At 61.5% G+C, this 57,671-nt stretch carries 31 protein-coding genes and 1 pseudogene (1 of these 32 running past the window's edge); 11 read left to right on the forward strand and 21 right to left on the reverse strand.

The features are described from left to right. Positions 1-225 precede the first annotated feature (225 nt). The 5 genes from JUI81_RS21315 to JUI81_RS21335 form a co-directional block, all read right to left on the reverse strand. Complete coding sequence (locus JUI81_RS21315) at positions 226-2,706, reverse strand: TonB-dependent siderophore receptor (RefSeq protein ID WP_204124988.1); 2,481 nt, start codon at positions 2,704-2,706, stop codon at positions 226-228. Positions 2,707-3,047: 341 nt separating this feature from the next. Then, on the reverse strand, positions 3,048-6,284 hold the full coding sequence (locus tag JUI81_RS21320) for an amino acid adenylation domain-containing protein (RefSeq protein ID WP_204124989.1): 3,237 nt from the start codon (positions 6,282-6,284) through the stop codon (positions 3,048-3,050). After that, positions 6,281-19,801 carry a non-ribosomal peptide synthase/polyketide synthase gene (locus tag JUI81_RS21325; RefSeq protein WP_204124990.1) on the reverse strand — a complete coding sequence of 4,507 codons (13,521 nt, stop codon included), beginning with the start codon at positions 19,799-19,801 and terminating at the stop codon, positions 6,281-6,283. Before JUI81_RS21325 ends, JUI81_RS21320 begins: the two co-directional genes overlap by 4 nt. Then, positions 19,801-32,172 (reverse strand): non-ribosomal peptide synthetase, encoded by a 12,372-nt coding sequence (locus JUI81_RS21330; protein WP_204124991.1) that lies wholly within the window; start codon positions 32,170-32,172, stop codon positions 19,801-19,803. The genes JUI81_RS21325 and JUI81_RS21330 overlap by 1 nt, the downstream gene beginning before the upstream one ends. Before the next feature lie 319 nt (positions 32,173-32,491). Next, the gene (locus JUI81_RS21335; RefSeq protein WP_096479830.1) at positions 32,492-33,229 is read right to left on the reverse strand and encodes a thioesterase II family protein; all 738 of its coding nucleotides are present in this window, start codon (positions 33,227-33,229) and stop codon (positions 32,492-32,494) included. A 158-nt stretch (positions 33,230-33,387) separates the two neighbouring features. Between JUI81_RS21335 and JUI81_RS21340 the strand changes: the two genes are divergently transcribed. Next, positions 33,388-34,521, forward strand: coding sequence for a cupin-like domain-containing protein (locus JUI81_RS21340; RefSeq protein ID WP_096479829.1), 1,134 nt, complete (start codon positions 33,388-33,390; stop codon positions 34,519-34,521). A 20-nt stretch (positions 34,522-34,541) separates the two neighbouring features. On the opposite strand, the gene JUI81_RS21345 is transcribed toward JUI81_RS21340, so the two are convergent. Further along, entirely contained in the window at positions 34,542-35,714 is a 1,173-nt protein-coding gene (locus tag JUI81_RS21345) for an MFS transporter (protein ID WP_096479828.1), read from the reverse strand. A gap of 162 nt (positions 35,715-35,876) precedes the next feature. On the opposite strand from JUI81_RS21345, the gene JUI81_RS21350 reads away from it, so the two are divergent. The 3 genes from JUI81_RS21350 (at position 35,877) to JUI81_RS21360 (ending at position 39,542) form a co-directional block, all read left to right on the forward strand. Beyond that, on the forward strand, positions 35,877-37,700 hold the full coding sequence (locus JUI81_RS21350) for a glycoside hydrolase family 15 protein (RefSeq protein ID WP_204124992.1): 1,824 nt from the start codon (positions 35,877-35,879) through the stop codon (positions 37,698-37,700). 507 nt (positions 37,701-38,207) lie between these two features. After that, positions 38,208-38,594 carry a hypothetical protein gene (locus JUI81_RS21355; protein WP_204124993.1) on the forward strand — a complete coding sequence of 129 codons (387 nt, stop codon included), beginning with the start codon at positions 38,208-38,210 and terminating at the stop codon, positions 38,592-38,594. A 57-nt stretch (positions 38,595-38,651) separates the two neighbouring features. Continuing rightward, positions 38,652-39,542 (forward strand): alpha/beta fold hydrolase, encoded by an 891-nt coding sequence (locus JUI81_RS21360; protein ID WP_204124994.1) that lies wholly within the window; start codon positions 38,652-38,654, stop codon positions 39,540-39,542. Here the strand turns inward: JUI81_RS21360 and JUI81_RS21365 are convergent. Further along, positions 39,511-40,503, reverse strand: a complete 993-nt coding sequence (locus JUI81_RS21365) for a GlxA family transcriptional regulator (RefSeq protein WP_204124995.1) — start codon at positions 40,501-40,503, stop codon at positions 39,511-39,513. The genes JUI81_RS21360 and JUI81_RS21365 overlap by 32 nt on opposite strands. A gap of 90 nt (positions 40,504-40,593) precedes the next feature. On the opposite strand from JUI81_RS21365, the gene inhA reads away from it, so the two are divergent. Further along, the gene (gene inhA / locus JUI81_RS21370) at positions 40,594-41,280 is read left to right on the forward strand and encodes an isonitrile hydratase (RefSeq protein WP_007933144.1); all 687 of its coding nucleotides are present in this window, start codon (positions 40,594-40,596) and stop codon (positions 41,278-41,280) included. 73 nt (positions 41,281-41,353) lie between these two features. Here the strand turns inward: inhA and JUI81_RS21375 are convergent, their stop codons facing one another. Both JUI81_RS21375 and JUI81_RS21380 read right to left on the reverse strand, forming a co-directional pair. After that, positions 41,354-41,692: an antibiotic biosynthesis monooxygenase gene (locus tag JUI81_RS21375; RefSeq protein WP_019579925.1), complete on the reverse strand. Its 339-nt coding sequence runs from the start codon at positions 41,690-41,692 to the stop codon at positions 41,354-41,356. Positions 41,693-41,718: 26 nt separating this feature from the next. Continuing rightward, positions 41,719-42,348, reverse strand: a complete 630-nt coding sequence (locus JUI81_RS21380) for a LysE family translocator (protein ID WP_019579924.1) — start codon at positions 42,346-42,348, stop codon at positions 41,719-41,721. Between the two features lie 89 nt (positions 42,349-42,437). Here JUI81_RS21380 and JUI81_RS21385 point away from each other — a divergent pair, with 89 nt between their 5' ends. Beyond that, complete coding sequence (locus JUI81_RS21385; protein ID WP_204124996.1) at positions 42,438-43,763, forward strand: PLP-dependent aminotransferase family protein; 1,326 nt, start codon at positions 42,438-42,440, stop codon at positions 43,761-43,763. A gap of 667 nt (positions 43,764-44,430) precedes the next feature. Here the strand turns inward: JUI81_RS21385 and JUI81_RS21390 are convergent. Beyond that, the gene (locus tag JUI81_RS21390; RefSeq protein ID WP_019579922.1) at positions 44,431-44,919 is read right to left on the reverse strand and encodes an SRPBCC family protein; all 489 of its coding nucleotides are present in this window, start codon (positions 44,917-44,919) and stop codon (positions 44,431-44,433) included. Between the two features lie 198 nt (positions 44,920-45,117). Between JUI81_RS21390 and JUI81_RS21395 the strand changes: the two genes are divergently transcribed. The 3 genes from JUI81_RS21395 (at position 45,118) to JUI81_RS21405 (ending at position 47,105) form a co-directional block, all read left to right on the forward strand. After that, on the forward strand, positions 45,118-46,038 hold the full coding sequence (locus tag JUI81_RS21395) for an ADP-ribosylglycohydrolase family protein (RefSeq protein ID WP_204124997.1): 921 nt from the start codon (positions 45,118-45,120) through the stop codon (positions 46,036-46,038). 59 nt (positions 46,039-46,097) lie between these two features. After that, positions 46,098-46,499: a lysozyme inhibitor LprI family protein gene (locus JUI81_RS21400; RefSeq protein ID WP_018925326.1), complete on the forward strand. Its 402-nt coding sequence runs from the start codon at positions 46,098-46,100 to the stop codon at positions 46,497-46,499. A gap of 249 nt (positions 46,500-46,748) precedes the next feature. Continuing rightward, positions 46,749-47,105 (forward strand): hypothetical protein, encoded by a 357-nt coding sequence (locus JUI81_RS21405; protein WP_019579919.1) that lies wholly within the window; start codon positions 46,749-46,751, stop codon positions 47,103-47,105. 48 nt (positions 47,106-47,153) lie between these two features. Here the strand turns inward: JUI81_RS21405 and JUI81_RS21410 are convergent, their stop codons facing one another. The 5 genes and pseudogenes from JUI81_RS21410 to JUI81_RS21430 all read right to left on the reverse strand — a co-directional run bounded on the left by JUI81_RS21410 (position 47,154) and on the right by JUI81_RS21430 (position 50,637). Further along, complete coding sequence (locus JUI81_RS21410) at positions 47,154-47,408, reverse strand: DUF1652 domain-containing protein (RefSeq protein WP_028941164.1); 255 nt, start codon at positions 47,406-47,408, stop codon at positions 47,154-47,156. Between the two features lie 369 nt (positions 47,409-47,777). Next, positions 47,778-48,002 (reverse strand): annotated as a pseudogene (locus JUI81_RS21415) (sigma-54-dependent Fis family transcriptional regulator); the annotation flags it as partial. Between the two features lie 11 nt (positions 48,003-48,013). Then, entirely contained in the window at positions 48,014-48,751 is a 738-nt protein-coding gene (locus tag JUI81_RS21420; RefSeq protein ID WP_028941162.1) for an S-methyl-5'-thioinosine phosphorylase, read from the reverse strand. Between the two features lie 12 nt (positions 48,752-48,763). After that, positions 48,764-49,774: a beta-N-acetylhexosaminidase gene (nagZ, locus tag JUI81_RS21425; protein WP_204124998.1), complete on the reverse strand. Its 1,011-nt coding sequence runs from the start codon at positions 49,772-49,774 to the stop codon at positions 48,764-48,766. Positions 49,775-49,929: 155 nt separating this feature from the next. Further along, a complete protein-coding gene (locus JUI81_RS21430; protein WP_019579916.1) occupies positions 49,930-50,637 on the reverse strand; it encodes a TetR/AcrR family transcriptional regulator in 708 nt (235 codons plus the stop codon). Between the two features lie 229 nt (positions 50,638-50,866). Here JUI81_RS21430 and lexA point away from each other — a divergent pair, with 229 nt between their 5' ends. Next, complete coding sequence (gene lexA, locus JUI81_RS21435; protein ID WP_007933171.1) at positions 50,867-51,475, forward strand: transcriptional repressor LexA; 609 nt, start codon at positions 50,867-50,869, stop codon at positions 51,473-51,475. Positions 51,476-51,485: 10 nt separating this feature from the next. Then, entirely contained in the window at positions 51,486-51,959 is a 474-nt protein-coding gene (gene sulA, locus JUI81_RS21440; protein ID WP_018925320.1) for an SOS-induced cell division inhibitor SulA, read from the forward strand. A gap of 93 nt (positions 51,960-52,052) precedes the next feature. Here sulA and JUI81_RS21445 read toward each other — a convergent pair whose 3' ends face one another. The 6 genes from JUI81_RS21445 to fadB form a co-directional block, all read right to left on the reverse strand. Continuing rightward, the gene (locus JUI81_RS21445) at positions 52,053-52,286 is read right to left on the reverse strand and encodes a hypothetical protein (RefSeq protein WP_007933173.1); all 234 of its coding nucleotides are present in this window, start codon (positions 52,284-52,286) and stop codon (positions 52,053-52,055) included. Positions 52,287-52,427: 141 nt separating this feature from the next. Then, entirely contained in the window at positions 52,428-52,952 is a 525-nt protein-coding gene (locus JUI81_RS21450; protein WP_007933174.1) for a DUF6586 family protein, read from the reverse strand. A 142-nt stretch (positions 52,953-53,094) separates the two neighbouring features. Beyond that, positions 53,095-55,722 (reverse strand): type I DNA topoisomerase, encoded by a 2,628-nt coding sequence (gene topA / locus JUI81_RS21455; protein ID WP_204124999.1) that lies wholly within the window; start codon positions 55,720-55,722, stop codon positions 53,095-53,097. A 114-nt stretch (positions 55,723-55,836) separates the two neighbouring features. Beyond that, positions 55,837-56,073 (reverse strand): DUF1653 domain-containing protein, encoded by a 237-nt coding sequence (locus JUI81_RS21460; protein ID WP_007933188.1) that lies wholly within the window; start codon positions 56,071-56,073, stop codon positions 55,837-55,839. A gap of 99 nt (positions 56,074-56,172) precedes the next feature. Beyond that, a complete protein-coding gene (gene fadA, locus JUI81_RS21465; protein ID WP_007933190.1) occupies positions 56,173-57,348 on the reverse strand; it encodes an acetyl-CoA C-acyltransferase FadA in 1,176 nt (391 codons plus the stop codon). A gap of 30 nt (positions 57,349-57,378) precedes the next feature. After that, positions 57,379-57,671, reverse strand: the end of a protein-coding gene (gene fadB / locus JUI81_RS21470; RefSeq protein ID WP_096479824.1) for a fatty acid oxidation complex subunit alpha FadB. It continues 1,855 nt past the right edge of the window; only the last 293 of its 2,148 coding nucleotides appear in the window; the start codon falls outside the window, past its right edge; it ends in the stop codon at positions 57,379-57,381.

Here is a 57,671-nt window from a genome sequence, read left to right on the forward strand (position 1 = left end):
TTTTGTTTGTGCTTCAGGTAATACCGTAGCAGCTGCCGAGCAGCGCGAGGCTGCGTTCGGCTGCGCAGCAGTCGTAAACCCTGAATGCACGGTGTATCTGACAGACTGCAGTGCCTGATTTCACGACTGCTTCGCAGCCTCGCGCTGCTCGGCAGCTGCTACAAGATTAGCCCGCGCCCCTGGTAAAAGGGCGCGGGCCGGGACTTTGACGCTAGTGCAAAGGACTCAGAACTGCGGTGTGTATTTCACGCTGAACATCACGTTGCGTGGATCACCGTAGTTGTTGTTGCCGTTAATCTGGTTGTAGGCCGCTGCGAAGTAGGTCTTGTCAAACAGGTTGTTGGCATTCATCGCCAGCTCGATTTCCGGGGTGAGCTGATAACCGACGCGAGCATTCCACACGGTGTAACCCGGAACGTTGACGGAGTGGTCGAAACCTATCGTGTGGGTTTGTGCGGTAAAGCCCAGGCCGGTACTCACACGGCTCCAGTCGCCGGTCATCTGATAATTGCCCCACACACGCAGCATGTGTTTAGGCGTCCACCAGCTGAAGATTTTGCCTTCGTTGTCAGGGTCGTCGAGGTATTTGGTGGTGTTGTAGGTGTAGCCGGCAAACAGTTGCAGATTGTCGATCACTTCGCCGCTGATTTCGGCATCCAGACCCTGGCTGCGCACTTTGCCCGATGCCGTCGAGCAATACCAACCGTCGCAGGTTTGTGCACCCTGCGTATCGAGAACGGCACGGTTTTCCTGGTCGTAACGGAACAGGGCCACGGAGGTATTGATCCGGCCATCCATCAACTCGCCCTTAAGACCGATCTCGTAGTTAGTACCAACAATCGGTTTAAGTACCGAGCCGGCGGTATCGCGTTCGGTTTGCGGTGTATATACGTCGGTGTAACTGGCGTAGACCGCCCATTCGCGGCTCAGGTCATAGACGATACCGGCATAGGGCGTGACTTCTCCGGTTTCAGTGGCGGTGCTTTTTGGATCTTCTGTAATGCCGCTCGCGGTCTGGGTCGAAGACTTGTAATTGTAGTCGTACCAACTGACCCGCGAGCCGAGCACCAGGGTCAGGTCTTCAACAGGCTTGACCCGCCAGCTGCCGTACAGGCCTTTCTGGCGGATGTCGTATTGGCTGGGAGTCCCACGGCCACCGGGGCTATTGATCAAGCCTTCGTAGCTGATCTCCGGACGGTTGTGATCAATGTCGAAGATGTTGTCGGAGCTGTCATTGAAGGTTCGGGCGTATTTGTCGTCCGAGGTGTATTTGGAATAGTTGCCGCCCACCATGATTTCCTGCGGCATGGACAAGGCTTCGAACTTGCCGGTGAGGTTCATGTCCAGAGCGACTTTGGTGGAGTCCATGTCCGTCACGAAGTCCGCGTATTGCACGCCGCTGCCATCGGGATTGATGCCATCGCCGGTGGATTGCACCCGCTGGTTCTTCGCCTTGTTGGTTTCCGTCATGCGCACGGCGCCGATCTTGAAGGCCCAGTCGTCGTTGAAACGGTGTTCCAGATCGGTGTAGAGCGTGGTGACGTCGATATCCGAATGGTTCCACTTCGCCCCGGTGTACGTGCTGCGCGGCAGGTCGATGGGTTTACTGTCGGAGTAACGCGGGAAGCCGCGGACATTCGAGCGCGATTCACCGTCGGACTGGCTGACCGCCACGCCCACGGTGGTGGCTTCGCTCAGATCGAAGTCCAGCGCACCGTACAGCGAGGTGGTCTTGTACCATTCGGAATCAACGAACGTGTGGGTGTCGTCCTGGTCGGCAAGGAAACGTCCACGGATGGTGCCGTTCTGGTTCAACGGCCCACCGGCGTCCAGTTGCAGACCGTAGTGATCCCAGGAGCCGGCCTTGCCGGTCAGGGTCACGGTCGGTACGGCCTGACCGCGCTTGCGCACCAGGTTGACCGCGCCACCCGGGCTGCCGGTGCCTTGCAGCAAGCCCGACGCACCGCGCAGCACTTCCATGCGGTCGAAGAAAATCAAGTCCTGCGTGGCCCAGTTGCCCAGCGCGTAAGTGTTGCGCGGAATCGGCACACCGTCGTACTGCCAGTCATCGATCTGGAAACCGCGCGAAGAGAGGATCAAACCTCTGCCAACGCCTTGGGCACCGACCAGTCCGGTGGTCTTGTTGGCGGCGTCCTTGAGATCGACGATGTCCTGATCATCCATTTGCTTGCGGGTCATCACCGTGACCGACTGCGGAATTTCCTTGAGGGTGTGGGTGCCCTTGCCGATGGTCACGGCATTCGAGGTGTAGGAATTCGAGCCTTCGGTGGTCGCGCCCACCTGTTGCGCGTTGATGGTGGTGGCGCCCAGTTCCAGCCCCTCGGTCGAACTGCCGCGTACCACCATCAGCGTGTTGCCTTCAAAGCTGTAGTGCACGCCCGTGCCCTTGAGCAATTGGGCAATCGCCGCTTCGCTGCTCAACTTGCCGCTGACGCGTGTGCTGCGCAGGCCGGTCATATCATCGGCGCTGTAGATCACCTGCTGATTGGTCTGCGTGCCAAACGCCTGCAACGCCTGGGGCAAAGGCTGGGCAGGAATGTCGAGGGTGAAGTCTTCGGCGTGGATCTGCGCGCTGAGCGGCAGCAGGCAAGCCATGCCCAGACTGGCCAACGAGCGACGCGAGCGCAGGGTTCGGGCAATGACCAAGGCCTTGAACAGAGGTTTCAACTCATGAATTGCTGACATCGTGCTCTCTATTTTTAATTGAAATGGATAGGATCCATGGGCAACCGAGTGCCCTGCCGCTGCCTGGACCTGTGAACCGCCTGGATCGGCTGCCCTCTCGGGCAACACGTCGCAAGTCGATGACCGGCCCCTCCCCGGGCTCGATCGTTTGTCCGGGCAGCGGTAAAAATGTGTACGGCTGGGAAAACTGAACCCTGTGGCTACCCTGCCCGGCTCGATTTATCTGCTTACGTAAGTAAGACGCAGCACCGTGCAAAAACCGGAATGAGTTTATTTATCATTTACGCAAAAATTCAAAAAAAAGGCCGACGCATTGGGCGTCGGCCTTTTTTTCTGCTACTTCAACCGTTTTGTGCAGCCTTGGCGTTTTGCAGTTGCCGGGCTTTTTCGGTGAGCAACGCTTTTTCTTCGGGGCTCATATTGTCCAGACGCAACCGCGCCTGGGCGATTTTCTCCAACTGACCCGGACTGCTTTCCCGGGAGCGCAACACCGCCGCCAGACCCGCCACGGTCGGATGGTCAAACACCACGCCCGGCTGGATTTCGCACTGCAACAACTTGCGAATGCCGGCCACCAGTTTGATCACCAGCAAGGAATGGCCCCCGGCGGCGAAAAAGTCCCGGTCGATGCCCAGACGCTCAACCCCCAGCAACTGCGCCATGCGTGTCACCAGCAATTGCTCAAGAGCATCGCGGGGCTGCATGCCTTCATCGTCAGCCGAGGTGGACGCGAGTTGTTGCAAGGCCTTGCGGTCAACCTTGCCGTTGGCCAGTCGCGGGAAGCTGTCGATCAACTGCAAGTGCTGCGGCAGCATCACACTGGGCAGACGCCGCGCCAGTTCGTCGCGAACGGCATCGAGTAAAGTCGCCGAAGGCGCCTGATGCGGCACGATGAACGCGAGCATCCCGTCTTGCGCGGACGGCCCCGGCAACACCAGTGCTTGCGCGACCTGCGGCACACGCAGTAACTCGGTTTCGATCTCTGCCAGTTCGATACGGAAACCCCGCACCTTGATTTGCTGATCGCGCCGACCGTGCAACGCAATCGCCAGATCCGGGCGATAGCGGGCCAGGTCGCCGGTGCGGTACAGGCGCTCCTGCGGATTGAACGGGCTCTGGATGAACACTTGCGAATCGGCCTCGACATTCACGTAGCCGCGACACAACTGCGCGCCGCCGAGGTACAACTCGCCCAGCACACCGACCGGCGCCAGTTGCAGGTTATCGTCGAGTACAAACACCTGATTGTTGCCCAACACCCGGGACAGAACGCCGGCGTCAGGCACCTCCGCATCCAGATGCAGCGGATGAACCAGCACGCCGACCGTGGCCTCGGTCGGGCCGTAGTGATTGAACACCCGGCAATCACTGCGCAAACCGGCGATCCGTTGCACCAATCCCTGGGCAATCGGCTCGCCGCCCAGCACCAGCGTGCGCGGCAGTTGCGCGCGTTCGCTGTCGAGCAGCGCGGCCAGGTGCGACGGAACGATCTTCAGGCAATCGATGGCCTGCCGTTGCAGGAAATCGGCAAACAAATTGCCGTCCTGCATTTGCTCATCGCTGGCCACATGCAGCGCGGCGCCGTTGAACAAGGCGCCGAACAGCGCCGTGTTGCCCAGGTCCGCCGCCACCGTGGAGGTGAAGCCGAACTGCTGGCATTGATCCAGCCCCAGGGCCTGGCTGACGTGAGCGGTGTAATTAAGTAATTGCCGATGCTCGATGACCACGCCTTTCGGCATACCGGTGGAGCCGGAGGTGAACAGCACGTACGCCGCCTGATCGCCCTGTGTGTCGAGGGTGATGGCCGACGTGCTCGCCGGGGTCGATTGCAGCACACGATCCACGGTCGCCAGAGGCAACGGATAATCGTGCCATTGCGCGATATGCCCGGCGTCGACCAGCAGCAACGCAGCGCCGGCCTGTTCCAGCATCAAGGCTTGACGGGCTTGCGGCCATTGCGGGTCCAGCGGCAGGTACGCGGCGCCGATGCGCCACGCCGCGAGCATGGCGATCACCAGCTCCGCCGAGCGTGGCAAGGCCAGCGCGACGATAGCCCCCGGCGCCACCCCCTGGGCTTTTAATGCCTGGGCCAACACCTCGACCTTCGCCTGCAACTGCCCGTAACTCAGGCGTTGATCGCCGTCAGTCAAGGCGATGGCTTGCGGCGTGGTCCGGGCCCAGTCGGCAATGCGCTGCGGCAAGAACCGGCTATCGACCCGTGCTCGCGCTGGCGGGTTGATCGACAGCAAGCGCTGTTGTTCGGCGGCTCCCAACACGTTCAGTTGACCGAGTTCGGCGTGAAGATTGGCAACGATGTTTTCGAGCAATACGCGCAACTGCACCAGCAACCCTTCCATCGCCTGGACCGAGTAACGGGACGCGTTGTAATGCAGGTGGAACGCGTGGGCGTTGCCCGCCTCGTCCGTTTCCAGTTCAAGCATTAATTCAAACAGTGCTTCGCGCACTGCCGAACGCGGAGTCCATTGCAGATCAGCGGACGTCGCGGCTTGCATGGCCCGGCACACGGCAAAACCATACGCCGGGCGAGCCGCCGTCGGCGCCAGTTCAGGCGACCAGTACTCCTGCCACGTACGGTGCTCATCCAGACGCGCCGCCAACTCCACCACCCAAGTGCTGAACCCTGCATTCGCCGTCAGTGACAGGTTCAGCGGCAGGGTTTTCTCGAACACGCCCACGGCATCGCTGAAGTATTCGTAATCTGTGCGACTGTCATGCCGCACACCGACCAGCACCTGTTGATGCCCGCTGAGCCGACCCAGCAACAGCCACCAGGCCGCTTGCAGCACCACACTCGGCGATTGCGCCAACGCCCCGGCCACTTGCTGCAAACCGCTGCGCAGTGCCGGATCGAGCGTGAGCGCCAGCGATTCAGTGACCGACGACAATCCAGGATTCCCGTCGCGATAGGCCAGCCACGGAGTACTCAAATCGGGATCGGCGCCCTGCAGGTGTTCCTGCCAGTAAGTACGTGCGCCGGCCGCGTCTTCGTCGAGCACCACTTCACTGCGCCATTCCAGGTACTGGGTGAATTCACCGGTCTCTTCATCATCGTCCGCCGCCGCTGGTTGCCCATAGGCCCGCACCAATTGCTGATACAGCAACCGCACGCCGCTTTGATCGAGGCTGTGCCGGGCCAGGCCCAAGACCAATTTCCATTGATCATCGGCCAGGCGATAGAGCACCGCTTGCGCGCCCTCGGATTCACCGACGACAAAAGCACGTTCCGCCCATTCGCTGAGCTGAGCCTGAATACCGGCCGGGGTATCGACCCTCGCCTGCACGCTCAGCGGGAAGCGCTCCGCCCCCCCGACGAACTGCCGGACACCATGGAAACCCGGCGCCTTGCCCAGCCGCGTAACCAGCATCGGCTGTTGCGCCAGCAAGCGATCCAGTGCGTTTTGCACCCGTTGCGGATCGAGGGCGCCGCTGATCTCGACCTCGAGGAAATGCAGCGCATCACCACAGGCCGGGGCCTTGGGCAACTGCTCCAGCAACCGTTGCTGTTCAGGCGTCAAGGCGTAACCCAGGTCCTGCTGGTCCATCGATACCTCGTTCATGCTCCGGTTTCCTCGGTGTTCATTACGCGTTCAAGGGCGCTGCGGTCGAACATGTCGCCCATGGCCACGACAATCTTGCGCGGGCCTTCGAACGGATCACGGGCGTGGGCCACCAGCATGTTGTCCAGCAGGATGGCGTCGCCTTTTTGCCAGTCGAAACGCACCGCGCATTCTTCGTACAAGTCACCGATGCGTTGCATCACTTCGTCTTCGATCGGCGTGCCGTCGCCGTAGAACACGTGGCGCGGCAAGCGGTCCAGGCCGAACATCGACAACAGGTCTTCCCGCACGTCCGGCTCCAGCCAATAGATGTGATGCAGTTGCACCTGGTTGAAGAACGATTTGGCGCCGGTCACCGGGTGACGAATGATGGCCGGGCCTGGGGTGCGGGTTTGCAATTCGTTGTTGTCGAGCCAGCGCCATTCGATGCCACCGGCCCGGCAACGGGCCTCCACCTCGGCACGGTCTTCAGTCTTGAAGAAATGCTGCCAGGACACGTCGAGGTTGTCGGTGAAGGTGCGCACGTAAAGCAGGCCTTTTTCCTCGAACTTGTCCCGCAGGTCCGCCGGCAGTTTTTCGTACATCAACCGGCAATCCACCACTGGAGTCGCACCGCCAATGGACGCGGCTTGCTCGCAATAGAACATCTGCTTGCGCGGCCAGCGATCCTGATGGGAGCTCTCGTTATGGAACAGGATCATCTTGCGTTCCGGGTACGGCGTGGAGCGGTAGGTGTTCTTGCCGCCCTCTTTCTTCGGCAGATCGCCGTACTGGCCGTAAAGCCCTGGCTGGATCGCTTCGGCAAACGCCTCGAAGCCTTGAATGCCATCCAGTTCGAAACCACGGAACAGAATCCCGGCATGCCTGGCGAGTTTTTCTTCGATCAGCGGCCGGTTGTTGTTGATCCACTCGATCAAGTCCAGGTGCGGCTCGTTCGGTTCCAGCAGCAGCGGGAACGGCTGTGGCGCGGCGATCAGCGATTCGCGGATCGGCGCCGGTCGGGCCTTGGCCGCCGGGGCGGCGCCGCGCTTGAGGAACTTGCCGAGTTTGTCGGCCTTGGGTCCGGGGACGGCAGGCTTGGCGGCCACCGCTAAATTGTCGACTGGCATGCTGATAGCTCCCAATAGAATGTCCTGATCAGCGACGATCTGTTCCAACAGGGCTATCCAGGCCTTCACCAGGTGCTGGATGCGCTCGTGTCCGAACAAGGTTGTGGCGAATTGCCAATTACCCAGCAATTGCCCTGCTTCATCGTCAACGAACAACGCCATGTCGAATTTAGAATGGGTCTCCAGCGCCGGCAGCGATTCCACGCTCAAACCGCCCATGGCCTGGGTGCGTCCCGGCAGGTTGTTCATCACGAACAACACTTGCACCAGCGGGTTCATGCCCTTGTGCCGCGGCACGTCCGAGGCGTCGACGATCATGTCGAACGGCAGGTCCTGATGCTCGAGGGCACTGAGCAGGGATTCCTGGGTCTGGCCCAGGAATCGGGCGAACGGTGTGGCGGCGTCGAACTGCGAACGCAACGGCAAGACGTTGACGAAGAAGCCGATCAACCGTTCAAGCTCCGGCTGTTCACGCCCGGCCACGTCGGCACCGACCAACACATCCGCAACGCCGCTGACCTGGTGCAACAACACCTGGAACGACGCCAGCAGCGTGCTGTACAGCGTGACGCCCGCGTCCATCGACAACTGGCGCAAGGCCGTGCTGAGTGGCGTGGTGAGCTGGAACTGCACCGAGTCACCCGCATAGGACGGTGTCAAGCCACGGGGGTTGTCCGATGGCAACTTCAGTTGCCCGTCATAGCCCGCGAGCCGCGCTTTCCAGTACTCGGCCTGACGCGCCAGCACGCCTTGCTGTTCCAGCTCCTGCTGCCACAGCGCGAAGTCGGAATACTGCACCTCCAGCGCCGGCAACGGGGTCAGGTCACCGGCCTTGGTGCGGTGGTAAATCTGCACCAGTTCGTTGACCAGCAAGCCCATCGACCAACCATCGGAAATGATGTGGTGCATCGCATAAAGCATCACATGCTCGGTCGGCCCCAGGTGCAGGATCCGCCCGCGCAACAGTGGCGCGTGTTCCATATCAATCGGCATGCGCGCGTTTTCCAGTGCCGCTTGTGCCACCCGTTCTTCCTGGGCACTGCGGGACAGACCGGACAAATCGATCACCGGGAAATCCAGTTCAACCTGCTCGGCGATCACGGCAATCGGGTCACCTTCATCGTCCTGGGTATACGCGGTGCGCAGCACTTCATGGCGGCGCACCACCTCGGCGAAACTGCTGATCAGCCGTTCCACCGACAACTCACCGCGCAAACGCAAGGCCATCGGCATGCCATAGGCCGCGGCACCGCCGGACAATTGCTCGGCGATCCACAAGCGACGCTGCACCAGCGACAACGGTGCGCTGTGCCGGGTGCCATGGGCCTTGAGCACCACACCGTGGTGGCCGTTCGGCTCAGGTGTGCCCTGCTGCTGCGCGATCCACGCCGCCAGGTCCTTGAGTCGCGGATGGCTGAACAGGTCGCGCAGGCTCAACGTACAGGCCGTGAGTTTGCGCAGGCGCGAGACTGCTTGCGTCGCGAGCAGGGAGTGCCCGCCCAGTTCGAAAAAGTGATCGTCGCGGCCGACCTGTTGCAGTTCCAGCACGTCCTGCCAGACCGTAGCGATCTGCTGTTCCAATGCACCTTCAGGCGCGACAAAGTCCGACGCCAGCAGACTGGCATCGACGCCCGGCAAGGCCTTGCGATCGATCTTGCCATTCGGGCTCAGGGGCAGGCTTTCGAGGAACAGCACATGGGCCGGAACCATGTAATCCGGCAGGCTGGCCTTCAGGCGTGCCTTGATGTCATTGCGCAACGCCGCCAGCCTGGATGAATCGGCTCTGGCTTGCGCCGGATCGTCGAACACCACGTACGCCACCAATTGCTGACCGATGGCGCCCGGTTGCGCCACCACCAGTGCCTGACGCACCGCAGGAACCCGCAGCAGATGGGTTTCTATCTCTCCGAGCTCGATGCGCAAACCACGAATCTTCACTTGATGATCGACCCGCCCGACGTACTCAATCACGCCGTCGGCGCGATAACGCGCGAGGTCGCCGGTGCGGTACACGCGGCCACCGCCCAGTGGATCGAACGGGTCGGGAATGAAGCGCTCGGCGGTCAATTCCGGGCGCTGGAAGTAGCCCCGTGCGAGCAGCTCACCGCCAATCACCAGTTCACCGACCACACCGACCGGCGCCGGTTGGCCCTGGGTGTCGAGTACATGAATCGCCCGACCGCCCAACGCCCGGCCAATCGGCATGGTCACCGGCAACGGGTTGCGGCCGGACACGTAGTCGCTGCAATCGAGCAGCGTGGCGCTGACCGTGGCTTCGGTCGGGCCGTAGGTGTTCAGCAGGCGCACATGGCCCAGCCCGGCCTGGCCCCAGGCGGCAACACCTTCCGGCGGCATGGCTTCGCCACCGACGATCACCTGGCGCAACGCGCCATAGTCACGATGACCCGCCGCCGCGAGGTCCTTGGCCAACATATTCCAGTAGGCAGTGGTCAGGTCGCTGATGCTGAACTGCTTGTCGAGCAATTCGCGATACCAGGTTTCGCTGTCCCAGATGTCCGGCCCACGCAGCACCACCGAGGCACCGCAAATCAGTGCCGGGTAAAGCTGCTCGACAAAGGCATCGAAGTTGAACGTGGCAAATTGCAGCGAGCGGTCCTGCGGCGTGAGGCCGAGGGCATCCCGGGCAACCTGGGTGTGACGGGTCAGCGCCGATTGAGTGATGCCGACCCCTTTCGCGCGCCCGGTGGAGCCTGAGGTGAACATCACATACGCCAGGTTTTGCGGGCCGCTGCGCTCAGGCAGATTGTCGGTCTGGGTCGGGTAATCCAGTTGATCCAGGCTCAGGACGGTCACACCCGCAGCTTCTGGCAACTTCGGCACGAGGTGGCTTTGGGTCAACAGCACACGCAGACCGCTGTCCTCGATCATCGCGCCCAGTCGCTCGGCCGGGTATTCCGGGTCCAGCGGCACGTAGGCGCCACCGGCCTTGAGCACCGCCAGCAGGCTGATGATCATCTGCGTCGAACGCTCGACCGCAATGCCCACCAGCACTTCGGGGCCGACGCCGTGTTGCAGCAGCACGCGGGCCAATTGGTTGGCCTGGTCATTGAGCTGGGCATAACTCAGGCGTTGCTCGTCGAAAATCAACGCCAGCGCGTGCGGCGTGCGTTCGGCTTGCCGTTCAAACAAACGCTGCACGCACACCTCATCGACCGGCAGCGCCAGCGGCTCGCGCACAGCGGTCGAGACCAGGGCCAGATCGCCCACGGCACTGGCGGCAGGTGCCTCGACCATCTGCAACAGCAGGTGCGCGAGATGCCCGGCCAGTTGTTCAATCGCAGCGTCATCGAACTGCTGACGATCGAAACTCAGTTGAAACGACAACTCGGCGCCGAGGTTCGCCGACAAGGTCAACGGGTAATTGGTTTGCTCGAAGTTACCCACTTCACCGAAGCGCAGATCTTGCGGTGCGCCCTGTTGCAGGGCTTCGGAGATCGGGTAGTTCTCGAACACCAGAATGTTGTCGAACAGGGCTTCGCCGCCCTGCCCGGCCCAACGCTGGATGTCGAACAGCGCGGTGTGTTCTTGCTCACGCAAGGCCAGGTTCTGCGCCTGCACCTGTTGCAGCCACTGCGCCAACGGCTGTTCGGCCCGTGGGCTGGCGACCACCGGCAAAGTGTTGATGAACAGGCCGATCTGCTGTTCGACCCCGGCCAGTTGCGCCGGACGTCCGGACACCGTGGCGCCGAAGCTGACCGTGTCCAGCCCGGTATAGCGTTGCAACAACAGCAGCCAGGCTGCCTGCACCAGGGTGTTGAGGGTGACTTTCTGTTCCCGCGCAAAGCCATTGAGCCCGGCGGTCTGCGCCTGGTCCAGGGTCAGGAAGTGCTCGCCTTGAGCGGTGTTGGCCGCATCGCTGCCGGTCCACACCAGCGCTTTGGCCAACCGGGTCGGCTCATCGAACCCGGCCAACTGGCCCTTCCAGAAACCTTCGGTGACCTGCGCGTCCTGTTGCGTCAGCCATTCGATGTAGTCGCGATAACGCCCCGCCGTGTTCGTCGGCACCTGGCCGCTGTAGCGTTGCAGCACTTCCCCGAGCAGCTGCGAATTGCTCCAGCCGTCCATCAAGATGTGATGGCTGGTGTAGATCAGGTGAAAACGCGCGGTGTCGAGGCGCACCACCGTCAGGTTCAGCAACGGTGCGGCGGCAAGATCAAAACCCTGCTGGCGCTGCGCGGCCGCCAGTTCGCTGAGCGCCAGGGCCACATCGCTGTGGTCGCGCCAGTCATGGAAGGTGAACGGCACGGCCAGTTGCTTGTGAATCACCTGCAACGGACGCTTGAACTCGCCGTCCCAGACAAAACTGCTGCGCAGTACATCGTGCGCATCCATTGCCGCTTGCCAGGCCTCGCGGAAACGCTCGACGTTCAAGCCTTCGACATCCACGCACAGCTGATTGATGTAATCGCCGGCCTGCTGCTCGTAGAGGGTATGGAACAGCATGCCTTGCTGCATCGGTGACAGCGGGTAAATGTCTTCGACCTGGCGTGGCGTCACGGGCAATGAATCAAGCTGGCGTTGCGTCAACCCGGCCAGCGGGAAGTCCGACGGCGTCAGGCCCTGATGCCGAGCCTCACAGCAGTGCTCGATCAACAGCCCCAGTTCCTGCGCATAAGCCTGCGCCAATCGGGCGATGGTCGATTGATCGAACATCTGCCCGCTGAACGTCCAGCCGATACTCAGTTCGCCGCCATACACCCGGCCATTCAGGGTCAGCCAGTTGTCCAGCGGCGCCAGCGGACTTTGCTCCGCGCCCGCCGATTCGCTGGCCGGGGTGAACAGTGCGCCCGCCTCGTCGCCGAACCCGGCATCGAACTGGCCGAGGTAGTTGAAGGTAATGCGCGGCACGGGCAAGGCTTGCAGCGCCTGGCGGGTGCGGTCGTTGCCCAGATAGCGCAGCGCGCCAAAACCCAGGCCTTTATCAGGGATCGCCCGCAGTTGTTCTTTGATCGTCTTGATCGAGTCCTGCGGCGTGCTCGCCGGGGTCAGCCGGACCGGGAACAGACTGGTGAACCAGCCCACGCTGCGGCTCAAATCGAGCTCGTCGAACAGCGCTTCGCGACCATGGCCCTCAAGCTGGATCAGGGTCGAGGCTTCACCCGTCCAGTCCGCAATCACCCGCGCCAGCGCCGTCAGCAACAGGTCATTGACCTGCGTGCGATAGGCCGCCGGTGCCTCCTGCAGCAGCTGGCGGGTTTGCTGTTTGTCCAGTCGGGTGTGCGCATGCAAGGCGTGGCGGTTATGCAACTCGCCCTGGGGTCGATCGCAGGGCAAGTCATTGCGCGCATCCTGCAATTGCTCTTGCCAGAACCTCAGCTGAGCCTGCATCGCCGGGCTGTCAGCATGCTGTTGCAAGCGTCGCGCCCAGGCCTGGGTGGCGCTGGTCTTGGCCGGCAATGTGAGCGTTTGGCCGGCCTGCAACTGCTCATAGGTCTGTTGCAGGTCTTCAAGCAGAATGCGCCAGGACACGCCGTCGACCACCAGGTGATGGATCACCAGCAACAGTCGCTGGCTGCCATCGGCCATGTTCGCCAGCACCGCGCGCAGCAGATTACCGCTCGCCAGTTCGAGGCTACGCTGTGCCTGTTCGCCCAACTGTTCGAGTGCCGCCGCATCGGCAACCTCGGCGGTCCACAGCAGCGGCGACTGTTGCCAGAGCGCCTGTTGCTCGGCCAGGGAGCGATGCTGCGCGGTCCATTTATTACCCTGACGGGTGAAGGCCAGACGCAACGCGTCGTGATGGCTGACCAGTGCCTGCAACGCACGCTCCAGGTGTTCGGCGTGCAGAGGTTTGGCGGACTTGAGCAGCACCGACTGGTTCCAGTGGTGCGGCTCGGCCATCTCGCGTTCAAAGAACAACTGCTGGAATGGCAGCAACGGCGTATCGCCAGTGACCGGGCCCTGGTCGATGCGCAAGCCACTGTCGCCGACCTTCGCCACCGCCGCGAGGCTTTGCACGTTCTGGTGCAGGAACAGGTCTTTGGGGCTGAAATGAATCCCCGCCTGACGCGCCCGGCTGACTACCTGGATCGAGATGATCGAATCGCCGCCCAGCTCGAAGAAGTTGTCGCTGATCCCCACCTGCGGCCGCCCCAGCACGCTTTGCCAGATCTCCACCAATGCTTGTTCGATGGCACTGGTCGGGGCGCTGTAAGCCTTGCTGCTGGCTGTGGTGTCGGCCTTGGGCAACGCTTTGCGTTCCAGTTTGCCGTTGGGGCTGACCGGCATGTTTTCCAGCCACAGCCAACGCTGCGGGACCATGTAGTCCGGCAATGTCTGGCTCAGGTGTTCCTTGAGACTGCGCTGCAAGGCGTTGCGAGTTTCATCGTCGGCGTGCAGCAACGCGTCGCGGGTCGGCACCACATACGCCACCAACAGCGCGCCGTCCTGGGCGATGACCACGGTTTCACGGACTTCGTCGTGTTCGGCCAGGCGCGCTTCGATCTCGCCCAACTCAATGCGCAGGCCACGGATTTTCACTTGATGGTCCATGCGCCCGGCGTATTCGATCACCCCGTCGGCGCGATAACGCGCCAGGTCGCCGGTGCGGTACAGACGCTGGCCGTCACCGAACGGGCTGGTCGCGAAGCGCTCTGCCGTGAGCGATGGGCGACGGTGATAACCCCGGGCCAGGCCTTCGCCGCCCAGGTACAACTCACCAATCACGCCCACCGGCACCGGCGACAACTCGTGATCGAGAATGTAAGTGCCCAGGTTGGCGATCGGCCGGCCGATCGGCACGCTGTCGCGCCCTTCCTCGATGCACGTCCAGTGCGTGACGTCGATGGCCGCTTCCGTCGGGCCGTAGAGGTTGTACAAACCGGCATTCGGCAGCTTGGCAAACACTTGCTGCTGCGCATCCACTTGCAGGGCTTCACCACTGCAGACGATCCGGGTCAGGCTGGCGCACTGGCCCACCGAAGGGTCTTGCAGGAACGCCTGCAACATCGACGGCACGAAGTGCAGCGTGGTGATGCGTTGCGCGGTGATCAGCTCGATCAACTGCGCCGGATCACGATGAATACCCGGCGCGGCCACCACCAGGGTCGAACCGGTCAGCAGCGGCCAGAAGAACTCCCAGACCGACACGTCAAAACTGAACGGCGTTTTTTGCAACACGCTGTCCGTGGCGTCGAGTCGATAGGCCTGTTGCATCCAGCACAGACGATTGACCAGTGCCGAATGACGGTTGCCCGCGCCTTTCGGTTTGCCGGTGGAGCCCGAGGTGTAGATCACATAGGCAAGGTTTTCCCCGTCGAGATCAACGCCAGGGTTGGCATCGCTGCGGCCTTCCAGCCAGTCGCCGTCCTGATCCAGCACCAGGCTGCGAATGCCGGCCGGAATCGGTAATTGCTCAAGCAAATGGCTCTGAGTCAGCAGCAATTGGATGCCGCTGTCTTCAAACATGTAGGCCAGGCGTTCCTGCGGGTATTCCGGGTCCAACGGCAAATAGGCACCGCCGGCCTTGAGAATCGCCAGCAGGCCCACGACCATTTCCACCGACCGCTCGACCGCGATGCCCACCAGTACATCCGGGCCGACGCCCTGCTCGATCAGCACGTGAGCCAGTTGATTGGCGCGGCCATTGAGCTCGGCGTAGCTCAAGCGTTGCTCGGCAAACACCAGCGCACACGCCTGCGGGGTTTTACCGACCTGCTCTTCGATCAGCGCCTGCACGCTGCGATGCAACGGGTAGTCGACGGCGGTGGCGTTCCAGTCGACGACCGTCAGTTGCCGCTCCCGCTCATCGAGCAATGCCAATTGCCCGACCGGGCGGTGGATGTTCTCGACCAGGCCCTGCAACAGATTCAGCCAGTGCCGGCCCATGCGCTCGATGGTCGATGGCTCGAACAAATCAGTGGCGTAGGTCAGCGACGCGTCCAGGCCTTGCGGGTTATCACTGGTGTCCAGGGTCAGGTCGAACTGCGCGGTGCGGTGTTCCCAACTGAGGTTTACCAGCTCGATGCCCGGCAAGGATTCGGCCAGCGTTGAGGCCGCTTCGCTGCGATGGTTGAACATCGCCTGGAACAACGGGCTGTGGCTCAGGTTGCGTTGCGGTTGCAGCGCATCGACCAGTTGCTCGAACGGCAGGTCCTGATGCATCTGCGCCGCCATGGCCGTCTGCTTCACCTGTTGCAGCAATTGAGCGCCCGTCAGCTGGCCGTCAAACTCGGCGCGCAGCACTTGAGTGTTGACGAAGAAGCCGATCAGACGCTCGGTTTCCAGCCTATTACGGTTGGCAATCGGCACGCCGACGCGGATATCGGCCTGGCCGCTGTAGCGATGCAGCAAGGTCTGGAACGAGCCGAGCAACAGCATGAACAGCGTGACGTTTTCGCGCCGGGCCAAGGCCTTCAGGGCATTGCTCAGGGATTCGTCGAGGGTGATCGGCAGACGCGCGCCACGGAAACTTTGCTGCGCCGGGCGCGGATGATCCAATGGCAGCTCCAGCAGCGGCTGTTCGCTGCCCAGTTTTTCGCGCCAGTAGGCCAACTGCCGATCCCGTTCGCCGGCGGCCATCCACTGACGCTGCCACACCGCGTAGTCGGCGTACTGCACCGGCAATGGCGGCAGTTCGGCCGGCCGGCCCTGGCTGATCGCCGCATACAGGGCCATCAAATCGTCGATCATCACCTGCAACGACCAGGCGTCGGAGACGATGTGGTGCAGGGTCAGAATCAGCACGTGATCCTGCTCGCCCACCTGCAGCAGAACGAAGCGCACCAACGAGCCGTCGAGTACATCGAACGGACGTTGCGTCTCCTGTTCAACGAAGGCCTTGATGCTCGCTTCATCGCTGGCAGCCAGACGTTGCTCGACAAAACTGATGCGGCCTTGCGGGCGGATCACCTGCCAGGTGCGGCCATCTTCCTCGACGAATGCCGTGCGCAAACTTTCGTGGCGCTCCACCAATGCCTGGAAGCTGCATTGCAGGGCGTTTTTGTCCAGCGCGCCGCGCATCCGCAGCGCGGTCGGGATGTTGTAGGCGGCGCTGTCGGGGTCCATTTTCCACAGGAACCATTGGCGCTCCTGGGCAAAGGACAGCGCCAGCGGTTGGTCACGGTCGACCCGGGTCATCGGCGGTGACTGTTCGCCCGGTTCGGCGCCCAATGCCTGGACGAAATCCTCCAGGGTGCTGTGCTCGAACAGGCTGCGCAACGGCACCTGGATGTCCAGCACCCGCCGCACCCGGGACACCACTTGGGTCACCAACAGGGAGTGCCCGCCCAGCTCGAAGAAGTTGTCGGTCAGGCCCACGCGGTCCAGCTTCAGTACGTCCTGCCAGATGGCGGCGACTTGCTGTTGCCGCTCGCTCTGTGGGGCGACATAACGCGCCTGTAACTGGCTCGCGTCCACCGCTGGCAACGCCTTGCGATTGAGTTTGCCGTTAGGTGTCAGCGGCAGGTTGGCGAGGAACAGCAGATGCGCCGGGACCATGAATTCCGGCAGGCATTCCTTGAGCCGAGCCTTGAGTTCATCGCGCAGGCGCAGTTGCTCGTCGGCGGCATCGAGGTCCAGTTGCGGCGCGACCACATAGGCCACCAGTTGCTGGCTGCCCAGGGCTTCCTGCGCCAGCACCGCCACTTCGCGGACCGCTGGCTGCTCCAGCAAGCGCGCTTCGATTTCACCCAGTTCGATGCGGAAACCGCGGATCTTCACTTGATGGTCGATACGCCCCATGTATTCGAGCACGCCGTCATGACGATGGCGTGCCAGATCGCCGGTACGGTACAGCCGCGCGCCGTTGCCGAACGGGTCGGGCAGGAAGCGCTCGGCGGTCATTGCCGCTCGGTCGTGATACCCACGGGCCAGGCCGTCGCCGCCGATCAGCAGTTCGCCAATCGAGCCCGCCGGGTTCGGTGCCAGGTCATCACCCAAAATGTACAGCGTGGTGTTGGCAATCGGTTTGCCCAGGTACGGCTGGCGCTGCTCGCGGGTCAGCTGCCAGGCCGCCGACCAGATGGTGGTTTCGGTCGGGCCATAAAGGTTCCAGACCTGCCCCGCCAGGCCGAGCATGCGCTGGGCCAGGTCATCGGCCAGCGCTTCACCGCCGCAGAGGAATTTACAGCCCTGGAGGGTGGGCGCCTGTTCATGGTCGAGCAGCATGCGCCAGGTCGACGGCGTGGCTTGCACCACCGTGACTTGCTGCTGCCGGATCATCTCCAGCAGCGCTTGCGGATCCTGGGCTGTGTGCTTGTCCACCAGCACCACGCGGGCACCGCTGAGCAGCGGGCCGTAGATTTCCAGGCCGAAAATATCGAACGAGAACGTGGTCAGCGACAGCATGCGGTCCCGGGCTTCAATGCCCGGCGCCTTGACCATGCTCACCACGAAGTTCACCAGCGCCTGATGGCGCACCATCACCCCTTTGGGCTTGCCGGTGGAACCGGAGGTGTAAATCGCATACGCCAGGTGTTCACCGCTGAGCGCTACCTGCGGATCGGCTTCGCTGTAACAGCGAGCGTGTTCGCCTTGCGGGTCGAGCAACAGGGTCTGCACGCCGGCCGGAATCGGCAGTTGCCCGGTCAAATGCGCCTGGGTCAGCAGCAGTTGCAAACCGCTGTCCTCGATCATGTGCGCCAGACGGTCTTCAGGGTATTGCGGGTCCAGCGGCACATAGGCACCGCCCGCCTTGAGAATCGCCAACAGCCCGATCAGCATTTCCAGGCTGCGGTCGATGGCGATACCGACCAACTGATCCGGGCCGACGCCCCGTTCGATCAGCCGATGGGCCAACTGGTTGGCCTGGCGATTGAGTTGTGCATAACTCAGGGATTGCCCGTCGAACACCAGCGCCGTGGCCTCTGGCGTGCGCATCGCCTGGGCTTCGATCAATTGATGAATGCAACGGTCGGTCGGGTATTCGGCGGCGCTGCGGTTCCAGTCGACCAGCACCTGCTGCTGTTCGGTTTCGTCGAGCAGCGCCAGTTGGCCCACCCGTTGCTGCGGATCGGCAACCAGGCTGCCGAGCAGGTTTTGCCAATGCCGTGCCAGACGCTCGATGGTCGCGCCGTCAAACAGGTCGGTGGCATAGGTCAGCTGTGCGCCGAGGCCCTCGGGGCCGTCGAAGGTTTCCAGGGTCAGGTCGAATTGCGCGGTGCGCGAGGGCTGATGCAAGTGGCGGATCGTCAGCGCCGACTCGCCCGTGCCCTGGCGGCTTTGGCTGGCGCCGGTGCTCTGATGGTTGTACATGACCTGGAACAGCGGGCTGTAGCTCAGGCTGCGTTCCGGCTGCAAGGCCTCGACCAGTTGTTCGAAAGGCAGGTCCTGATGGGCCTGGGCGGCCATCGCGGTCTGCTTGACCCGGGCCAGCAGCGTGCTGAACGTGGCCTGAGCGTCGAACTCGGTCTTGAGCACCTGGGTGTTGACGAAGAAGCCGATCAGCCGCTCGGTCTCGACCCGGTTGCGGTTAGCGGTGGGCACGCCGACGCGAATCTCGGCCTGGCCACTGTAGCGATGCAACAAGGTCTGGAACGACGCCAGCAACAGCATGAACAGGGTGACGTTTTCGCTTTTGGCCAAGGCCCTCAGGCGCTCGCCCAGTGCTGGCGGCAATGCCAGCTCATGACGGGCGCCACGCAGGCTCTGCACCGCCGGACGCGGGTAATCGGTGGGCAACTCCAGCACCGGATGTTCGCTGCCCAAGTGCGCCTGCCAGTAGTCCAGTTGCCGCTCGCGCTCCCCGGCTTCCATCCAGTGCCGTTGCCAGATGCCATAGTCGGCGTACTGGATCGACAGTGGCGGCAAATCGAGTTCATGGCCCTGGCGGTAGGCGCCGTACAGTTGCAGCAGTTCATCGACCATGACCCGCATCGACGCGCCATCCGAGGCGATGTGGTGCTGGGTCAGGGTCAGCACGTGCTCCTGCGCGCCAAGGCGCAGCAGGCTGACGCGCAACAGCGGCCCGTTGATCAGGTCGAACGGTTGCCCGGTCTGTTCGGCAACGAACGCTTGAATCTGTGCCTCTGGCGACAGGGCATCGGGGCGTTCATCCAGTTCATGCACGGCGACGGTCAGGTTCATGTGCGGATGAATCACCTGCACCGCTTGCTCATCCTGCTGCCGGAACGTGGTGCGCAGGCTTTGATGACGGGCAATCAGCGCATTGAAACCACGTTCGAGCGCCGCGATGTCAAGCTCGCCCTGCAAGTGCATGGCACTGGGGATGTTGTAGGCGGCGCTGTCGGGGTCCATCTGCCAGAGGAACCACTGGCGCTCCTGAGCAAAAGACAGCGGCACCGGATCGAACTGCGACTGGGTTTCGGGAATCGGCAGGTTCGCCGGTGAAACGCCCTCCTCGAGCATCTTCTGCAGATAGACCCTGCGCTTGTCGAGCGGCAAAGTAATGAAGCGCCGGGCGATCTTCAAAGCGACATTGGTATCCATCAAGCTTCCTCCATTTCGTCAAGCAGGGCGTCCAGCTTGCTCAGTTTCAACGTATCGACCTGCTCACCTGCGGTTGCCAGACTGCTGACGAAATCCGTGAGTACGGGGTGTTGAAAAATCAGTTGTGGGGTCAGTTTCAAGCCCAGTTCCAGTTGCAGGCGTGAAACCACATTGACGGCCAGCAACGAGTGGCCGCCCAGTTCGAAAAAGTGATCCAGCAGGCCGACACGTTCGACTTGCAGTACGTGCTGCCAGATCGCCGCAACCTGCCGCTCCCGCTCGCTCTGCGGGGCGACATACCGGCCCTGCAAATGGCTGGTTTCCAGCGTTGGCAACGCCTTGCGGTCGAGCTTGCCGTTGGGCGTCAGCGGCAATTGTTCGAGGAATAGCAGGTGCGCCGGGACCATGAATTCCGGCAAAGACTCCCTGAGCCGTGCCTTGAGTTCATCGCGTAGGGACTGCTGATCATCGAGCTCCAGTGGTGAAGCGACCACGTAGGCCACCAGTTGCTGATTGCCCAAGGCTTCCTGCGCCAACACCGCCACTTCGCGGACCGCTGGCTGCTCCAGCAGGCGCGCTTCGATTTCACCCAGCTCGATGCGGAAGCCGCGAATCTTCACTTGATGATCGATTCGGCCTCGGTACTCGAGCACGCCATCGGCCTGATAGCGGGTCAAATCGCCGGTGCGGTACAGGCGCTCGCCGTTGCTGGCGAACGGATTCGGCACGTACTTCTCGGCGGTCATGCCCGGCCGCCCCAGGTAACCCCGGGTGATGCCGGCACCGGCCAGGTACAGCTCGGCCGATACGCCCTGCGGCACCGGTTGCAGATCGGCATCCAGCAAATAGCTGGTGGTGTGTTTGAGCGGGCGACCAATGTTCGCCGTGCCACCCGCTTCGCGACGGGTCCAGGTGGAATAGGTGGTGTCTTCCGACGGGCCGTAGAGGTCGTAGACATGCTCAACGGTCGGCTGCCTATAAAGCGCGTCGACCAGCGACTGCTTCAGCAGCTCACCGGCCAGATTGATGATGCGCACGCTCGGCGGGATCTGCCCGTCGCGCTGCAACGCATTGATCGCCGAAGGCACGGTGTTGATCAGACGCACTTGATCGCGGGCCGGCAGTTGCGGCAGCTCCAGGGCGTTGCGGGCGATGATCACCGAACCGCCGTTGGCCAGGGTGACAAACAGCTCCCATACCGACAGGTCGAAACACACCGAGGTCGAGGCCAGCACACCCTGAATGTCGTCGCGGCTGTAGACCGATTGCGACCAGTCGATCAACGCCAGCACGTTGCGATGGGCGATAGCCACCCCTTTGGGCTTGCCGGTGGAGCCCGAGGTGTAGATCACGTAGGCCAGGTTATCCGGCATGACGCCGGTCACCGGTGCGCTGCTCGGGTAAGCAGCCAGCCATGGCTCGGCGCTGTCCATCAACAACACTTGTGTCTCGGCAGCGATGCTCAATGTTGCCGCAACAGCCTGCTCGGTCAGCAGCACCAACGCGCGGCTGTCGTCGAGCATGTAGGCCACGCGGTCGGCCGGATAATCCGGGTCCAACGGCACATAGGCGCCGCCGGCCTTGAGCACCGCCAGCAGCGCCACCAACAGACTGTCGGAACGTTGCATCGCCACGCCGACCCGCACTTCCGGGCCCACGCCCAACTCGATCAGCTTGTGGGCGAGTTGGTTGGCGCGGCTGTCGAGTTCGGCGTAAGTCAGTTGCTTGGCCGCGAAGGTCACCGCCAGCGCATCCGGCATGGCCGCGACCTGCCTGGCGATCAGCTCATGGATGCACAGATCATCGGCGAAACCTTCGTCAGCAGGGTTCCAGTCCAGCAACACTTGTTGCTGCTCTGTTTCATCCAGCAGCACCAACTCGCCGAGACAGCGTTCACCGGCGTCGATCATCTGGCTCAACAGGTGCTGCAAATGAGCCGCCAGTCGCGTCACTGTCGCCTGCGCAAAACTGCCGCGCTGATAGCTGAAGTGCAGCGACAGTTGCGCGTCGAGGCTCACCAGCAGGGTCAGCGGATAATTGGTTTGCTCGCGGCTGGCCACCGGACCAAAGCGCAGCCCTTGCGGGGCTCCCTGCTCAAGGGCCTGGGCGATCGGGTAGTTCTCGAACACCAGAATGTTGTCGAACAGCGCTTCACCGCCCTGCCCGGCCCAGCGTTGAATATCGAACAGCGCGGTGTGTTCGAACTCGCGCAAGGCCAGGTTTTGCCCTTGCACCGCTTGCAGCCAGCTCGTGAGCGATTGCTCGGCCCGTGGGCTGGCGATCACCGGCAAGGTGTTGATGAACAGCCCGATCTGCTGCTCGACACCCGGCAAGTCCGCCGGACGACCAGCGACCGTCGCGCCGAAGGCCACAGTGGTTTTGCCGGTGTAGCGTTGCAGCAACAGCAACCAGGCCGCCTGCACCAGCGTATTGACGGTGACTTTCGCGGCCCGGGCGAATTCGCCCAGACGCAGGGTTTGATCGGCCTCCAGCACCTGGAAGTGATCGCCGTAACCTTGGGTTTCGGTAGACGCTTGCGGCACTGCGACGGTCTGGGCCAGGCGCGTCGGCTCTTCCAGCGCCAGCAGCGCCGGGGTCCAGAACGCTTCGCTGGCCGCCGCGTCCTGGCGTTGCAGCCAGGCGATGTAATCGCGGTAACGTCCGCTGTGAGCTCCGTTGAACTGGCCGCTGTAACGCTGCAGCACTTCGCCGAGCAACTGCGAATTGCTCCAGCCGTCCATCAGGATGTGATGGTTGGTGTAGATCAGGTGATGACGGTGGTCGTCGATGCGCGCAATCACCAGCCGCAACAAGGTCGGTGCGCTCAAGTTGAGGGCTTGGCGTTCCGTGTCGGCGAGCGTCTGCAAGGCCTGATCGCGCTGCGGATGGGCGCGTAAATCATGCAGGCTGTAAGGCATCTGCGCGTGTTTGCTGACCACCTGCACCGGGTTTTCCAGTTCGCCCTGCCAGACAAAGCGTGTGCGCAGAATGTCGTGGGACTCCACCGCCGCTTGCCAGGCCTGATGGAAACGCTCGGGGTCGAGCCCTTCCACGTCCAGGCGAATCTGGTTGATGTAATCGCCGGTGGTTTCCTGGTACACGGCATGGAACAACATGCCCTGCTGCATCGGCGACAGCGGATAGAGGTCTTCGATCGATTGCGGTGCCAGCGGCAAGCCGTCCAGTTGGGCCTGGCTCAAGCGCGCCAGCGGGAAGTCCGACGGAGTAACGCCGTGCTGCCCGGCCTGACAGCAATGGGCGATCAGTGCTTGCAGTTCCTGGGCGTAATCGTCGGCCAGCGCCTGAATGGTCGACTCATTGAACCGTTCGCGGCTGAAGGTCCAGCCCAGGTTCAGTTCACCGCCATACACCTGGCCATTGAGGGCCAACTGATTGGCCAATGGCGCCCGGGCGTCCAGTTCATCACCGGCCGCGTCACTGCACGGTACGAACAAGGCGCCGTCGGCTTCGGTGAAGCTGCCGTCGAACTGGCCCAGGTAATTGAAGGTCATGCACGGCACCGGCAATTGGCTGAGGACTTTGCGTGCAGCGTCATCCCCCAGATGGGCCAGCGCACCAAAACCGAGGCCCTTGTTCGGGATCGCGCGCAGCTGTTCCTTGATCTGTTTCAGCGAGCCACCGAGGTCAGCGACCGGCGTCAGTTTGGCCGGGCACAGGCTGGTGAACCAGCCGACGGTGCGGGTCAGGTCAACGCCGTCGAACAACTCTTCACGGCCATGACCTTCGAGCTGGATCAACGCGCTGTCGGTCCCGGTCCAGCACACCATCACGCGGGCCAGAGCGGTCAGCAGCAGGTCGTTGACCTGCGTGCGATACGCCGCCGGGGCGTCTTGCAGCAGTTGCCGGGTCATTTCCTTGTTCAGTCGCGTGCGCACTGTCAGTGCATGCTTGTTCTGCTGCCCGCCCTCGGGATTGTCCACCGGCAACGCCACGTCGGCGCCATGCAACTGCTGTTGCCACCAGGCCAGTTCGCTGCGCAATTCAGCACTGCGGGCGTAGGTTTGCAGGTGCTCGGCCCAGACCTTGGCCGCACTGGTTTTGGCCGGCAATTGCAGGGGCTCGCCGCTCAACAGTTGACGGTAAGCGGTTTGCAGATCGTCAAACAGAATCCGCCACGACACGCCGTCCACCACCAGATGGTGGATCGCCAGCAACAGGCGCTGAGTACCGTCATCGAGGTTCGCCAGCACCGCACGCAGCAGCGGCCCGTGTTGCAGGTTCAAGCTGCGTTGCGCTTCATTGGCCACCGCTTCCAGTGCCGTGGCGTCGGCGACGTCAACCGCCCAGAGCAACGCCTCGGTCTGGCTGCCCAGCGCACGGTACTGTGCCTGCCAGCCGTCCGCCTGTTCGACGAAGCTCAAGCGCAAGCCATCGTGGTGAGTAACCAGTGCGCCCAACGCCTGCTCAAGTAGCGCAGCGTCGAGGGTTTGCGTCGGCTTGAGCATCACCGCCTGATTCCAGTGCTGACGCTCGGGGATGGCCTGCTCGAAGAACGCCTGTTGCACCGGCAACAACGCCAGTTCGCCGGTCACCGGCCCTTGATCGATGACCTGAGCCTGTTCACCCAACCGCGCCACCGTGGCCAGTGCCTGGATGGTCTGGTGCTGGAACAGGTCTTTTGGCGTGAAGCGGATGCCGGCCTGACGGGCGCGGCTGACCACTTGAATCGAGATGATCGAATCGCCACCCAGTTCGAAAAAGTTGTCACTCAAACCGACCTGATCGAGTTTCAGCACGTCTTGCCAGATCGTCGCCAGTTGCTGCTCCAGTGCGCTTTGCGGCGCCACATAGGCTTGCTGCAATTGGCTGATGTCCGGCTTGGGCAGGTTCTTGCGGTCGAGTTTGCCGTTGGGAGTCAGCGGGAGGCGCTCAAGCAGCAGCAAATACGCCGGGACCATGTGCGCCGGCAGCGCGACTTTAAGTTGCTCGCGCAAGCTGTCGGCGAAATCAGCCTGTTCGGCATTGAGCGCATCGGCGACCACATAAGCCACCAGGCGCTTGCCGCTGCCGGCGGTGCCTTCCTGGGCAACCACCACGGCTTCGCGTACCCCATCGAGGGTTTGCAGGCGCGCTTCGATTTCCCCCAGCTCAATGCGGAAACCGCGAATCTTCACCTGATTGTCGATGCGATCCAGGTAATCGAACGTGCCATCGGCACGCTGCCGCACCAGGTCGCCGGTGCGGTACAGCAAGCCACCGACCGCGCTGAACGGATCGGCAACAAACCGCTCAGCCGTCAGGCCCGGACGGTTCAGATAACCCCGGGCCAGGCCGGTGCCGCCCAGGTACAGTTCACCGGCCATGCCTTGGGGCAGCAGGTTCAGGTCGGTGTCCAGCACATAAGCACTGCGGTCACCGATGCGACTGCCGATCGGCGCGTAGGCCGCGCCGCACTGCACGTCGCGCCCGGCCTTCCAGATCAGCGGCGTGACCACGGTTTCGGTCGGGCCGTAGCCGTTGATGATGTAGTCCGGATCGAGCGCGCGCTTGACCCGTTCGAAACTGGCGTTGGGCACGGCATCACCGCCGAAGCAGTAGATCCGCACCTTCGGCGGGTGGCCTTCACGTTCGGCGTGTTCGGCCAGTTGTTGCAGGTAGACCGGCGGGAACGCCACCACCGTCACGCCGTGTTCGCGCATGGCGTTGTAGGTCTGTTCCGGGGTCCACAGGCTGTCGTCGCGAATCAGCAGCGAAGCGCCGTGGGTCAGGCTGGTCAGCCAACGCTCATGGGCGCCGTCGAAAGCGAAGGACATGAAGTGGAATTCGCAGTCGCTGTCACGCATTTCATAGCGTTCGCCGATGGCCTGGCAATGCATCGCCAGCGGGCCATGGGCGACGCTCACGCCTTTGGGGTTACCGGTGGAGCCGGAGGTGTAAATGACGTAAGCGAGGTTCTGCGGATCGAGCGGCACCTTGGGCGCGGTAAGGGATTGGCTGCGCAGATCGAGACGGTCGAGCTCCAGTACCGGGATCGCATCATCCACCGGCAACTGCGCAGAAACCGACGAATCGGTGATCAACAACGCCAGCCCCGAATCCTCGATCAGATAAGCCAGACGCTCGCGCGGGTAACTGGTGTCCAGCGGCACGTAGGCACCGCCGGCCTTGAGCACCGCCAGCAGCGCGACGATCACCCCTTCACTGCGCGGCAAGGCCACGCCGACCCGGCTTTCCGGGCCGACACCCCGCGCGATCAGGGCGTGGGCCAATTGATTAGCGCGTTGGTCGATGTCGCCATAGCTGAACCGCTGGCCGGCGAAGATCACTGCTGTGCGCTCGGGGCGCTGGGCGGCGAGTTCGGCGATGCGCTGGTGCACGGCGACATTCACCGGGTACGGCTGCGGCTGATTATCGGCCTGTTGCTGCGCCCGTTCGGCGGCGCTGGCCAGGGCAATTTCACCAAGATTGCGTTCGGCCGACTCGGCGAACTGCTCCAGCAGTTGCAGCAGGTGCGCACCGATGCGTTCGATCGCCGGCGTTGAGAAATGCGCCCGGTCGAAGCTGTAATGCAGCGCCAGGGTCTGGCCCAATGTCACGGCGACGCTCAACGGATAATGGGTTTGCTCAAGGTTGGCGACGTCGCCGAACACCACGCCTTGCTCCGCGCCCTGTTGCAGCGCCTGGGCAATCGGGTAGTTCTCGAACACCAGAATGTTGTCGAACAGCGCTTCGCCACCCTGCCCGGCCCAGCGTTGAATGTCCGCCAGCGGCGTGTGTTCGAACTCGCGCAGGCTGAGGTTTTGCGCCTGTACCGCTTGCAACCAGTGGCCGACGCTTTGGTCCGGACGCGGCGCGCCGATCACCGGCAAGGTATTGATGAACAAGCCGACCGCTTGCTCGATGCCGGGCAAGTCTGCCGGACGCCCGGCCACCGTGGCGCCGAACGCCACGGTTTGGTGACCGGTGTAGCGTTGCAACAACAGCAGCCACGCGGCTTGCACCAGGGTGTTGAGGGTGACTTTCTGTTGCCGGGCAAAAGTTTCAAGGTGTTGGGTGCGACTGACGTCCAGGGTCTGGAAATGGTCGCCATGCCCGCTCAGGCTTTCGTTGCCGGACAGCACCCGCGCCAGTCGGGTCGGCTCTTGCAAGGAGGCCAATGGCTCGCGCCAGAAATCCTGGCTCAGTTGTATATCCTGACGCTGCAACCAAGCGATGTAATCGCGATAGCGCCCGCCGGTAGCTATCGGTGGGCGACCGCTGTAACGCTGCAAGACTTCGCCGAGCAACTGCGAGTTGCTCCAGCCGTCCATCAGGATGTGGTGATGGGTGTAAATCAGCTGCCAGCTATCGTCTGCGGTGTGCACCAGCACCAGTCGCAGCAATGGCGCCTGGCTCAGGTCGAATCCTTGTTGGCGCTCGGCATTGGCCAGTTCATTCAAGGCCTGAAGCTGATCGTCACGCTCACGCCAGTCGAGCACGGTGAACGGCAACTGCACCTGCTTGTGCACGATCTGCACCGGCTGTTCCAGTTCGCCTTGCCAGACAAAACCTGTGCGCAAGATGTCCTGTGCATCGACCGTGGCCTGCCAGGCGGCGCGGAAACGCTCCGGTTCGAGGCCTTGCACCTCCACTCGCAACTGATTGATGTATTCACCCGCCGCCTGCTCGTACAGGGTATGGAACAACAGCCCCTGCTGCATCGGCGACAGCGGATAGAGGTCGTCGAGTTGGCCGATGGCCACCGGCAATGCATCGAGTTGTGCCTGGGTGATGCGCGCCAGCGGGAAGTCCGACGGCGTGGCCTGTGGCGCTTCGAGGGTGCAGCAATGCTCGATCAACGCATTGAGTTCTGCGGCGTATTGATCGACCAGCTGCTGGATGGTCACGGTGTCGAACATCTCGCGGCTGAAGCCCCAGCTCATCGACAGCTCGCCGCCATACACCTGGCCTTCGACCGTCAGCCAGTTGGCCAACGGCGCCGACGGATCCTGGGCCACACCGCTGCCTTCGCTGGACGGCACAAACAACGCCGCTTCGTCGAACTGACGGTCGAACTGCCCCAGGTAGTTGAAGGTGATGCGCGGTTGCGGCATGGCTGTCAGTGCGGCGCCAACCTGCGAGTCGCCCAGATAGCGCAGCACGCCGTAGCCCAGTCCTTTGTCCGGCACCGCGCGCAGTTGCTCCTTGACCGTTTTGATCGATGCGCCGAGGTCGCCGGACGGGCTCAGGTTGACCGGGAACAGACTGGTGAACCAGCCGACAGTGCGGGTCAAATCGATATCGTCGAACAGGTCTTCACGGCCGTGGCCTTCGAGCTGGATCAGCGTGCTGCCCTGCCCGCTCCAGCGGCACACGGCCCGCGCCAATGCGGTCAGCAGCAGATCATTGACCTGAGTGCGATACGCCGCCGGCGCCTGTTGCAGCAGTTTGCGGGTTTGTTCGGCATCGAAGGTCAGTTCGACTTTCTGCTCGAAACGGTTTTGCAGTGCACCGTCTGGGCGGTCGCACGGCAAGTCGGTTTGCGGCGCATCGCGCAGTTGCGCCTGCCAATAATCGACACTGTTGTGGAACGTTGGCAGGTGGTTTTGTAGACGCGCCACCCAGCGCTGGTATGAACTGGTTTTCACCGCCGTCGTCAGCGTCGAGCCGTCGCGTGCCTGGCGATAGAACTGCTGCAGATCTTCCAGCAATACCCGCCACGACACACCGTCCACCGCCAAGTGGTGAATCACCAGCAGCAGCCGCTGAGTGCCATCGGCCATCTGCACCGACAACGCTCGCAGCAACGGGCCGTTGCCCAGATCAAGACTGCGCTGGGCTTCGTCGCACAACGCATTCAGCTCTTCGAGCGATTGCGCCGAGCGTTGCCACAGCACCGACTCAACAGACGCTGCGCCATAGGCCTGCTGCCAACCGGCGTCGGTCTGTTGATAACGCAGACGCAACCCATCGTGATGCTGGAGCAACTGCACCAACGCCTGATCCAGCGCCCCGGCATCCAGCGCTTCGCGCGGCACCAGCAGCAGCGACTGGTTCCAGTGATGACGCTCAGGGATGGCTTGCTCGAAGAACCAGTGCTGCACCGGCGCCAAGGCCACCGCGCCAACAACCGGACCTTGATCGATCAGCGTCTGTTCGCCGCTGCGGGCCACTTGCGCCAGGCTGCGGATAGTCTGGTACTGGAACAGGTCTTTGGGGCTCAACAGGATGCCCGCCTGACGCGCGCGGCTGACCACTTGCATCGACACAATGGAGTCGCCGCCCAGTTCGAAGAAGTTGTCTTCCAGGCCGATGTTGTCGATGGCCAGAACGTCCTGCCAGATCGCCGCCAGCGACTTTTCCAGCGCCGTGCGTGGCGCCACGTGTTCACGTTGCTGCTGAGTGCCGTCGACCGCAGGCAAGGCCTTGCGGTCGAGCTTGCCGTTGGGGGTCAACGGCAATTGTTCGAGGAACAGCAGATACGCCGGGACCATGTAGTCCGGCAAGTGTTGGCGCAGCGCGGCTTTCAGGGTTTCGCGCAGGTTCGCTTGAGCATCGGCATTGTCCGCCAACACCACGGCATCGGTCGGCACGATGTAGGCGACCAGTTGCTGACCACTGGCGCCGTCCTGGGCCAGCACCGCCAGTTCGCGTACCGCGTCCTGCTGCAACAGCCGCGCTTCGATTTCACCCAGTTCGATCCGGAAGCCACGAACCTTGACCTGATGGTCGATGCGACCGACGTATTGCAGCGCGCCGTCGACCTGATAGCGGGTCAAATCACCGGTGCGATACAGACGCTCGCCGTTGCTGGCAAACGGGTTCGGCACGTACTTCTCGGCAGTCATGCCCGGTCGCGCCAAGTAACCCCGGGTGATGCCCGCGCCGGCCAGGTACAACTCGGCCGATACGCCCTGCGGCACCGGTTGCAGATCGGCATCGAGCAAATAGCTGGCGGTATGTTTGAGCGGTCGGCCGATGTTGGCCGTGCCACCCGCCGCGCGGCGGGTCCAGGTGGAATAGGTGGTGTCTTCCGATGGACCGTAGAGGTCGTAGACGTGCTCGATGGTCGGCTGCTGATACAACGCCTCCACCAGGCTCTGCTTCAGCGGTTCACCGGCCAGATTGATGATGCGCACGCTCGGCGGGATCTGCCCGTCGCGCTGCAACGCATTGATCGCCGAAGGCACGGTGTTGATCAGACGCACTTGATCGCGGGCCGGCAGTTGCGGCAGCTCCAGGGCGTTGCGGGCGATGATCACCGAACCGCCGTTGGCCAGAGTGACAAACAGCTCCCATACCGACAGGTCGAAACACACCGAGGTCGAGGCCAGCACACCTTGAATGTCGTCGCGGCTGTACACCGATTGCGACCAGTCGATCAGCGCCAGCACGTTGCGATGGGCGATGGCCACACCTTTGGGTTTGCCGGTGGAACCGGAGGTGTAGATCACATAGGCGAGGTTATCCGGCGTGACGCCGGTCACCGGTGCGCTGCTTGGGTAAGTGGCCAGCCATGGCTCGGCGTTGTCCATCAACAGCACTTGAGTGCCCGCCATTACGCTCAATGTTTCAGCAACAGCCTGCTCGGTCAGCAGCACCAAAGCGCGGCTGTCTTCGAGCATGTAGGCCACGCGGTCGGCCGGGTAATCCGGGTCCAGCGGCACATAGGCGCCGCCGGCCTTGAGTACCGCGAGCAGCGCTACCAACAGGCTGTCGGAACGCTGCATCGCCACGCCGACCCGCACTTCCGGACCCACACCCAACTCGATCAGCTTGTGGGCGAGGTGGTTGGCGCAGCTGTCGAGCTCGGCGTAAGTCAGTTGCTTGGCCGCGAAGGTCACCGCAAGCGCGTCCGGCATGGCCGCGACCTGCCTGGCGATCAGCTCATGAATGCACAGATCATCGGCGAAACCTTCGTCAGCGCGGTTCCAATCATGGACGATGCGCTGGTATTCCTCGGCTTCAAGCAACGGCAAATCGCTGATGCGCTGCTGGCTGTCGTTGACCATGCCGTGCAGCAAATGGGTCCAGTGCCGCGCCATGCGCTCGATGGTCGGCGCATCGAACAGGTCATTGGCATAGGTCAGCGCGGCGTGCAGTGTGCCGGCCTTTTCATAGGTGTCCAGGGTCAGGTCGAATTGGGTGGTGCGCCCTTCCCATTCGATCACGCCCAGCTCCAGGCCCGAGGCGGTGGTCACCGTGGAAATGTCCGCCACCTGCGGTTGATGGTTGTACATCACCTGGAACAACGGCGTGTGGCTGAGGCTGCGCTCCAGCTTTAGCGCTTCCACCAGCCGCTCGAATGGCAAGTCCTGATGGGCCTGGGCGCCGAGGGCGGTTTCCTTGATGTCACGGAGCAAATCCGCCACGCGGGTCTGGCCATCGAGCCGGGTGCGCAGCACTTGGGTGTTGACGAAGAAACCGATCAGGCCTTCGATTTCACCGCGATTGCGGTTGGCGATCGGCACGCCGACGCGAATGTCGGTCTGCCCGGTGTAACGGTGCAGCAACGCGTTGAATGCGCCGAGCAACAGCATGAACAAGGTGATGTTGTGCTTCTGCGCGGTGGCTCGCAGTTGCTCGGCCAGTGGGCCGTCGACGCCGAACTCATAACGCGTGCCGCGATAGCTGGGCATCGCCGGGCGCGGGTGATCGGTAGGCAGCTCCAGCACCGGATGCTCGAAGCCCAATTGGGCTTGCCAGTATTCCAGCTGCCGCGCCTGCTCCCCGGCTTCCAGCCAGCGGCGTTGCCACAAGGCATAGTCGCTGTATTGAATCGGCAACGGCGCGAGCTGCGGTTGCACGCCGGCATCATGGGCGTCGTAGCAGCGGATGAACTCGTCGATCAACACGTTCATCGACCAGCCATCAGAAACGATGTGGTGCAGGGTCAGCAGCAGCACGTGCTCCTGCTCGGCAAGCTTGAGCAGCTTGACCCGCAGCAGCGGCCCGACGGCCAAATCGAACGGCAGCAACGATTGCTGCTGGGCGGCCTCGGCCACGGCCTGCTCGCGCTCAAGGGCCGGCAACACGCTGAAATCGACCTGCTCGATCACCAGCGGCGCACTGGCAGGTGCTTGTTGCAGGGACTCGTCGGCCTGACGCTGGAACACCGTGCGCAAGGTTTCATGACGCGCCACCAGGCTGGTGAACGCTTGCTCCAGGGCCGGCAGGTTCAGTTGCCCAGTCAGGCGCACTGCGCCCGGCAAGTTGTAGGCGCCGCTGTGCGGGTCCAGTTGCCAGAGGAACCACATGCGCTGCTGGGCGTAGGACAGCGCTTGCCGGTCCTCGGCCTCGACCCCTTGCGGAATCGGAAAACGGGCGAAGTCCACGCCCTCCTTGTGCAAGGCCGCAAGGAACATCTGGCGCTTTTCCAGGGGCAACCCGATAAACCGGCGAGCAAGTTTCAAGGAGTCTTCAGCATTCATTTCTTAGCATCCGGATCAGTAGGCAGGAAGCACAAAGGCACGTCGTCCCTATGAAACGAATGCAGACCGGAAAAATTAGCGTTTGAGAACAAGTATCAGGAAGGAAGGTCGAAGCGGCTGGAATCGGCGGTGCGGCGAAGAAATGACGGCCGAACACAGACCTGTGGCGAGGGAGCTTGCTCCCGTTGGGTTGCGAAGCGACCCTAAAACCTGCGACGTCGCTGTGTCAGAAATACCGCATTCGCTGTTTTACGACTGCTGCGCAGCCGAGCGGGAGCAAGCTCCCTCGCCACAGAGATCACCAAACTGAAGCATCGTGTTAACCGACAGCCGCCAAGGCATGCCGCCGATGGTGAGCCTCCAGCTGATCCTTGATCACCCGCAGTACCTTGGCTTCGTGCTCATGAATGAAGAAGTGCCCACCGGCCAGCATGTCCACCGAAAAGCTGCCGTGGGTTTCCTTGCTCCAGCCGATCAGCTGTTCGGTGGTGGCCTTGTCGGCCTTGCCACCCAGCACATGCACCGGGCACTTGAGCAATGGCCGCTGCACCGGCTGAAAACGGCCACACAACAGAAAGTCCGCACGCAGAATCGGCAGCGTCAGGCTCATCAGCTCTTCATTGGCCAGCACCTCTTCGCTGGTGCCATTGAGCGTGCGTAGTTGCTCGATCAACTGCGCATCGGTTTTGGGCTCGGCAAAGCCGCGATCGTAGTCGGCCCGCATCGTCGGCGCCGCCGTTCCCGAGGCAAACAGCGCCACCGGTTCCGGGCAACCCAGCGCACGAAAGGCGTGAGCCAACTCACACGCGAGCAAGGCGCCCAAGCTATGACCAAACAAGGCGTAAGGCGCATTGAGCGTCGAACGCAACTCCCTGGCCAATTGCATCGCCAGCGCGCGCATGTCGGTGTGCAGCGGTTCGCCGAACCGTGCGCCCCGCCCCGGCAGCTCCACCGGTTGCAACAGCAGCCACTGCGGCAACTTGCGCCGCCAGCGGCTGTAGACCATGGCACTGGCGCCAGAATACGGCAGGCACAGCAGGGTCAGCTTGGTCACCACGTTTACCTCAAAAAATCGTCTGTATGGGAAGACGACCCGCCAGCAGCGCAAATTAGTCAGCGTCGGTTAAATCTCCGCTGCAGGTGCTCGTTTCTCTTCAAACCAGAATCAGTTCAAACCAAAACCAGCTCAGACCAAAACCAACAAGAGGCGTCGCCGTGGACCTGCAGACCATCCTGGGCAAACTGTTCGCCAATGCCGGTGCCGTCGGCATCGAAGGGGTTTTTCAATTCGTGTTCGGCCCGCATCAGGCGTACTGGTCCGAGGTCAAGGCCAGCAGCCGCACCGAAGCCGGCCGTCATGCCAGCCCCGACGTGACCATCGAAGTCGCGGAACAGGACTTTCTCGGGATCATGGGCGGCATGGCCAATGTCGAGGAACTGTTCGCCAGCGGCCGCTTGAAAATCGGCGGCAACATGGGCCTGGCGACGATGCTGCCGCAGATCATCGATCACGCCCGCCACGGTGGCGGCGTGGTGGAAAAGGTCGACATGAACAAGCGCTACCCGACCCCGCCGCGTTTCAGCGAAAAGGTCTCCGCCAGCCTGCCGCCCCAACGCTCGGTGGAGCGCCGGCCACGCAGCGAGCTGTCGGTGCTGGAGTTCGAGACTCGCTACCTGCCCCACGGCATTCCGCTGGTGATCAGCGATGCCCTGCAAGACTGGCCCCTGTTCAAGCTCAGCCGCGAAGAATCACTGGTGCATTTCGCCGAACTGCAAGGCATTACCCGTCACGGCGATTACGTGAAGAAAACCTTCTCCACGGAACGGGATTTCCGCTCCACTTCCATGGCCAAGTTCATCGCATCGCTGGATACCCCGGCAGTGAAAAGCGCCGATGGCGAACCTCCGGCGTACATGGGCAATAACATCCTGCCTGCGCAGTTGATGGAGCAGATCAAGTACCCGCCCTACTTCGATCAAGCGCTGTTCATCCCGCCCCGCATCTGGATCGGCCCCAAGGGCACGCTGACACCGCTGCATCGCGACGATACCGACAACCTGTTTGCTCAGGTCTGGGGCCAGAAAACCTTCACCCTCGCCGCCCCCCATCACCGCGAAGCCCTAGGCACCTGGTCGACAGCCCCACGGGGCGGGCTCGACGGTTGTGATTTCAACCCGGATGCGCCGGATTACCAGCGCTTCCCCGGCGCGCAAGACGTGACGTTTCTGCGAGTAACCCTGGAGGCCGGCGACCTGCTGTTTCTGCCCGAAGGCTGGTTCCATCAGGTGGAATCGGTCTCGACATCGTTGTCGGTGAATTTCTGGGTGAATTCGGGAAGAGGCTGGTAATCCCTTATGGGAGCAGCGGGCTATTTCAAATGACGGAAACTCTGCACCGCCGATCCCAACACCACGGCGCCAGCGGCAATCGACACCCAGAACCCGCTGCGCGCCCCGAACGCATCCACCAGCCAGCCGGAACTGGCCGCGCCGAGGGCCACACCGATGCTCAAACCGGTGACCAGCCAGGTCAGGCCTTCGGTGAGTTTGGCCGGCGGCACGATGCGCTCCACCAGCGCCATCGCCACAATCAGGGTCGGAGCGAAGAACAGCCCGGCAACGAACACCGCCAGCGACAAGCCGACAATATTCGCCGCCAGCAGCAACGGCAACGTGGTCACCGCCGTCGCTACCCCGCCATAGAGAAACAGTAACGGCAGCGGCAGTTTCGAGCGTAACGCGCCGAACGCCAACCCGGCCAGGCATGAACCGATGGCATACACTGACAGCACAATACTCGCCGCCGCCGGTTGCCCCTGCTGCGCGGCGAAGGCAACGCTGACCACATCCACCACACCGACAATGGTGCCCATGGCAACCATCAACAGCATCAACAACTGGATCTCGCTCGAGCGGATGATCGAACCCTGATGGTGTTCTTCATGGGGATGCACCGGCGGCTCGGTGCCGCGCTGCAACACAAGCGCCGTGACCCCGATCGCCAGCATCAGCAACGCCGCCAACGGCCCCGCCTCGGGGAACGCCACCACGCATAACCCCACCGACAGCGGCGGCCCGACGATAAAACACACCTCATCCAGCACCGACTCCAGCGCATAGGCGGTTTGCAACTCAGGGCGACCGCGATACAACTCGGTCCAGCGTGCCCGCACCATCGCCGACATGCTCGGCATGCAACCGGCCAGCGCGGCAAACGCAAACAACGTCCAGTGCGGCGCCTGCAAGCGGGTGCAGAGCAACAGCATCAACAGCGCCCCGCCGCCGACCAGCGCCGACACCGGCAAGATCCGGCCTTGCCCAAAACGGTCCACCAGCCGCGAAACCTGCGGCGCACAAAACGCCGTGGCCAGGGCAAAAGTCGCCGCGATGGAGCCCGCCAGGCCATAACCGCCCTGGAGCTGCGAGAGCATGGTGATCAGGCCGATGCCGGTCATGGAAATCGGCATGCGCGCGATCATCCCGGCCAGCACAAAGGCACGTGCGCCTGGGGCGTGGAACAGCTCGCGGTAGGGGTTTGCCATGGGATCGGGCCTCAACAAGGGCCTGCAACTTGCCACAGCGTCGGTCTGCGGGAAAGCGTCGAATTGTAGGTTGAGTGTGAACGCCGGTTCGCCGCCAAATGAACTCTCTGTGGCTTAAACCAGTCAGCTGGTTAGGCCCTCGATTCCCGGAGTTCTGCGGCAATGGCTGATCATTCCGAACGACAAAGCGCGATCGACGCCCACGGCATCATTGGCGACATGCGCAGCGCGGCGCTGGTCAACGACAAGGGCAGCGTGGACTTTTTCTGCTGGCCGGAATTCGACAGTCCGTCGATCTTCTGCGCGCTGCTGGACAGCCCCGAAGCCGGCATCTTCCAATTGGCTCCGGACCTGCCCGACGCCCGTCGCGAGCAGATTTACCTGCCCGACACCAACGTCTTGCAAACCCGCTGGCTCAGCGATCATGCGGTGGTCGAAGTCACCGACCTGCTGCCCATCGGCGACAGCGAGGATGATTTGCCGATGTTGATGCGCCGGGTGCGCGTGGTCAGCGGTCAAGCGACGATTCAGATGTTGTGCAACCTGCGTCATGACTATGCGCGGGCTGACACCAAGGCTCGGTCGCGTGGCCGCAGTGTGTATTTCGAGGCTACCGGTCAGCCTCCCATGCAACTGTGCTCGGATCGGCCCTTGCGCGTCGAAGGCAATGCAGCGATTGCCGATTTCACCCTCGAACAGGGCCAGAGCGCCGAATTTCTGCTCGGCGACGTTGACGATCCGCGCTTCAAGGAAGGCGCCGCCGATCTGTGCCTGGAGCGCACCTTGAAGTTCTGGCGCGACTGGATCGGCCAGTCCAATTACCGCGGGCGCTGGCGGGAAATGGTCAATCGCTCGGCCCTGGCGCTGAAGCTGCTGACCTCGCGCAAACACGGCGCCATCCTCGCCGCCGCCACCTTCGGCCTGCCGGAAACACCTGGCGGCACACGCAACTGGGACTACCGCTACACCTGGATCCGCGACGCCTCGTTCACCGTCTACGCCTTCATGCGCCTGGGCTTCGTCGAGGAAGCCAACGCCTACATGCGCTGGCTGCGTGGCAGGGTCAGTGATTGCCGTGGTAAACCGATGAAACTCAATATTCTCTACGCTATCGATGGCCGCCAGGAACTGCCGGAAACCGAACTTTCGCACCTGTCCGGCCATGGCGGCGCGACGCCGGTACGCATCGGCAATCAGGCTTATGATCAAATCCAGCTCGACATCTTCGGCGAGCTGATGGACGCGGTTTACCTGGTCAACAAGTACGGTGAGGCGATCTCCCACGAAGGCTGGAAACACACCGTGGAAGTGGTCGATCAGGTCTGCGAAACCTGGCAGCAAAAGGACGTTGGCATCTGGGAAATGCGCGGCGAGCAGCATCATTTCCTGCACTCGCGATTGATGTGCTGGGTGGCGCTGGATCGGGCCATCCGGCTGGCCTCCAAACGCTCGCTGCCCGCCCCGTTCGCCCGTTGGGACCAGACCCGTCAAGCGATCTACGCCGACATCTGGAGCAACTTCTGGAACGAAGAACACGGGCATTTCGTCCAGCACATTGGCGGCACCGGCCTCGACGGCTCGATGCTGCTGATGCCGCTGGTGCGCTTCGTCAGCGCCAAGGATCCGCGCTGGATCGCGACCCTCGAAGCCATCGAGAAACACCTGGTGCGCGCGGGCATGGTCTACCGCTACCGCAACGACGACAGCCAGATCGACGGCCTGCCCGGCACCGAAGGCGCCTTTGCCGCCTGTTCGTTCTGGTACGTCGAATGCCTGGCCCGGGCCGGCCAGGTAGAAAAAGCGCATCTGGAGTTCGAGCAATTGCTGAAGTATGCCAACCCGTTGGGGTTGTACGCCGAAGAGTTCGACAGCCACGCCCGACACTTGGGCAACACTCCGCAAGCATTGACGCATCTGGCGCTGATCAGCGCGGCGAGCTTTCTGAACAGGAAGCTGAGCGGGGAGAAAAACGTCTGGCAGCCTTGAGAATGAGGTGACTGCTTCGCGGGCAAGCCTCGCTCCTACAGATGTATACCGTTCAACTGTGGGGGGCGCTGGCTTCGGCATCGCCGTTGTGACCACCGCCAAAACTCGTCGGAAATATCCACTTTTACGACACTTTTTGTAGGATCAAGACCTACCCGCGATGAACTTAAACACACTCTGCCTGGCAGGAATGACCTCCCGTGGCGAGGGGGCTTGCCCCCGTTGGGTCGCGTAGCGGCCCCTCGAATGCTCAACCACATTCCTCCAGAAGCACCGTATTTACTGGCTTAGCGACTGCTGCGCAGCCGAACGGGGGCAAGCCCCCTCGCCACAACAGTGTGTAGGCCAATCGCCTACATTCACTAAACAAACCAGCCCAATCAACACCTGGTAACTGATTCCTACATCCGGAAATACCTTGTTGCCAGCACCTACATCCATCCCTACCATCCACGCTCAACGGGCACAGCGGAGCTGTCCAACAAAACCCGAATTCAAGGAACCAGAATGACCCAGCGCATCCATCGCAGCATCAACGTCCCACTCCGATCAGGCCTGAATCGGACTGAACTGTGGGAAGGCCCCGACAAAGGCTTGATCAAATGCTGGGAAATCGGCCGTCAGCGCGCCGCCCGCTTCCCCGACCTCGCCCACCAATGCCTCACCGGCGAACTCCCGGTGCTGGGTTGGAAAGGTGGCGTCAGCCGCAGCCTGAAGAAACTTGAAAAATACGGATCCCTGAAATACCTCGCCCAATGGCAAGGGTTACGCGGGGATGATCTGGATATTGATCTGAGCGCAGAACGGGCGCTGACCTGTTCCAGGACCAAAATGGTCGTGACGTATACGCCGGACCGGTCGAAGTACTTCAATCAGATGGACGTGGAAACCTGAGGAACGGGCCCGGGTCGATCTGAATCAGCCGTTGATAGACAGCCCATGGAGCATCGAATGCAGACCCAACATGTCCTGACGCCAAACCTCGATATTGCCTGCGAAACACACGGCCCCAGCACCGGCGACCCGATCATTCTTCTGCACGGCTTCCCCTACTCCCCCCGCGCCTATGACGACATCGCTCCAGCCCTCGCCGCAAAGGGCTACCGCGTGATCGTCCCGTACCTGCGCGGCTACGGCCCGACCCGTTTCAACTCCCCCGCCACCCTGCGCTCTGGCCAGCAGGCCGCCCTCGCCCAGGATTTGCTGGACCTGATGGACGCCCTCGCCATCAAACAGGCCGCGCTGTGCGGTTATGACTGGGGCGGTCGGGCGGCGTGCATTGTCGCGGCGCTAAGGCCGGAGCGGGTGCGCTGCCTGGTGACCGGGGACGGTTACAACCTGCAGAACATCCCCCGCTCCACCCAGCCTCTGGATCCGCAGACCGAACATCGTCTCTGGTATCAGTATTACCTCCACACCCCGCGCGGCGTGGAAGGCTTGACCCAAAACCGTCGGGCGCTGTGCGAACTGCTCTGGCGCCTGTGGTCACCGACCTGGGCGCAAAATGCCGAACGATATCCCTTGAGCGCGCCAGCCTTCGATAATCCGGATTTCGTCGACGTAGTAATTCACTCGTACCGGCACCGGTTCATGTATGCGCCTGGCGACCCGGCGCTGGAGTGGATGGAAGAAGCGCTGACCCGACAACCGGCAATCAGCGTGCCGACAATTTCCCTGTGCGGGGCCGATGACGGTGTGGGGCCCGCGCCTGAAGTCGATGAAGACGCCGAGCATTTTACCGGCCCCTACGAACGCCGAGTGTTGGCGGGCGTCGGGCATAACATTCCCGAGGAAGCACCCGAAGCGACGCTCAGGGCAATACTGGATCTGCTGAAGGGCTGACGGAAAACCGCTCGCGATAGGCCTGCGGTGTTACACCCATGGCCCGCAGAAAACTGCGGCGCAGGGTCTCTTCGCTGCCAAACCCGCATTGCACCGCGACCCGTTTGATCGGTACGCCGGTGTCGCTGAGCAGTCGTCGCGCGGTCTCGACCCGAATCAGTTCAATGGCCCGCGCCGGGGTCTGGCCAGTGTCGGCGCGGTAGTGACGGACGAAGCTGCGCTCGCTCATCCCGGCCTGCAAGGCCAAGGTCGGAATGCCGAGGTCCTTGGTGAGGTTTTCGCTGATCCAGGCGTGAAGCTCGTCGAATCGGTTGCCTTCTTTTTGCAAAGACAGGGTCACGCTGAACTGCGACTGGCCCCCCGGACGCTTGAGAAACACCACCAGTTGCCGGGCGACTTCGAGGGCCATGGTTCGGCCGAGGTCTTGTTCGACCATGGCCAGCGCCAGGTCAATGCCTGCGGTAACCCCGGCCGAGGTCCAGACCGGACCGTCGTTGATGAAGATCGGGTTGGGTTCGACCTGCAGTTTGGGATGCTGCTGCGCCAATTGCTCGCAACGGGTCCAGTGCGTCACCACCCGTCGACCATCAAGCCAGCCGCTGGCCGCCAGCAAAAACGCCCCGGTACACACCGACGATACCCGCCGGCAATCTCGCGCATGCTCACGCACCCACCCCACCAGCGACGCGTCCTGCGCTGCCGCGTAAACGCCCCAGCCACCGGCAATGATCAAGGTGTCGCTGCCCCGATCCGGCAGCGGCTCCGCCAACAGTGCCAACCCCGCCGACGACATCACCGCCCCGCCACCGCTGGCAATCACTGACGGCGCATAGGGCGGCGGCAGACCTTGCTGGCGGGCAATGTCGTTGGCTGAGGCAAACACCTGCAACGGCCCGGTGACATCGAGCACTTGCACGTTGGCGAAGGCCAGCACATGAATGGTTTTCGGGTGGTTCGGCATGATTGGCGTAATTCGTGGGGTTATTGGCGTATTCGCCAAATCCTACGAGCCTACAGTGAAGCCGTCCACCCCAATCAGGAGAAGAACGCCATGACGTTGCAGATCGGTTTACTGTTGTTTCCACAGGTTCAACAACTGGACCTGACCGGCCCTTATGACGTGCTGGCCTCGCTGCCGGACGTGAAGGTGCATCTGATCTGGAAGGATCTGGTGCCCGTCACCGCGAGTACCGGGCTGGTGTTGAAACCGACCATCACCTTCGACGATTGCCCGCCGCTGGATGTGATCTGCGTTCCCGGTGGCGGTGGTGTCGGGCCATTGATGGAAGATGAACAAACCCTGGCCTTCATCAAGGCTCAGGCCGCCACGGCGCGGTATGTCACCTCGGTCTGCACCGGTGCCCTGGTGCTTGGCGCGGCAGGGCTGCTCAAGGGCAAGCGCGCCACCACTCACTGGGCGTATCACGAGTTGCTCGGGCTGTTGGGGGCGATTCCGGTGAAGGATCGGGTGGTGCGCGACGGCAATCTGCTGACCGGTGGCGGGATCACCGCAGGGATCGATTTTGCCCTGACCCTGGCCGCTGAATTGTTCGATAAGGACACCGCGCAACTGGTGCAATTGCAGCTGGAATACGCCCCGGCACCACCGTTTGCGTCGGGCAGCCCCGAGACAGCGCCAGCCAGCGTGCTGGAGGAAGCCCGTAAACGCGCTGCCGGGTCGTTGAAATTACGTACGGAAATCACCGAACGTGCAGCGGCGAAACTCGACCTCCAGTGAAAGAGATGGCCGCGGGGGGCTATCCCCCCGCAGCCAGTCACTCACGCCGGGAATCCGTCGCGGAAAACCTCGCTCAAGCATTCGCCGCACGCCGGCCATTCGGCACAAACAGCTCGAACGAGTCATCGCCATAAGCCCGCTCCACTTTAGCGATCACCACTTGATAACCCGCATACCACTTGCGGTACTGACGCTTGGCCTCCAGGTGCTTGGGATGGCTGGCGAATTCCCGGATAGAGGCTTCGTCCTGCCAGTAGTAACTGGCGTTGACTAGCTCGCCATCGGCCGAGCACCAGGACTGGGTACCGACGAACCCTTCGATGCTGATCGCGACTTCGTCGATCAACGTGCTCAACCGGTTGAACTCCTCGTCCCGTTGCCCGGGTTTGTAGATAAACGATGCGATGTACATGCAGAGGTTCCTTTTCAGCGAATGAGTCAGGCCGGACGCGTCATCAGGGCCAACCGGACGGCGAGCAACAGCAATACCGCGGCCAGCCCCAATGACTGCCATTTGGCGAATGTCGACGTGCTGGAAATACGCCGGCTGACCGTGCTGCCGAAAACCCCGAGCAGGGTGTGAAACACGCCACTGACCAGGGTCAGCACCATGCCCAGCAGCACCAGCTGTACGGCAATCGAGCCTCGTTGCGCGTTAACGAATTGCGGCAGGAACACCATGAAAAACAGCAAGGCCTTGGGGTTCAGCAGGCTGTTGAGCATCGCCCGGATCAGCAGGGTCTTGAGCGGCACCTGCGCAACATCCGACGTGCCGCTGGCCGATGGCTTTTGCAACGCCTTGAACGCCAGCCACAGCAGGTACAGGACGCCGGCATAACGGATCAGGTCGAAGGCCGGCGGCCAACTGGCAACCAGTGCCGTAACCCCCATCGCGGTCAGCGCGGTCAGGATCAGATCGGCCAGGCCAATGCCCAATCCCGACGCCACACCGCCGCGCCAGCCATAACTGGCACCATGGCTGATGACGAAGGCCATGTTCGGTCCGGGTGACAGCAGCAACAGCATCACCGCGCCGACGAAAATCGATAAGGTCGCAGGGTCAATCACAGCGAAGTCTCCGTCCTGGAAAGCCTGTAGATTAGGGCGCCAATCTGATACAAACAAAAAATTGATCCAGATACAAAGAGCGCTCGCCCATGACCCGTATTCGCTACAAACGCCTGGTGGATCAGTTCGCCGGGAAGATTCGCAGCGGTGAACTGCCACCCGCCACGCAATTGCCGACCATTCGCGCGCTGATGCAGAGCGAACGGATCGCCCTGGCCACGGCATTGCGGGTCTATCACGAGTTGGAGGCGATCGGCCTGGTGGTCGGCGAGACCGGCCGTGGCACCTTTGTGCGCGACACATCCTTGCCACGCGGTCTGGGATTGGAACAGCAACCACTGGGCGCCGGCATGGTGGACCTGACCTTCAATTACCCGTCGGTACCCGGTCAGGACGAGTTATTGCGCGAGGGTTTGCGAGCGATTGCCGCCTCCGGGGATATCGATGCGCTATTGCATTCCGCGCCTCAGGGCGGGCGGCCGCATGAACGGCAGACGGCGGCCCGGCATTTACGCAATCGGGACATTCGGGTGGGGGGCGATCAGGTGCTGATCGTCAACGGCGCCCAGCAAGGTCTTGCCGTGACGCTGATGGCACTGCTCAAGCCGGGAGATATTCTGGCCCTCGACGCCCTCACCTACCCCGGCCTGAAAACCCTGGCCCAGGCCCATCGGCTGGACCTCGAAGCCCTGCCGCAAATCGCCGGGCACACCGACCTCGACGCCCTGGAAGCACTGTGCAAGCGGCGTCCCGTGCGGGCGCTCTACAGCATGCCGACGATGCACAATCCGCTGGGGACGGTGATGTCCATCGCCGACCGTGAGCGCCTGGTGCAATTGGCCGAACGATACGACTTTCTGATCATCGAAGACGGCGCCTATGCCTTCCTCGCAGAACCGGCACCCAAACCGCTGTTTACCCTGGCCCCGCAGCGCACGCTGTACATCAGCGGCCTGTCGAAAAGCGTTGCCTCGGGCCTGCGCATCGGTTTCATCGTTGCACCGAAAGCGATGATGCCGGCGCTGGAGCAAGCCATCCGCGTGTCGACATGGAGCACCCCGTCGCTGACCGTCGCGCTGGCCTGCCGCTGGATCGATAGCGGCGAAGTCGACAACCTCGAAGAGCAAAAGCGCCTGGACGCCCGGCAGCGACAGGACCTGGCTCGGCAGATCCTGAAAAGCTGCGAACTGGTGGCGCATCCCGCTTCCTACTACCTCTGGCTCAGATTGCCCGAAGGCTTGCGGGCCGAAACGGTGGTTGCCGAGCTGGAACGTAAAGGTGTGCAGGTGACCAGCGCCGATCCCTTTGCCACGACCACTCATGTGCCTCCTGCACTGCGGGTGGCCATGGGATCGATCAGCCTCGACGTGTTGAAGCGCGCCCTGGAGACTCTGCGTGAAGTCGTGGACATCTGACGGACTTTTCGGACACCCATAAAAAAACCCGCCTAAGCGGGTTTCTCAAGACCATTACGACATCCTGTCGGTAGCCATCCTGGCGTATGGTCGATCATCCGTGATCCTGAACACGTCCTGTGTTCAGTTGATGGATCCAGATTAAACACATCGACGAAGCTTCAAAAGACGACATAACAGCGGCTGCGTGTAAGCCATTGACCATTCAGCACCTGAAAGCAGCCCCTGTAGCAGCTGCCGAAGGCTGCGTTCGGCTGCGAAGCAGTCGCAAACTCAGGCGCTGCGGTCTTTCAGGTACACCGGGGTTGTATGGTCTACGACTGCTTCGCAGCCGAACGCAGCCTTCGGCAGCTGCTACTAGTACGGGTACAGGTACGGGAGATCGGTCGCAGTTCTCTGCAGACGAAAAAAAACCCGCCGAAGCGGGTTTTCCCAAGACCATATCGACTCCCTGTCGGCAGCAATCCTTGCTTATGGTCGATCATCCGTGACCCTGAGCACTTCCTGTGCTTCAGTTGATGGGGCTAGATTACGCTTCGGATCCAATCAGCAATAGACGATATAGCTACTACCACGTGTAAGACATTCGCCATAGCCGCCCTTCCGAAAACCCTTAGACGTATCCACCATCATGGGCCGAAGCCGCGAATTTCGCGGCTTGCAGCCATCAACTTCCCTGACGCTCGTGGGCCTTGGTGTTTTCTGCCAGGAACTGTTCGATATTGTTCATCTGCTCATCCCAGCCACGGCTGTCCATGCGGAAAGCCTTGAGCCTGCGCGACTGAGGAATGTGATCGAAACCGGACTCGACGACCGTCAACAGCGTGCCTTCGTCCATGTCCTGGAGTTCGAATTTCACCAGCGTGGTGGGCTCCTGAGAGTAATCGACTTCCGGCTCCACCGCATACGGGTGCCAGCGAAACGAAAACACCCGCTCCGGCTCGACCCGCTCCACCAGTACATTCCACAACAAGTGCTCATAACCAGGATACGTAATCTGCCCCTGGGTCCACTCGCCGGCGACAAAGCGCTTGCCTTCGAGTGCCACGCCGAACCATTGTCCGAACATTTCGGCATTGGCCAGCATGCGCCAGACCCGCGAGCGCGGCGCCTTGAGCAGGATCTTCCTTTCGATGCGATCTGATGCTGGGTTCATAAGTCACCTCCTGTATTGAACAGTAGGCCCGTAAAGACCAGAAGACCAACCTAAAAGTTGTATCAAACAGGTGCCGCAATCAACCGTACCTGAAATATTCGGCCTCGATTCTGGCCATAAGTTCTGGTTTGAAAGGCACAGTCAACGGATTGAAACTGCTAACGTTTGCAACGACGTGCAACCTTACAAGGAAGATTCATGCAGCCTTCACTCACGGAGCGTTATCGCGCAACCCTGTTAGGGCTTGCTTGCGCAGATGCTATCGGCACCAGCGTCGAATTCCAGCCACGCGGCTCGTTCGATCCCCTGACCGATATGGTTGGCGGCGGCCCGTTCAATCTGAAGCCGGGGCAATGGACCGATGACACATCCATGGCACTTTGCCTGGCTGAAAGTCTGCTGAACAAAAAAGGTTTTGATGCGGCTGACCAGATGGGCCGTTACCTCAACTGGTGGCAATGGGGTTACCTGAGTTCGACCGGCGAATGCTTCGACATTGGCATGACCGTACGTGAAGCGCTGGCTCGTTATCAGGAAACCGGCGAGCCATTCGCTGGCTCCTCCGATCCCGACACGGCGGGCAACGGTTCGCTGATGCGGCTGGCGCCGGTCGTTTTGTACTACTTTCCCGACCACGACCGGATCAGGACGTTTTCCGTAGACAGTTCGCGTACTACCCATGCCGCGCCGGAGGCACTTGAATGCTGTCAGTTGCTGGCCGAACTGCTCCGCAAGGCATTGCTAGGCGCCACCAAGCCGGATTTGCAGCGCCTGCCAGAGACAATATTCCTGGAACCGAAAGTCTTGGCCATCGCCCGAGGCGACTACCTCGACAAGTCCAAAGACGATATCCGGGGCAGCGGCTACTGCGTTGCATCACTGGAAGCGGCCTTGTGGTGCTTTCACCACACTGACAGTTTTGCAGCCGCCATCCTCGAAGCCGCGAACCTGGGTGACGACGCCGATACCACTGCCGCCATCGTCGGTCAGTTGGCCGGGGCTCACTATGGTGTGCAGGCCATCCCTGAAGGCTGGCTGGCGAAGTTGCACAGGCGCGCTGACATCCAGGCTTGTGCGGACCAGTTACTCGCGGCTTCAGGCGTCCTTTCTACAAGCTGAAGCCCGCGTCTTCGCTACACTGCAACCTCATCTTTTCATTTGTCACAGCGAGAACTCCCATGCACCCACGCTTGCTCCTGGCACTGACGCCGCTGCTGTTCACCCCTCTTGCGCATGCCGTCGACTGCGACAACGCCACCGACCAGACGACGATGAATCAGTGCGCAGCGCAGCAGAACAAGGCCGCCGACAAGGAGCTGAATGCGCTTTACCAGCAGATCACCACGCGATTGAAGGATAGCCCTGACGCCAAGAAGCTGTTGGTCGGTGCCCAGCGCTCATGGATTGCGTTTCGCGATGCCGAGTGCAAGTTCTCGGCGTCCGGAGTGGAGGGAGGCAGTGTTTACCCGCTGATCTATAGCAACTGCACCACGGCGCTGACCAAGGCGCGGGTCGAAGCCTTCAAGACTTACTTGAAGTGTAAGGAAGGGGATTTGAGTTGCCCGGTGCCTGAGGCTTGATGCTGCGGCGTTCTTGATGCCGCCGCGTGCCAGCTTAACGATCACTATAAAAATCAATCAGTTACTTGAAATAACTGGCTTATGGGCGCGTCTGAACGAGATCGCCCGCGTCTAATATCGCGATACCTGTTGCAGTGTGAGACAAGCATAGAGGCCCCCGGCCGGAACACTTCATCGCCCGGCGATTGACGATGCTGCAGTGCAGGCGCGAAATGTGGGTTCACCGATTGCCAGTCAGAGGGTAAGAACATGGCAAGCATAACGGTCCTGGCGGGGGACTTTCTGCAGGGTGATGGAGAGTACACAGACGGCGTTTTCACGCTCAGGACGTCGCTTCACCCGTGGCCCGGCATCACCCTCCCGCTCTCATTGTTCAAGAGTGTAGAAGTGGCCAACGAGGATTCGATCAACAACATCAAGGATGTCATCGGCTTCGGCGTGGCGGGGGCCATGTTGCTGGGGCCTATCGGCGCAATTGCCGGCTTCATGTTGGCTGGCAAGGAAACCGAGGTAACCTTTCTGGCCACACTCAAGGATGGAAGAAGGTTGCTGGCGGCTGTAGACAGCGACACGTTCGATGAGATTTCCCGAAAAATCCCGTCCTGACATGACAGACGCACGCCGCACCATCGACAGGTGCGGCGTGACATCGGTTCAGCTGTAGAACGTCGGGTGAACGCCTTTGTGAGCCTCGATTTCCAACCGCATATCAGCCACCAGCGAAGCAATTGCATGGGGGCTGTCCAGTGTCCACACCGGAATGTGAGTGGCCACCAGATCCACTTTGCCGGTCATGCAATCGCAGACCCGAATCGTCAGGAACTGGTCCGCCTCCATGCTGCAGGTGCACACGGCGGGCAGAAAACTTTGCTCGATGATGTTTTGGATTTCCAGGGGTGATAGGAACATCGCTACCTCCCTCGCGCCAGATGGATGCCGGGCAAATGTTCCGTCATTTCACCCTTTAGCTTGAAAATTCTAATCCTCAATAGCGGGTGTCTCAAGGCTGTGACAGGTTGCTCGTCGTCTCAACGGGCTGCCGCGATTTGCGACACCTCCAAGGGCTTCGCCCTCCCCTCGCATCACTCAAAACCCGGCTGTCACTAAGCTATCAGCCCCTTCCCGACACTTGGCACAGCCATTGCCAAACAGTGAGCAAGCCCCCGTTTTCACGCACAACAAGAGGTCTTGCCATGCCCCTCCCTTATCTGCTTCCCGCCACCTCGGCGTTCATCCAGCGCGCACCGCGCATGCTCATCGGCGGAGACTGGGTCGAGGCCGCGGACGGCCAGACCATGCCCCTGCGCCAAGGGTGATGTCTTGCAGGCCGCTGCCCTTGAGACGGTCGGCGCGACCTTCGACGGCGAGGATGGTGGCGTCGGAATTGGCGAGGATGATCAGCCCTTCGTTGCCTTGGCGATCGGCCAGATAGTCGATGGCCGGCATCGCCGCATCGATCAACAACCGATTGCTCGCCAGCAGCCCGTCGAGACTGGCGCTCGAGAGTGTCGAGCTTAGCCTTTCAATACCCGCGCCAACGTCGACTTCACTTTGCCCATGCCATCATGCAGTGCCTGTTCAATCTCGGCCATGGTAATCACAGCCGTCGATTTGCCCGCCGCCGGGTTCACCACCAGCGCCAGACAGGCGTAATCCAGTTCCAGCTCGCGTGCCAATGCGGCTTCCGGCATACCGGTCATGCCGACGATGTCACAACCGTCACGTTCCAGCTTCGCGATTTCAGCGACCGTTTCCAGACGCGGCCCCTGGGTGCAAGCGTACACGCCATGACTGCTATAGCCGACGCCTTCAGCCGCCAACGCCGCGATTAATTGCTGACGCAGGGGTTCGCTGTAGGGATAGCTGAAGTCGATGTGTGTAACGTGTTCCAGGTCATCGGCGAAATAGGTGTGTTCGCGACCGCTGGTGTAGTCGATCAATTGATGCGGCACGCAGAAATGCCCGGTGCCCATCGCGGCATGAATCCCGCCCACGGCGTTGACCGCGAGAATCGCTTCAGCTCCGGCCTGCTTCAAGGCCCACAGATTGGCGCGGTAGTTCACCTGATGCGGCGGGAAGCGGTGCGGGTGGCCGTGACGTGCGAGAAACAGCACTTCCTTGCCGGCGTACTCACCGATCTGCACCTCGGCCGAAGGGGCACCGTAAGGGGTGTCCACCGCCAATGACTGACGAATGCTCAAGCCTTCGAGTTGAGTCAGGCCGGTGCCACCGATAATCGCGTAAACCGTCATAACGAAAAGTCCTTAATCAATCAATTGAGCTTCTTTGAGCGCGCCGACGGCCGTCAGCCAGCGCGGGTCTTGACGGTATTCGGTGCTGGCGTACGCCTGCCCACGCATCCGCGCGATACGCGCCGAAGGCTTGACCTTCAACCGCTGGGCGGCACTCAAAGCCAACTCGGCAGCCGCGCGGTCGTTGCACACCAGGCCCATGTCGCAACCGGCGGTCAATGCCGCTTCGATGCGACTGGCGGCATCGCCCACCACGTGCGCACCGGCCATCGACAGGTCGTCACTGAAGATCACGCCATCGAACTGCAGCTCGCCGAGCAGGATGTCCTGCAACCAGCGACGGGAGAAACCGGCAGGCTGGGAATCGACTTGTGGATAAATAACGTGGGCCGGCATGACGGCGGCCAATTGCTTGCTCAATCGCGCGAACGGCACCAGGTCGTTGGCGCGGATCTCTTCGAGGCTGCGTTCGTCATTGGGAATCGCAACGTGGGAATCGGCCTCGGCCCAGCCATGACCGGGGAAATGCTTGCCGGTGGCAGCCATCCCGGCGCTGTTCATGCCACGGATGAATGCACCGGCGAGCAAGGCTGCGCGCTCGGGATCACCTTCGAACGAACGGGTGCCGACAACGGCGCTGCGTTGGTAGTCCAGGTCCAGCACCGGGGCGAAGCTCAGGTCGAGACCGACCGCAAGCACTTCGGTCGCCATGATCCAGCCGCACTGCTCGGCCAGGTATTCGGCATTCGGGTTGTCGGCGATGGCGCGCATGGCGGGCAGTCGCACGAAGCCCTGACGCAGCCGCTGAACCCGACCGCCCTCCTGGTCGACCGCCAGCAGCAGATCGGGACGAATGGCGCGGATCGCGGCGCTCAATTCGCGCACCTGACGCGGGTGTTCGATGTTGCGGGCAAAAATGATCAGGCCGCCCACTTCGGGCTGGCGCAACAATTGGCGATCTTCAGACGTCAGCCAGGTACCGGCGACGTCCACCATCAACGAGCCTTGCAGGCCAGCAGTCATGGAAATTCCTTGAATATGATAAACCCGGCTCGCACGAATTCGCCGCCATGGGCTGAGCCCGGCAGGTCGGCGATATCAATGAGGGGGTTCAAAACGAGAGTCGGCATGGGCGGCTAGCTTAGCGGATGTCAGCTGCCGCGCCCACCCGTGTGCGGTTAAACCTTGGCGGCCACCGGGGTCGATTTGCTGCGTGGACGCAACTGTGCGGTAGCCATGGCGGAGTCGGTGACGCCGGTTTCGGCACGCATGCCCGCGGCCAGGAATGGCACCATCAGACGCATCACTTGCTCGATGGAAGTGTTGACGCCGAAATCGGTCTCGGCAATCGCGCGCAAGGCCTTGATCCCCGACATGCTGAACGCCGCGGCACCTAGCATGAAGTGCACGCGCCAGAACAGTTCGATCGGAGGAATGCGTGGCGCGGCTTCGTTGACCAGCAGCATGTAGCGGCGGAAAACCTTGCCGTACATGTCTTCCAGATAACGACGCAAGTGCCCTTGGCTCTGACTGAAAGCCAGCCCCAGCAAACGCATGAAGATGGAAAGGTCGTTGCCGCTGCGTGGTTGCACCACCAGGGCTTGCTCGACGAGGATCTCCAGCAATTCTTCGAGGGTCGGTTTGTTCTCGGGTTTGGCCTGACGGCGCTCTAGCTCTTTATCGAGACTGAGGCAGAATGGCCCGAGAAAACGCGAGAAGACCGCTTGAATCAGCGCCTTCTTCGATCCGAAGTGATAGTTCACCGCCGCCAGATTGACACCGGCCTTGCTGGTGATCAGACGCAACGAGGTTTCAGCGAAACCTTTTTCCGCGAACAATTGCTCGGCAGCATCGAGAATGCGTTCAACGGTTTCCGACTGGGCCATGGCTACTCCGCCTGACAAACACTTGTTTGAAACATACGTTTCAGCCCAGGCCTTGTCAAGTCTGGCGGTTCGTTTTGGGAATGGTCGGTCAGCTATTTAACCATACAACACTGGCGCTTCAATCGGCGAGCTGAATGACCGTCCAGCGGCCGGCAAAAAAAGGGGCATTGCCAAGACCGGTTCACTGTATATAATCCCAGTCACTGTATAAAAAGACAGAGCGATCAATATGCTAAAGCTGACGCCACGCCAAGCAGAGATTCTGGCCTTCATCAAACGTTGCCTCGAAGACAACGGCTACCCGCCAACCCGCGCGGAAATCGCTCAGGAACTGGGCTTCAAGTCGCCCAACGCGGCGGAAGAACACCTCAAGGCACTGGCCCGCAAGGGCGCGATCGAGATGACCCCGGGCGCCTCCCGCGGCATTCGCATCCCCGGCTTCGAAGCCAAGGCCGACGAATCTACCCTGCCGATCATCGGCCGAGTGGCAGCGGGCGCTCCGATCCTCGCCCAGCAGCACATCGAAGAATCCTGCAACATCAACCCTTCGTTCTTCCACCCTCGCGCTGACTATCTGTTGCGGGTCCATGGCATGAGCATGAAGGATGTCGGCATTTTCGACGGAGACCTGCTGGCCGTCCATACCACCCGCGAAGCCCGTAACGGTCAGATCGTGGTGGCGCGGATTGGCGACGAAGTGACCGTCAAGCGCTTCAAGCGCGACGGCAGCAAAGTCTGGCTGATTGCCGAAAACCCTGAATTCGCCCCTATCGAAGTCAACCTGAAAGATCAGGAACTGGTGATCGAAGGCTTGAGCGTCGGCGTGATTCGCCGCTAAAGGAGGCTTTATGCAGTTCCCACACACTTCACAGCAAGCCCAACTGCCGTTGTTCGAGGCATTCATGGCGCAGCCGCTGGCGCCGATCCTGAAAGAAGTGGTCGAGTCGCCCTGGAGCGCCGAACCCGAAGTCTTCAGCGAGCTGTCATTGCGTGGCGCGGCCGGGAACTGCCTGAACCTTCTGGCACCAATCCTCAGGGAGCTGAGCCAGGATCAGGACGCTCGCTGGCTGACTCTGATCGCCCCGCCCGCCAGCCTGACCCAGGCCTGGCTGCGAGACGCCGGCCTGAACCGTGAACGCATTCTGCTGCTGCAACCACGCGGCACACAGAGCGCTCAGCAGCTGACCTGTGAAGCTTTGCGACTTGGCCGCAGCCATACGGTCGTCAGCTGGCTAAACCCGCTGAGTACATCCTCGCGGCAACAGCTGATCAGCGCCGCCCGTACTGGGGATGCGCAAAGTCTGAATATTCGACTGGGTTAGCTGAAAAACACTATGCGCGCCGAGCAGCGCGGGGCTTCTCCAAGGATAGAGAAGCCGATCTGTAGGGGTATTCGCAAAATCCGACGGGCGGGATCAATGAAGAACCCGTGGCCCCTCTTCCTTATCAAATTCGCCTTCAACCAGGCGTCCTGCCATCTGAACACCAACGCTCAACATTGCCTTGGCAACTTCCACGTGCTGGCCTTGCAGGAAAGCCTTGGCATCCTCGGAGAAATCCAAAGTAACCAGAGAACCCTCGTCCTCGGCCCTGCGCAGCTCAATTCGGCCGTCTGGTAACTCGACAATTTCTAGAAAGGACGTTGGCATAAAGGACTGTTCTCCACGAAAGGCAGGGATTATATAGGCATCGGCCAAGCTTCGCTCGGGATCTTGACCAGATGCCATCACGAAGAGAAATTTCTGACAGCATGCTTCCTTGAGCGGACCATTCGCCGAACACTCAATCTTTCAGCACTCGTTCAGCCCTTCGCGAAACCGGATCGCCAAGCTTTTCAGGTTCTGGCGCCAGCTCTCCAGTTCTTCCCGGCTTAGCTCTTCAGGCGCCTCTTCTTCGTCCAGGTTGACGGCCAGAATAAGCGGCTGCGTCACATCACCCTTGGGCTTGTGTGGAGCACGAGGCGGTTGAAACAGTGCGGCATAAGCCGACAGCAGCTTGGCCAGCCAGGTTTCAGGGTTTTGCGCCAACTCGACCATCTCGGCCATTTCCGGAATAGCGATGGTTTCGAGCACTTCGCGGGTCAGCAGCATCTCTGCCCGCGGCGCGTTGGCCTGAGGCAAGCGATAGAAGCCGGCGATTTCATGGCACAACCCCAACAGCGCTCCGTACAGGTGAAACAACGCCGATTCTCGCCCGGCCTGAATCAGCGCCAGGGAGTTCATCGCCCGCCCCTCTTCGGCCTTGGCGAGCGCTTCCAGCGACAAGCCGGCGAAATAAATTTTCTGGTTGGTACGGGTATAGAGTTCGTGGGCCATGACGGCAGCCTCCACAACGAAATAATTGCTTCACGCAGGTCTGACAGTGTCGTGGATCACCCAAGCTCACCGCAAGCCCAAAACAAAAAGGCCGCATGAAAACCCGAGAGTTGTCATGCGGCCTTTTTATGTGCAGCGGCTTTTAAGCCTTGGCTGCTGGACGCTTGTCTTCAACCGTCCACTTGCCACCATCGTAATACGCTTTCCAGCCAGTCGGCTTACCGTCGACTTCCGTCTGCACGTATTGCTCTTTGGTCTTGCGGCTGTAACGGATCACGGCAGGCAGGCCGTCCGGATCCTTTTTCGGCGCTTCGCAGAGGAAATGGTACTTCGGATCGATCTCATCCTTGTGCGGCACGATCTCGACGACCAATGGCGCACGGGTCTCGCGGTTTTTCGGGAACTGGCTGGCCGCCAGGAACAGGCCGGAAGCACCGTCACGCAGGATATAGGTGTCGTTGACCTTCTCGCATTTGAGCTCAGGCATCTTCACCGGATCCATCTTCGGCGGCGCTGCATCACCGCTTTTCAGCAGCTTGCGGGTGTTCTTGCAGGTTGCGTTGGTGCAACCGAAGAACTTGCCGAAACGGCCGGTCTTGAGCTGCATCTCGCTGCCGCACTTGTCGCACTCCAGGCTCGGACCTTCGTAGCCCTTGATGCGGTAAGCGCCCTCTTCGATCTCGTAGCCTGCGCAATCCGGGTTGTTACCACAGATGTGCAGCTTGCGCTTCTCGTCGAGCAGGTAAGCGTCCATCGCCGTGCTGCAGATCGGGCAACGGTGCTTGCCGCGCAGAACCAGCGACTCCGACTCACCCTCGTCGTCCGCAGCGATTTCGTCGCCCGGCACCAGGTTGACGGTGGCCTTGCAGCGTTCTTTCGGCGGCAGGCTGTAGCCCGAGCAACCGAGGAACACGCCGGTCGACGCAGTACGAATCTGCATCGGACGACCGCACACCACACATGGAATATCAGTCATTACCGGCTGGTTGGCGCGCATGCCGCCTTCGGCGCTTTCGGCCACTTCGAGTTTCTTCTTGAAGTCGCCGTAGAACTCGTCGAGCACGTTTTTCCAGTCGCGCTCGCCCTGGGCCACGTCATCGAGATTCTCTTCCATGCCGGCGGTGAAGCCGTAGTCCATGAGATTGGAGAAGCTCTCGGCCAGACGCTCTGTGACGATATCGCCCATCTTTTCCGAATAGAAACGACGGTTGTGCAGCGCCACGTAGCCGCGGTCCTGAATGGTCGAAATGATCGCCGCGTAGGTCGAAGGACGACCGATGCCGCGTTTTTCCATTTCCTTTACCAGGCTCGCTTCCGAGTAACGCGCCGGCGGCTTGGTGAAATGCTGGGTCGGATCAAGCTTGATCAGCTTCATCGCGTCGCCCTGGGCCATGTCCGGCAGCACGTCGTCATCGCCAGGCTTGGTGATTTGCGGCATGACGCGGGTGTAGCCGTCGAACTTCAGGATACGGCCTTTGGCGCGCAACTCGAAGTCACCGGCACCGACGGTGACCGTGGTCGACAGGTATTGGGCCGGCAGCATCTGGCAGGCGAGGAACTGGCGCCAGATCAGCTCGTAAAGCCGCTCGGCATCACGCTCCATGCCCGACAGCTTGCTTGGCTCGGTATTGGCGTCGGACGGACGAATCGCTTCGTGAGCCTCTTGTGCGCCTTCCTTGCTGCTGTAGACGTTCGGGGTTTCCGGCAGGTACTTCTTGCCGAATTCGCCTTCAATATAAGTACGCGCCATCGTCACGGCATCAGCCGAGAGGTTGGTGGAGTCGGTACGCATATAAGTGATGTAGCCGGCTTCGTACAGACGCTGGGCCATCATCATGGTTTTCTTCACACCGAAGCCCAGGCGATTGCTCGCGGCCTGCTGCAGGGTGGAGGTGATGAACGGTGCCGACGGCTTGCTGCTGGTCGGTTTGTCTTCGCGCTTGATGATGCTGTAGCTGGAAGCCTTGAGCTTCTCCAGCGCGGCCATGGCCTGGGCTTCGTTGAGCGGCTTGAAGGCTTCGCCTTTCTCGCGAGCCACGTCGAACCGCACAGTCGCGCCCTTGGCGGTGCCGAGGTCAGCGTGAACTTCCCAGTACTCTTCCGGGTTGAACGCGCGGATTTCACGCTCACGCTCAACCACCAGCTTCACGGCAACCGATTGCACGCGACCGGCGGACAGGCCACGAGCAACCTTGGCCCACAGCAGCGGCGAAACCATGTAACCCACCACGCGGTCGAGGAAGCGACGCGCCTGCTGAGCGTTTACGCGATCGATGTCCAGCTCGCCCGGTTGGGAGAAAGCTTCCTGGATCGCTTTTTTGGTGATTTCGTTGAACACCACGCGCTTGTAGCGGCTGTCGTCACCACCGATGGCTTCGCGCAGGTGCCATGCAATGGCTTCCCCCTCGCGATCCAAGTCGGTTGCGAGATAGATGGTGTCAGCATCTTTGGCGAGCCGACGCAGCTCTTCGATAACCTTTTCCTTGCCCGGGAGGATCTCGTACTTGGCTTTCCAGCCATGATCGGGATCGACACCCATGCGCGAGACCAGCTGCTTGCGCGCTTTCTCTTTCGGCGTGAGCACCGGACCTTCACCTGCGGCGGCCTTGCCACGCTTGGCGGCAGGCTCTTTGCTGGCGCTAGCCGAACCGCTGGTGGGCAGGTCTCGGATATGGCCGATACTCGACTTCACCACGTATTGGTTACCCAGATACTTGTTGATGGTCTTGGCCTTAGCCGGGGATTCCACAATGACCAGCGATTTGCCCATGGATCAGAAAATTCCTGAATTCTAGAAGTGAAAGGCGATTGGCGCCTGACGCGGCACCGCTATATATAGTGGCTACAAGGTGAGGTCAAGCGCAGGGTTCTGCGCGCACTCCCCTCATGGCTGCGGAAAAATGCTCGGTTCGGCTTGCACCAAAGCAAAGCGTGGCACCTGTTCGCCGTCAACCTCGACCGACTCCAGGAACATGCTCAAGGGGCGTACCCAAAAGCCGTAATCGCCATACAGGGCTTGGTAGAAGACCACTTCTTCTTCGGTCTCCGAATGCCGCGCAACACTGAATACGCGGTACTGCGGACCTTTGTAATGTTGGTAGAGCCCAGGTTGTATCGGCATGCTTTGGCCCTCACTCAAATTTTTTCAAAATAAAAACAAAAATAAATCCGGAAAAACAAAAACCGGGGCACTTGGCCCCGGCTTCCATCGACGAAACGCTTAAACGCGTTCGAAGACGGTGGAGATACCTTGGCCGAGACCAATGCACATGGTAGCCACCCCGAAGGTGCCGCCATTCTGCTTCATCACGTTCAGCAAGGTGCCCGAAATACGTGCACCGGAGCAACCGAACGGGTGACCCAGGGCGATCGCGCCGCCGTGCAGGTTAACCTTCTCGTTCATCTTGTCGAGCACTTTCAAATCTTTCAGCACTGGCAGGGCCTGTGCAGCGAAAGCTTCGTTGAGCTCGAAGAAGTCGATATCGTTGATGCCAAGACCCGCGCGCTTCAATGCTTTCTGCGTTGCCGGTACTGGACCATAGCCCATGATCGCCGGGTCCACACCTGCCACTGCCATCGAGCGAATCACCGCCAGCGGCTGGATACCCAGGTCCTGGGCACGCTGTGCCGACATCACGATCATGCACGAAGCACCGTCGGTGATCTGCGACGAAGTACCCGCGGTCACGGTGCCGCCCTTCGGATTAAACGCTGGTTTCAGAGCCGCCAGGCTTTCCAGAGTGGTTTCCGGACGAATGGTTTCGTCGTAGTCGAACAGTTTCAGGAAACCGTTCTCGTCGTATCCCTGCATCGGGATGATTTCGTCCTTGAACTTGCCTTCCACGGTCGCCTTGTGGGCGAGTTGGTGGGAGCGCACGCCAAAGGCGTCCTGCTGTTCGCGAGTAATGCCGTGCATTTTGCCGAGCATTTCTGCAGTCAGGCCCATCATGCCCGAGGCTTTCGCCGCGTACAGGGACATGTGCGGGTTCGGATCGACACCGTGCATCATGCTCACATGCCCCATATGCTCGACGCCGCCAACGACGAACACGTCACCGTTGCCGGTCATGATTGCTTGTGCGGCAGTGTGCAGCGCACTCATCGAGGAGCCACACAGACGGCTGACGGTCTGGCCGGCCGAGGTGTGTGGAATCTGAGTCATCAGGGACGCCATGCGGGCGATGTTCCAGCCCTGCTCCAGGGTCTGGTTAACGCAGCCCCAGATCACGTCTTCGACTTCGCTCGGGTCGACCTTGACGTTGCGTTCCAGCAATTTGCTGATCAGGTGTGCCGACATGTCTTCGGCGCGGGTGTTGCGGTGCATGCCGCCCTTGGAGCGGCCCATCGGCGTACGACCGAAGTCGACAATCACGACGTCTCTAGGATTCAAGCTCATATACTTTCACTCTCGCTCTAGTGTGGGCGCTTAACCGAAGAAGCTCTGACCGTTCTTGGCCATTTCACGCAGCTTCGCGGTCGGGTGGTACAGCGCGCCCAAATCAGCGTACTGGTCAGCCAGGGCAACGAACTCTGCAACACCGATCGAATCGATGTAGCGCAGCGCACCGCCACGGAATGGAGGGAAACCAATACCGTAGACCAGCCCCATGTCGGCTTCGGCGGCGGTTTCGACGATGCCGTCTTCCAGGCAACGTACGGTTTCCAGGCACAGCGGGATCATCATCCAGTTGATGATGTCTTCGTCAGTGACTTCGCGCT

The sequence above is a fragment of the Pseudomonas sp. 008 genome, assembly GCF_016861935.1.
Taxonomy (GTDB): Bacteria; Pseudomonadota; Gammaproteobacteria; order Pseudomonadales; family Pseudomonadaceae; genus Aquipseudomonas.

What these genes read in the sequence shown, in the direction of transcription:
- inhA (WP_007933144.1), top strand. Translation starts at nt 40,594, where the DNA reads ATGACGTTGCAGATCGGTTTACTGTTGTTTCCACAGGTTCAACAACTG.
- JUI81_RS21385 (WP_204124996.1), top strand. Translation starts at nt 42,438, where the DNA reads ATGACCCGTATTCGCTACAAACGCCTGGTGGATCAGTTCGCCGGGAAG.
- JUI81_RS21405 (WP_019579919.1), top strand. Translation starts at nt 46,749, where the DNA reads ATGGCAAGCATAACGGTCCTGGCGGGGGACTTTCTGCAGGGTGATGGA.
- JUI81_RS21445 (WP_007933173.1), bottom strand. Translation starts at nt 52,286, where the DNA reads ATGCCAACGTCCTTTCTAGAAATTGTCGAGTTACCAGACGGCCGAATT.
- lexA (WP_007933171.1), top strand. Translation starts at nt 50,867, where the DNA reads ATGCTAAAGCTGACGCCACGCCAAGCAGAGATTCTGGCCTTCATCAAA.
- JUI81_RS21395 (WP_204124997.1), top strand. Translation starts at nt 45,118, where the DNA reads ATGCAGCCTTCACTCACGGAGCGTTATCGCGCAACCCTGTTAGGGCTT.
- nagZ (WP_204124998.1), bottom strand. Translation starts at nt 49,774, where the DNA reads ATGACTGCTGGCCTGCAAGGCTCGTTGATGGTGGACGTCGCCGGTACC.
- JUI81_RS21355 (WP_204124993.1), top strand. Translation starts at nt 38,208, where the DNA reads ATGACCCAGCGCATCCATCGCAGCATCAACGTCCCACTCCGATCAGGC.
- JUI81_RS21430 (WP_019579916.1), bottom strand. Translation starts at nt 50,637, where the DNA reads ATGGCCCAGTCGGAAACCGTTGAACGCATTCTCGATGCTGCCGAGCAA.
- JUI81_RS21420 (WP_028941162.1), bottom strand. Translation starts at nt 48,751, where the DNA reads ATGACGGTTTACGCGATTATCGGTGGCACCGGCCTGACTCAACTCGAA.
- JUI81_RS21315 (WP_204124988.1), bottom strand. Translation starts at nt 2,706, where the DNA reads ATGTCAGCAATTCATGAGTTGAAACCTCTGTTCAAGGCCTTGGTCATT.
- JUI81_RS21460 (WP_007933188.1), bottom strand. Translation starts at nt 56,073, where the DNA reads ATGCCGATACAACCTGGGCTCTACCAACATTACAAAGGTCCGCAGTAC.
- JUI81_RS21345 (WP_096479828.1), bottom strand. Translation starts at nt 35,714, where the DNA reads ATGGCAAACCCCTACCGCGAGCTGTTCCACGCCCCAGGCGCACGTGCC.
- sulA (WP_018925320.1), top strand. Translation starts at nt 51,486, where the DNA reads ATGCAGTTCCCACACACTTCACAGCAAGCCCAACTGCCGTTGTTCGAG.
- JUI81_RS21330 (WP_204124991.1), bottom strand. Translation starts at nt 32,172, where the DNA reads ATGAATGCTGAAGACTCCTTGAAACTTGCTCGCCGGTTTATCGGGTTG.
- JUI81_RS21375 (WP_019579925.1), bottom strand. Translation starts at nt 41,692, where the DNA reads ATGTACATCGCATCGTTTATCTACAAACCCGGGCAACGGGACGAGGAG.
- fadA (WP_007933190.1), bottom strand. Translation starts at nt 57,348, where the DNA reads ATGAGCTTGAATCCTAGAGACGTCGTGATTGTCGACTTCGGTCGTACG.
- JUI81_RS21360 (WP_204124994.1), top strand. Translation starts at nt 38,652, where the DNA reads ATGCAGACCCAACATGTCCTGACGCCAAACCTCGATATTGCCTGCGAA.
- JUI81_RS21320 (WP_204124989.1), bottom strand. Translation starts at nt 6,284, where the DNA reads ATGAACGAGGTATCGATGGACCAGCAGGACCTGGGTTACGCCTTGACG.
- JUI81_RS21365 (WP_204124995.1), bottom strand. Translation starts at nt 40,503, where the DNA reads ATGCCGAACCACCCGAAAACCATTCATGTGCTGGCCTTCGCCAACGTG.
- JUI81_RS21450 (WP_007933174.1), bottom strand. Translation starts at nt 52,952, where the DNA reads ATGGCCCACGAACTCTATACCCGTACCAACCAGAAAATTTATTTCGCC.
- JUI81_RS21400 (WP_018925326.1), top strand. Translation starts at nt 46,098, where the DNA reads ATGCACCCACGCTTGCTCCTGGCACTGACGCCGCTGCTGTTCACCCCT.
- JUI81_RS21390 (WP_019579922.1), bottom strand. Translation starts at nt 44,919, where the DNA reads ATGAACCCAGCATCAGATCGCATCGAAAGGAAGATCCTGCTCAAGGCG.
- topA (WP_204124999.1), bottom strand. Translation starts at nt 55,722, where the DNA reads ATGGGCAAATCGCTGGTCATTGTGGAATCCCCGGCTAAGGCCAAGACC.
- JUI81_RS21350 (WP_204124992.1), top strand. Translation starts at nt 35,877, where the DNA reads ATGGCTGATCATTCCGAACGACAAAGCGCGATCGACGCCCACGGCATC.
- JUI81_RS21410 (WP_028941164.1), bottom strand. Translation starts at nt 47,408, where the DNA reads ATGTTCCTATCACCCCTGGAAATCCAAAACATCATCGAGCAAAGTTTT.
- JUI81_RS21325 (WP_204124990.1), bottom strand. Translation starts at nt 19,801, where the DNA reads ATGGATACCAATGTCGCTTTGAAGATCGCCCGGCGCTTCATTACTTTG.